The organism is Nonomuraea sp. MTCD27, from assembly GCF_041950495.1.
In the GTDB taxonomy this organism is placed as follows: domain Bacteria; phylum Actinomycetota; class Actinomycetes; order Streptosporangiales; family Streptosporangiaceae; genus Nonomuraea.
The window spans coordinates 1-55,688 of record NZ_JBGNUW010000043.1; the positions used below are offsets into that span (position 1 = coordinate 1).

Annotated in this window: 51 protein-coding genes (1 of these 51 running past the window's edge); 36 read left to right on the plus strand and 15 right to left on the minus strand. The window is 72.7% G+C overall.

What is annotated here, in order from left to right:
* From ACBJ59_RS60075 to ACBJ59_RS60085, 3 genes are all read left to right on the plus strand, one after another.
* Nucleotides 1-1,440: carbohydrate-binding protein (locus ACBJ59_RS60075; protein ID WP_375118897.1), on the plus strand; the 1,440-nt coding region annotated here is incomplete at its 5' end.
* 161 nt (nt 1,441-1,601) lie between these two features.
* On the plus strand, nt 1,602-2,513 hold the full coding sequence (locus ACBJ59_RS60080) for an NAD-dependent epimerase/dehydratase family protein (RefSeq protein ID WP_375118898.1): 912 nt from the start codon (nt 1,602-1,604) through the stop codon (nt 2,511-2,513).
* Nucleotides 2,510-3,433 carry an RNA polymerase sigma-70 factor gene (locus ACBJ59_RS60085; RefSeq protein WP_375118899.1) on the plus strand — a complete coding sequence of 308 codons (924 nt, stop codon included), beginning with the start codon at nt 2,510-2,512 and terminating at the stop codon, nt 3,431-3,433. Before ACBJ59_RS60080 ends, ACBJ59_RS60085 begins: the two co-directional genes overlap by 4 nt.
* Nucleotides 3,434-3,540: 107 nt before the next feature.
* On the opposite strand, the gene ACBJ59_RS60090 is transcribed toward ACBJ59_RS60085, so the two are convergent.
* The 4 genes from ACBJ59_RS60090 to ACBJ59_RS60105 form a co-directional block, all read right to left on the minus strand.
* Nucleotides 3,541-4,425, minus strand: a complete 885-nt coding sequence (locus ACBJ59_RS60090; RefSeq protein WP_375118900.1) for a GNAT family N-acetyltransferase — start codon at nt 4,423-4,425, stop codon at nt 3,541-3,543.
* Nucleotides 4,426-4,527: 102 nt separating this feature from the next.
* The gene (locus ACBJ59_RS60095) at nt 4,528-5,934 is read right to left on the minus strand and encodes an MFS transporter (RefSeq protein ID WP_375118901.1); all 1,407 of its coding nucleotides are present in this window, start codon (nt 5,932-5,934) and stop codon (nt 4,528-4,530) included.
* A 200-nt stretch (nt 5,935-6,134) separates the two neighbouring features.
* A complete protein-coding gene (locus ACBJ59_RS60100; RefSeq protein ID WP_375118902.1) occupies nt 6,135-6,461 on the minus strand; it encodes a LuxR family transcriptional regulator in 327 nt (108 codons plus the stop codon).
* Nucleotides 6,458-6,898: a cupin domain-containing protein gene (locus tag ACBJ59_RS60105; protein WP_375118903.1), complete on the minus strand. Its 441-nt coding sequence runs from the start codon at nt 6,896-6,898 to the stop codon at nt 6,458-6,460. Before ACBJ59_RS60105 ends, ACBJ59_RS60100 begins: the two co-directional genes overlap by 4 nt.
* 163 nt (nt 6,899-7,061) lie before the next feature.
* On the opposite strand from ACBJ59_RS60105, the gene ACBJ59_RS60110 reads away from it, so the two are divergent.
* Entirely contained in the window at nt 7,062-7,904 is an 843-nt protein-coding gene (locus tag ACBJ59_RS60110; protein WP_375118904.1) for an alpha/beta fold hydrolase, read from the plus strand.
* 345 nt (nt 7,905-8,249) lie between these two features.
* Here ACBJ59_RS60110 and ACBJ59_RS60115 read toward each other — a convergent pair whose 3' ends face one another.
* A complete protein-coding gene (locus tag ACBJ59_RS60115) occupies nt 8,250-11,459 on the minus strand; it encodes a GH92 family glycosyl hydrolase (RefSeq protein ID WP_375118905.1) in 3,210 nt (1,069 codons plus the stop codon).
* 169 nt (nt 11,460-11,628) lie between these two features.
* Here ACBJ59_RS60115 and ACBJ59_RS60120 point away from each other — a divergent pair, with 169 nt between their 5' ends.
* Both ACBJ59_RS60120 and ACBJ59_RS60125 read left to right on the plus strand, forming a co-directional pair.
* Nucleotides 11,629-13,116: an acyl-CoA carboxylase subunit beta gene (locus ACBJ59_RS60120; protein WP_375118906.1), complete on the plus strand. Its 1,488-nt coding sequence runs from the start codon at nt 11,629-11,631 to the stop codon at nt 13,114-13,116.
* Nucleotides 13,117-13,140: 24 nt separating this feature from the next.
* Nucleotides 13,141-13,395 carry a DUF5988 family protein gene (locus tag ACBJ59_RS60125; RefSeq protein WP_375118907.1) on the plus strand — a complete coding sequence of 85 codons (255 nt, stop codon included), beginning with the start codon at nt 13,141-13,143 and terminating at the stop codon, nt 13,393-13,395.
* A 38-nt stretch (nt 13,396-13,433) separates the two neighbouring features.
* On the opposite strand, the gene ACBJ59_RS60130 is transcribed toward ACBJ59_RS60125, so the two are convergent.
* Nucleotides 13,434-16,148, minus strand: coding sequence for an AAA family ATPase (locus ACBJ59_RS60130; RefSeq protein WP_375118908.1), 2,715 nt, complete (start codon nt 16,146-16,148; stop codon nt 13,434-13,436).
* Between the two features lie 173 nt (nt 16,149-16,321).
* Nucleotides 16,322-18,079, minus strand: a complete 1,758-nt coding sequence (locus tag ACBJ59_RS60135; protein WP_375118909.1) for a 2-isopropylmalate synthase — start codon at nt 18,077-18,079, stop codon at nt 16,322-16,324.
* Nucleotides 18,080-18,442: 363 nt separating this feature from the next.
* On the opposite strand from ACBJ59_RS60135, the gene ACBJ59_RS60140 reads away from it, so the two are divergent.
* The 3 genes from ACBJ59_RS60140 (at nt 18,443) to ACBJ59_RS60150 (ending at nt 21,175) form a co-directional block, all read left to right on the plus strand.
* Nucleotides 18,443-19,348, plus strand: coding sequence for a UbiA family prenyltransferase (locus ACBJ59_RS60140; RefSeq protein WP_375118910.1), 906 nt, complete (start codon nt 18,443-18,445; stop codon nt 19,346-19,348).
* Nucleotides 19,349-19,794: 446 nt separating this feature from the next.
* On the plus strand, nt 19,795-20,526 hold the full coding sequence (locus ACBJ59_RS60145) for a sensor histidine kinase (protein WP_375118911.1): 732 nt from the start codon (nt 19,795-19,797) through the stop codon (nt 20,524-20,526).
* A complete protein-coding gene (locus tag ACBJ59_RS60150) occupies nt 20,507-21,175 on the plus strand; it encodes a response regulator transcription factor (RefSeq protein ID WP_364131886.1) in 669 nt (222 codons plus the stop codon). Before ACBJ59_RS60145 ends, ACBJ59_RS60150 begins: the two co-directional genes overlap by 20 nt.
* Here the strand turns inward: ACBJ59_RS60150 and ACBJ59_RS60155 are convergent.
* Nucleotides 21,151-22,116: an aldo/keto reductase gene (locus tag ACBJ59_RS60155; protein ID WP_375118912.1), complete on the minus strand. Its 966-nt coding sequence runs from the start codon at nt 22,114-22,116 to the stop codon at nt 21,151-21,153. The genes ACBJ59_RS60150 and ACBJ59_RS60155 overlap by 25 nt on opposite strands.
* Nucleotides 22,117-22,403: 287 nt before the next feature.
* Here ACBJ59_RS60155 and ACBJ59_RS60160 point away from each other — a divergent pair, with 287 nt between their 5' ends.
* Nucleotides 22,404-23,060 (plus strand): 4'-phosphopantetheinyl transferase, encoded by a 657-nt coding sequence (locus ACBJ59_RS60160; RefSeq protein WP_375118913.1) that lies wholly within the window; start codon nt 22,404-22,406, stop codon nt 23,058-23,060.
* Between the two features lie 45 nt (nt 23,061-23,105).
* Nucleotides 23,106-23,948, plus strand: a complete 843-nt coding sequence (locus tag ACBJ59_RS60165) for a TIGR03621 family F420-dependent LLM class oxidoreductase (RefSeq protein WP_375118914.1) — start codon at nt 23,106-23,108, stop codon at nt 23,946-23,948.
* Here the strand turns inward: ACBJ59_RS60165 and ACBJ59_RS60170 are convergent.
* Entirely contained in the window at nt 23,929-25,329 is a 1,401-nt protein-coding gene (locus ACBJ59_RS60170) for an NDP-hexose 2,3-dehydratase family protein (protein WP_375118915.1), read from the minus strand. The genes ACBJ59_RS60165 and ACBJ59_RS60170 overlap by 20 nt on opposite strands.
* 106 nt (nt 25,330-25,435) lie before the next feature.
* Between ACBJ59_RS60170 and ACBJ59_RS60175 the strand changes: the two genes are divergently transcribed.
* The 3 genes from ACBJ59_RS60175 to ACBJ59_RS60185 are packed head-to-tail and all read left to right on the plus strand — an operon-like array spanning nt 25,436 to nt 27,856.
* The gene (locus ACBJ59_RS60175; protein WP_375118916.1) at nt 25,436-26,032 is read left to right on the plus strand and encodes a DUF1707 domain-containing protein; all 597 of its coding nucleotides are present in this window, start codon (nt 25,436-25,438) and stop codon (nt 26,030-26,032) included.
* Between the two features lie 10 nt (nt 26,033-26,042).
* Complete coding sequence (locus ACBJ59_RS60180; protein WP_375118917.1) at nt 26,043-27,263, plus strand: methyltransferase domain-containing protein; 1,221 nt, start codon at nt 26,043-26,045, stop codon at nt 27,261-27,263.
* A gap of 20 nt (nt 27,264-27,283) precedes the next feature.
* Nucleotides 27,284-27,856 (plus strand): dTDP-4-dehydrorhamnose 3,5-epimerase family protein, encoded by a 573-nt coding sequence (locus ACBJ59_RS60185; RefSeq protein ID WP_375118918.1) that lies wholly within the window; start codon nt 27,284-27,286, stop codon nt 27,854-27,856.
* Nucleotides 27,857-27,882: 26 nt separating this feature from the next.
* Here the strand turns inward: ACBJ59_RS60185 and ACBJ59_RS60190 are convergent, their stop codons facing one another.
* Nucleotides 27,883-28,983 carry a DegT/DnrJ/EryC1/StrS family aminotransferase gene (locus ACBJ59_RS60190; protein ID WP_375118919.1) on the minus strand — a complete coding sequence of 367 codons (1,101 nt, stop codon included), beginning with the start codon at nt 28,981-28,983 and terminating at the stop codon, nt 27,883-27,885.
* Between the two features lie 193 nt (nt 28,984-29,176).
* Here ACBJ59_RS60190 and ACBJ59_RS60195 point away from each other — a divergent pair, with 193 nt between their 5' ends.
* Nucleotides 29,177-30,355, plus strand: a complete 1,179-nt coding sequence (locus tag ACBJ59_RS60195) for a macrolide family glycosyltransferase (RefSeq protein ID WP_375118920.1) — start codon at nt 29,177-29,179, stop codon at nt 30,353-30,355.
* Nucleotides 30,355-31,818, plus strand: coding sequence for a BTAD domain-containing putative transcriptional regulator (locus ACBJ59_RS60200; protein ID WP_375118921.1), 1,464 nt, complete (start codon nt 30,355-30,357; stop codon nt 31,816-31,818). Before ACBJ59_RS60195 ends, ACBJ59_RS60200 begins: the two co-directional genes overlap by 1 nt.
* Nucleotides 31,819-31,837: 19 nt before the next feature.
* Here the strand turns inward: ACBJ59_RS60200 and ACBJ59_RS60205 are convergent, their stop codons facing one another.
* Entirely contained in the window at nt 31,838-33,433 is a 1,596-nt protein-coding gene (locus ACBJ59_RS60205) for an FAD-dependent oxidoreductase (RefSeq protein WP_375118922.1), read from the minus strand.
* A gap of 139 nt (nt 33,434-33,572) precedes the next feature.
* On the opposite strand from ACBJ59_RS60205, the gene ACBJ59_RS60210 reads away from it, so the two are divergent.
* Genes ACBJ59_RS60210 through ACBJ59_RS60300 form a run of 19 tightly spaced genes read left to right on the plus strand, consistent with a single transcriptional unit; the run spans nt 33,573 to nt 51,245 of the window.
* Nucleotides 33,573-34,325 (plus strand): 3-oxoacyl-ACP reductase family protein, encoded by a 753-nt coding sequence (locus ACBJ59_RS60210; protein WP_364131870.1) that lies wholly within the window; start codon nt 33,573-33,575, stop codon nt 34,323-34,325.
* Between the two features lie 34 nt (nt 34,326-34,359).
* Nucleotides 34,360-34,650, plus strand: coding sequence for an acyl carrier protein (locus ACBJ59_RS60215; protein ID WP_375118923.1), 291 nt, complete (start codon nt 34,360-34,362; stop codon nt 34,648-34,650).
* Nucleotides 34,647-35,141: a 3-hydroxyacyl-ACP dehydratase FabZ gene (gene fabZ / locus ACBJ59_RS60220; RefSeq protein ID WP_375118924.1), complete on the plus strand. Its 495-nt coding sequence runs from the start codon at nt 34,647-34,649 to the stop codon at nt 35,139-35,141. Before ACBJ59_RS60215 ends, fabZ begins: the two co-directional genes overlap by 4 nt.
* 2 nt (nt 35,142-35,143) lie before the next feature.
* Nucleotides 35,144-36,208 (plus strand): aminomethyltransferase family protein, encoded by a 1,065-nt coding sequence (locus ACBJ59_RS60225; protein WP_375118925.1) that lies wholly within the window; start codon nt 35,144-35,146, stop codon nt 36,206-36,208.
* A 27-nt stretch (nt 36,209-36,235) separates the two neighbouring features.
* The gene (locus tag ACBJ59_RS60230; RefSeq protein WP_375118926.1) at nt 36,236-38,545 is read left to right on the plus strand and encodes a beta-ketoacyl synthase N-terminal-like domain-containing protein; all 2,310 of its coding nucleotides are present in this window, start codon (nt 36,236-36,238) and stop codon (nt 38,543-38,545) included.
* On the plus strand, nt 38,542-39,270 hold the full coding sequence (locus ACBJ59_RS60235) for a nitroreductase family protein (protein ID WP_375118927.1): 729 nt from the start codon (nt 38,542-38,544) through the stop codon (nt 39,268-39,270). Before ACBJ59_RS60230 ends, ACBJ59_RS60235 begins: the two co-directional genes overlap by 4 nt.
* The gene (locus tag ACBJ59_RS60240; RefSeq protein ID WP_375118928.1) at nt 39,267-40,514 is read left to right on the plus strand and encodes an FAD-dependent oxidoreductase; all 1,248 of its coding nucleotides are present in this window, start codon (nt 39,267-39,269) and stop codon (nt 40,512-40,514) included. The genes ACBJ59_RS60235 and ACBJ59_RS60240 overlap by 4 nt, the downstream gene beginning before the upstream one ends.
* Complete coding sequence (locus tag ACBJ59_RS60245; protein ID WP_364131862.1) at nt 40,511-41,380, plus strand: alpha/beta fold hydrolase; 870 nt, start codon at nt 40,511-40,513, stop codon at nt 41,378-41,380. The genes ACBJ59_RS60240 and ACBJ59_RS60245 overlap by 4 nt, the downstream gene beginning before the upstream one ends.
* A gap of 28 nt (nt 41,381-41,408) precedes the next feature.
* Nucleotides 41,409-42,314: an ACP S-malonyltransferase gene (locus tag ACBJ59_RS60250; RefSeq protein ID WP_375118929.1), complete on the plus strand. Its 906-nt coding sequence runs from the start codon at nt 41,409-41,411 to the stop codon at nt 42,312-42,314.
* A complete protein-coding gene (locus tag ACBJ59_RS60255; RefSeq protein ID WP_375118930.1) occupies nt 42,311-42,880 on the plus strand; it encodes a hypothetical protein in 570 nt (189 codons plus the stop codon). The genes ACBJ59_RS60250 and ACBJ59_RS60255 overlap by 4 nt, the downstream gene beginning before the upstream one ends.
* Before the next feature lie 2 nt (nt 42,881-42,882).
* On the plus strand, nt 42,883-43,731 hold the full coding sequence (locus ACBJ59_RS60260) for an ester cyclase (protein WP_375118945.1): 849 nt from the start codon (nt 42,883-42,885) through the stop codon (nt 43,729-43,731).
* Between the two features lie 41 nt (nt 43,732-43,772).
* Nucleotides 43,773-44,555: an alpha/beta fold hydrolase gene (locus ACBJ59_RS60265; RefSeq protein WP_375118931.1), complete on the plus strand. Its 783-nt coding sequence runs from the start codon at nt 43,773-43,775 to the stop codon at nt 44,553-44,555.
* Nucleotides 44,552-45,046 (plus strand): hypothetical protein, encoded by a 495-nt coding sequence (locus tag ACBJ59_RS60270; protein WP_375118932.1) that lies wholly within the window; start codon nt 44,552-44,554, stop codon nt 45,044-45,046. Before ACBJ59_RS60265 ends, ACBJ59_RS60270 begins: the two co-directional genes overlap by 4 nt.
* Nucleotides 45,043-46,053 (plus strand): nitrous oxide reductase family maturation protein NosD, encoded by a 1,011-nt coding sequence (locus ACBJ59_RS60275; protein ID WP_375118933.1) that lies wholly within the window; start codon nt 45,043-45,045, stop codon nt 46,051-46,053. Before ACBJ59_RS60270 ends, ACBJ59_RS60275 begins: the two co-directional genes overlap by 4 nt.
* Nucleotides 46,050-46,988 carry an ABC transporter ATP-binding protein gene (locus tag ACBJ59_RS60280; protein ID WP_375118934.1) on the plus strand — a complete coding sequence of 313 codons (939 nt, stop codon included), beginning with the start codon at nt 46,050-46,052 and terminating at the stop codon, nt 46,986-46,988. The genes ACBJ59_RS60275 and ACBJ59_RS60280 overlap by 4 nt, the downstream gene beginning before the upstream one ends.
* A gap of 2 nt (nt 46,989-46,990) precedes the next feature.
* Nucleotides 46,991-48,169: an ABC transporter permease gene (locus ACBJ59_RS60285; RefSeq protein WP_375118935.1), complete on the plus strand. Its 1,179-nt coding sequence runs from the start codon at nt 46,991-46,993 to the stop codon at nt 48,167-48,169.
* Nucleotides 48,166-49,320, plus strand: coding sequence for an ABC transporter permease (locus tag ACBJ59_RS60290; protein WP_375118936.1), 1,155 nt, complete (start codon nt 48,166-48,168; stop codon nt 49,318-49,320). The genes ACBJ59_RS60285 and ACBJ59_RS60290 overlap by 4 nt, the downstream gene beginning before the upstream one ends.
* A gap of 15 nt (nt 49,321-49,335) precedes the next feature.
* A complete protein-coding gene (gene rfbA, locus ACBJ59_RS60295; RefSeq protein WP_375118937.1) occupies nt 49,336-50,214 on the plus strand; it encodes a glucose-1-phosphate thymidylyltransferase RfbA in 879 nt (292 codons plus the stop codon).
* Nucleotides 50,215-50,228: 14 nt separating this feature from the next.
* The gene (locus ACBJ59_RS60300; RefSeq protein ID WP_375118938.1) at nt 50,229-51,245 is read left to right on the plus strand and encodes a hypothetical protein; all 1,017 of its coding nucleotides are present in this window, start codon (nt 50,229-50,231) and stop codon (nt 51,243-51,245) included.
* Nucleotides 51,246-51,256: 11 nt separating this feature from the next.
* Here the strand turns inward: ACBJ59_RS60300 and ACBJ59_RS60305 are convergent, their stop codons facing one another.
* The 3 genes from ACBJ59_RS60305 to ACBJ59_RS60315 are packed head-to-tail and all read right to left on the minus strand — an operon-like array spanning nt 51,257 to nt 54,967.
* Nucleotides 51,257-52,420: a cysteine desulfurase family protein gene (locus ACBJ59_RS60305; protein ID WP_375118946.1), complete on the minus strand. Its 1,164-nt coding sequence runs from the start codon at nt 52,418-52,420 to the stop codon at nt 51,257-51,259.
* Between the two features lie 5 nt (nt 52,421-52,425).
* Entirely contained in the window at nt 52,426-53,316 is an 891-nt protein-coding gene (locus ACBJ59_RS60310; RefSeq protein WP_375118939.1) for a hypothetical protein, read from the minus strand.
* A 7-nt stretch (nt 53,317-53,323) separates the two neighbouring features.
* Complete coding sequence (locus ACBJ59_RS60315) at nt 53,324-54,967, minus strand: condensation domain-containing protein (protein WP_375118940.1); 1,644 nt, start codon at nt 54,965-54,967, stop codon at nt 53,324-53,326.
* Between the two features lie 195 nt (nt 54,968-55,162).
* Between ACBJ59_RS60315 and ACBJ59_RS60320 the strand changes: the two genes are divergently transcribed.
* The gene (locus ACBJ59_RS60320) at nt 55,163-55,414 is read left to right on the plus strand and encodes a phosphopantetheine-binding protein (RefSeq protein ID WP_375118941.1); all 252 of its coding nucleotides are present in this window, start codon (nt 55,163-55,165) and stop codon (nt 55,412-55,414) included.
* A gap of 69 nt (nt 55,415-55,483) precedes the next feature.
* Here ACBJ59_RS60320 and ACBJ59_RS60325 read toward each other — a convergent pair whose 3' ends face one another.
* Nucleotides 55,484-55,688 carry the 3' portion of an amino acid adenylation domain-containing protein gene (locus ACBJ59_RS60325; protein WP_375118942.1) on the minus strand. Its footprint extends 1,322 nt past the window's final position, so 205 of the gene's 1,527 nt are visible here — the last part of the coding sequence; the start codon falls outside the window, past its right edge — the gene reads right to left on this strand; it ends in the stop codon at nt 55,484-55,486.

Here is a 55,688-nt window from a genome sequence, read left to right on the forward strand (position 1 = left end):
GTGCAGATCAACGACTTCACCAACGCCGACCCGGCACGCTCGCTACGCCAGGGCCACGTCGGCATCCAGAACCACGGCGCCTCCGACCAGGTCGCCTTCCGCAACATCCGCGTCAAGGAGCTGAGCGGCGGCGACGTCACCGTCGAGGGGGAGTCGTACACCTCCGGTTCCGGGGTGCAGGTGGCCACGCACGCGCCGGCCAGCGGTGGCCGGACGCTCGGTTACGTGGACAACGGCGACTGGGCGGGGTACTCGAACGTCGGCACGGGTGGTGCGAAGACGTTCTCGGCGCGGGTCTCGTCCGGCGGGGTGGGTGGGACGATCCAGGTGCGTTCGGGGTCGGCGACCGGCACCCTGCTCGGCTCGGTGGCCGTACCTGTCACGGGCGGGTGGGAGAGCTTCCAGAACGTCACCACCACGCTGACCGGCTCCGCCACCGGACCGCTCTTCCTGGTCTTCACCGGCGGTAGCGGCAACCTCTTCGACATCGACACCATCACCCTGGGGAGCGGCGGTACGGCTCCGGCGTCGGACAAGGTGCACGTCTTCTACTACCCCTGGTACGGCTCGCCCCAGGTGAACGGCGGCTGGCGGCACTGGCAGCAGGGTGGGCGCACCCCTCCCGACGACATCGGCGCCGACTTCTACCCCGCGCTCGGCGCCTACGACTCCGGCGACTTCACCGGGGCGGTGGCCCAGCACATGAAGTGGATCAGGCAGGCGGGCGTCGGGGTGGTGGTGCTGAGCTGGTGGGGCCGTGGCAGCTACGAGGACAACCTCGCCCGGGGCGTCCTGGACGCGGCGGCGAGGGAGGGACTCAAGGTGGCCTGGCACCTGGAGCCCTACTCCGGCCGCAGCGCGACCTCCACCGTGGACGACATCCGCTACATCAACCAGACGTACGGGCCGCACCCGGCCTTCAGCAACGCGTTCTACGTCTTCGAGAGCCTGCGCATCACCGACTGGTCCGCCCTGAGCCAGGTGAACCAGAGCAACGTCATCCTGGCCCAGACCACCGACACCACCAAGATCGCGAACTTCAACGGCATGTACACCTACGACGCGATCGCCGGCGCCACCGCGCCTGGCTGGCAGCAGGCCGCGGACTACGCGCGCCAGCACGGGCTGGTGTGGGCCCCGTCCGTGGGGCCCGGCTATGTCGACGACCGCGCGGTGCCCGGCAACACCACCCCCACCCTCACCCGGGACAACGGCGCCACCTACGACCGGGAGTGGTCCAACGCCCTGCGGACCGGACCCACGTGGGTGTCGATCACCTCCTTCAACGAGTGGCACGAGGGCAGCGTGATCGAGCCGGCGGTCGCGCGGGCGGGCTACCAGAGCTACGAGGGCGCCTACGGGCGCACCGGCGCCTCGGCCCAGACCGCGTACCTGGACCGCACGGCGTACTGGGTCGGCCAGTTCGCGGCGACCCGCTGATCCGGCTCCCCGAAGGCCGAACGACCAGGCGGCCCGCGACCCCGAGCTACGGGTGCGCGGGCCGCTCGGCGTCGTCACGGACGAGCCGGCCATGTCACAGATGGCGGGGCTGTCTCGTCTCGGGTTCCGAGGGCAGGCTCGGAATCTGGAAGGTGATGGTCATGCGGGTGTTCGTGGCGGGCGCGGCGGGGGTCGTGGGGCGGCGGCTGGTGCCGCGGTTGGTGGCCCGGGGGCACCAGGTGACGGCCACGACGACGAGCGCGGCCAAGGTGGGCCTGCTGGAGCGGTTGGGTGCGGAGGCCGTGGTGATGGACGGGCTGGACGCGCTGTCGGTCGGGGAGGCGGTGGCCGAGGCCCGGCCGGAGGTGATCGTGCATCAGATGACCGCTATCTCCGGCAAGCCTGACATCAAGCACTTCGACCGCTGGTTCGCCACCACCAACCGGCTGCGTACCGAGGGGACGGACCACCTGCTGGCCGCCGCCGAGGCGGTCGGCGTGGCCCACTTCGTCGCGCAGAGCTACGCCTCCTGGAACGGCATCCGCGAGGGCGGATGGGTCAAGACCGAGGAGGACCCGCTGGACCCGACGAGCACGGGCCAGGGGGCACAGGCGATCCGCCACCTCGAGGACGTGGTCGTCAAGGCCGGCGGCGCGGTCCTGCGGTACGGCGCCTTCTACGGGCCGGGCGCCACCGACGACCAGGTCGAACTGGTGCGCAAGCGGCAGTACCCGGTCGTCGGGAACGGCGCCGGCCACAGCTCGTGGGTGCATCTCGACGACGCGGCCGGCGCCACCGTGCTGGCGGTGGAGCAGCGGGTGAGAGGGGTGTTCAACATCGTCGACGACGAGCCGGCCCCGGCCCGCGAGTGGCTGCCCTATCTGGCGGAGTGCGCGGGGGCCAGGCCGCCGATGCGGATCCCCACCTGGCTGGCCCGGCCGCTGGCCGGGCGGACCGCGGTGACGATGATGACCGAGGGGCGCGGCTTCTCCAACGCCAAGGCCAAGCGGGAGCTCGGCTGGGAGCTGCGCTATCCCTCGTGGCGGCAGGGGTTCAAGGAGGAGCTGGCGTGAGGCGGGCCGAGGAGTTCGAGGAGCTGCGGCCGCTGCTGTTCTCGATCGCGTACCGGATCCTCGGCAGCGTGAGCGAGGCCGAGGACGCGGTCCAGGAGACCTGGCTGCGCTACGAGGCCACGCCGACCCGCCCCACGTCGACCAAGGCGTTCCTGTCGGCGGTGGTGAGCCGGATCTCGATCGACGTGCTGCGTTCGGCCCGCGCCCGGCGGGAGGAGTACGCCGGGACGTGGCTGCCCGAGCCGCTGCTCACCGACCCGTACGCCGACCCGGAGCGCTCGGCGGAGCTGGCCGACTCGGTGTCGATGGCGGCCCTGCTCCTGCTGGAGCGGCTCAGCCCGCTGGAGCGGGCGGTCTTCGTGCTGCGCGAGGTGTTCGGGTTCGGCTTCGGCGAGGTCGCGTCGGCGGTGGGGCGGTCGGAGGCGGCCTGCCGCCAGCTCACGGTACGGGCCCGCCGCCACATGGAGGCGGGACGCGCTCGGTTCGCGGCCGGCCGCCGGGAGCGGGAGGAGCTTGCCGATCGGTTCTTCGCCGCCTTCCGGGCCGGGGACGTCGCCGGGTTGCGTGAGCTGCTCGCCGCCGACGTTCAGATGGTCAGCGACAGCGGCGGCAAGGCCCCGCAATGGGGCAAGGGCGTCTTCGGGGCCGGCAACGTGGCCCGGGTGCTGGCATCGATCGTCCCGCCGTTCATCCGGATCGGCGGGGTCGTGGCGGCGCACGAGGTGAACGGCCAGCCGGGGGCGATCTTCCGCAACCGGGACGGCGAGGTCGTCAACACCCTGGCCCTCGACATTCTCGACGGGCAGATCCAGACGATCCGCGCGGTGCTCAACCCCGACAAGCTCGGCCATCTCGGTCCGGTGGCGGACGCCTGGGCGGTCATCCGCGAGGCGAACCAGGCCCGCCGGCCTGCGGGCTGACCCGGAGGAGCCGCCTGCGGCCCGGACGACGGCTGAGCGGGAGGAGCCGCCTGCGGCCCGGACGACGGCTGAGCGGGAGGAGCCGCCTGCGGCCCGGGTGGCGGGCGCTAGACCCACCGTCCCCACGACGTGACCAATGGCCGGTAGCCCTGGCGGGACCAGAAGGGGACCGACAGCGGGTTGGGGGCCACGTAGTGCACCAGCACGGTCTCGACGCCGGCCGCCGCCACCTCGGCATGGGCGTGGGCGGCCAGTGCGGCGCCGATGCCGCGGCCCCTGCTGCCCGCGCGCGCGTACAGGGAACCCACGTACGCCACGGGCGAAGCCAGCACGGCGGGCGCGATCCGCCCCGCGTGGTCAGGGTGGTGGACCGAGAGCATGCCGGCGACCGCACCGTCCTGCTCGGCCAGCCAGCACCAGCCGTCGCCACGGGCGAGTTTCTCCTCGAGTTCGGCCCGGGCGGCGGCGGGCGTCGAGGGCAGCACCGGAACCCAGCCGAACTGCGCCTCGTAGGCGACCAGCTCCAGGTACAGCCGGCACATGGCGTCCAGATCATCCGCCACCGCCCGCCGTACAGCCGCCCGCCGTACACCGGCGGGCGGCCGCTCCGCGGCCGGAGCGGGAGAGACCCGGACGGCGAGCACGGACCGCGGCGCGAACCCCCGCCTGACCAGTGCCGCGACAGGCGCGGTGTCCCGGCTCGGCCAGCTCACCACGAGCCCGGAGCCCGGCTCGGCGTCGAGGGCCGGGATCCAGCGGTCGAGGAGGCGGCCGAGGGAGTCCGCGGGGTCGTCACCGGCGACCGCGGCGCGGAGCGTGTAGGTGGTGGGCGGGCCCCACTGCACTGACCGGGCGTCGGGGTCGGCCGTGGCCACCGAGGACGTGCCGACGGCGTCCGGGGTCTCGATCGGGTCTTCGCCGAGATCCGTGACGGCGACCAGAGGGTCGGCGGCTCGCACGCGCTCGCGGTGGCTGTCGATGACATCGCTCACGGTTCGCACACTAGGTGATGCCTCACCTCGTCGAGCGGGTTCGTGGTGCCACGGGACGGCGGAGCCCGTGCCCGCCGGGGTGGGCACGGGCTCCGGGGGTGGTCAGGAGTGGCGGGCGTCGTCGAGGACGCGGGCCGCCTCCCGCTCGTACGAGCCGCGGGAGGACAGCACCACCAGGCCGCCGAGGATCATGGGCACGATCAGCGCGTACATGGCCATGAGCAGGGAGCCGGTGGCGTCGGAGGTCAGGCCGACGACGAGGGGGCCGAAGGCGACGCCGATCGTCAGCAGGAACTGCAGGACGGCGAAGCCGACGCCGCGTGACCTGGCCACCACGACGTCGGCGATGCAGGCCGTGCACGTGGGGATCGCGGTGGAGGAGATCGTGACGGCCAGCAGCACGAGGATCACCAGCGCCACCGGCGAGCTCATCAGCAGGGCGACGCCGAGGAGGGCCGAGCCGATCGTGATGCCGGCGCCGCCGATGAGCAGCCGGCCGCCCTTGACGCGGCCGTGCACCCGCTTGCCGAGGTGGGAGCCGAGCACGGTGCCGGCCAGCACGCCCACGATGGTGACGCCGCCGCTGATGCTGCTGGCGACGCCGGTCGTCATCCCGAAGACGCGGACCATGAGGGACGGCAGCCAGAAGTAGATGCCGCCGAGGCCGAGGGTCAGGATCATCACGCCGAGGGCGACGAGGATCAGGGTGCGGATGGCCAGGACCTGGCGGACCTGGGGCCAGAAGGGCGGCTTCACGGTGGCGCCGGGGGTGGGGGCGGGGTCGGCCTCGGGCGGGCCGGCCTGCGGTGGTTCGAGCGCGCCGGGGGGTGGGGCCTGCTGGGGCACCACGGCGGCGGTGGCCATGATCTTGTCGATTTGGCCGCGCCGGGGCTCGCGCAGCCGCCAGACGAGGATGGCGGTCAGCGCTCCCGGGATCGCCATCAGCAGGAACGCGGCCCGCCAGCCGAACGCCTGGCCGATGACGCCGCCGAGCAGGGTGCCGACGCCGCCGAGGTAGGTGGTCATCCGGGTCCAGCCGTACACCTGCATGCGGGTCGCGGCGGGGTAGAAGTCGGCGAGCAGGCTGCCGACGGCGGGGTTGTCGATGTTCTCGGCGGCGGCGAGCAGCACCCGCATGAGGTAGAAGACGGCGAACCCGGCGGCCAGGCCGGAGCCGAGGGTGGCCAGGGCCCAGCAGAGGACCACGATCCCGATGATCCTGGTCCGGCTGTAACGGTCGGCGAGGTAGCCGGCGGGCAGCGCGACGAGGGCGGCGGCCAGCGCGGCGGCGGTCGGGATGGATCCGGCCGCGGTGTCGCTGAAGCCCCATTCGGCCTGGATCAGCGGCAGCACGCCGGACATCAGGTTGGCTTCGATGCGATCGACCATGCCGACGACGAACAGTACGACGAACGGCCCCCACCCGAAGGGGTTCGGATCGGTCGGGCTGATGCCGCCCGGTGGCGGGGATCCGAGTCGGCGGCGTTCGCGGGCGACGGTCTTCACCATGGCTTCTCCTCCGCGGTAGGTGCTCCCCAGTGGCACGCTGGACGTGGGAACCCCCCGAACACGGTTCTAGACCGGAGTTCTAGGAAGAGTGTCGTACATCACACTGCGTTTCACCAGTGCGAAACGGATTCGCGTAACACCACTGACGCAGAGGCAACGCTGAAGGCGGGAACCGGAACCGGTTCCCGCCTTCTTCGCGTTCAGCGTGCCGTGCTGAACAGGAACGCGCAGTCCTGTACGGCCTCCACGCGGTGACGGCGGTCGGGCATGACCAGCAGATCGCCCGGCAGCCCGTCCCACGAGAGGGGCCCGGCGACGAGCCGTACCTGCCCGTGCAGCACGTGCACCGTGACCTCGCCGGGATGCTCGTGCTCGTGCATGTGCTCGCCCTTCCGCAAGGCGATCACGGTCTGGCGCAGTGAACGCTCGTGCCCACCGTGGACAGTGGTGGCGCTGCGGCCGCTGCTCGACTCACGGGCACGCGTGAGCAGATTGCGGGCCAGCGCGGTCAGCGAGACCTTGGTCATGGCCGCGGCGCGCGGCGGTCTCGCCGGGCTTCCAGCTCCTCCGGGCTGACCACGGTCAGCATCGGTTGCCCGGGCGCGCAGAACATCGTCACCGTGAACGCCGACTCCTCGTCGGTGAGATGGTTGCCGTCCTGGTAGTGGATCACGTCCCCACCGGGCTCCCAGAACGCCTCGCCGGCCCGCACCACCCGCGCGGGCTCGCCTTCGATCTCGAAGTTGATGGCCCCCTTGACCACGAACCCGTACGCGGGCCCGGAATGCCGGTGAGGCGGCGCGCCGGGGCTGTTCGGCGGCAACGTGACCAGGAGCGTCATCGCCTCGGCCCCCTCCGGCGCGGGAGGCGCCCCAGGCACGGTGGCCACCACGTCGATCTTCGGCGGCGGACCGCTCTTGTCGGGGTTGTCGAGGTGGTGGGCGTTTGCGTGATCGGTGCTCATCAGGCTTCCCTCACGGTACGGTGGCCGGCTCGATCCGGCCGTGCACCAACTCAGACAGGGCAGCTTCCCGATGTGTGACAGGGGGACTCCAAGCCACAGCGATGGCCTTATCGTTGCCTGCGCATGGGCGGGCAACGGGAAGGTGCAAGCACAGGGGGATCTGATGGACCTGCAACACAAGCGCGCCGAGACCAACGGGATCCGGCTCCATTACGTCACCGCCGGTTCGGGGCCGGCCGTGCTGTGCATGCACGGCTGGCCGGAGACGCACCGCGAGTATCTCGTCATCATGGAGCGGCTGAGCCACAGATACCGTTTCATCGCCCCCGACCTGAGGGGATTCGCCGACAGCGACAAGCCGTTCAGCGGTTACGAGCCCAGGACGATCGCGGCCGACATGCTGGGCCTGCTCGCCGCCGAGAAGGTGGAGCGGTTTCACATCCTGAGCCATGACCTCGGCGGGCCGTCCGCCGTCGCCCTCGCCTACCTGGCAGCTGACCGCGCCCTGTCGCTCTCGACGATCGAGACGCCCTTCTTCGGCCTCGACTACCCGGGCTACGTGGACCCCCGCCTGGCGTACTGGCACCTCGGGATGCACATGAACATGGACGTCACCCGCTTCCTCATCGAGGGACGCGAGGAGCAGTACCTGAGGCACTTCTTCCGGGACTTCGCCTACGATCCGACCGCGATGCCGGAATCGGAGATCCAGGTGTACGTCATGCAGATGCGCCAACCGGGCAATCTGCGCGCGAGCCTCAACCTCTACGGCTACATCCCGCAGATGGCCGAGCAGACGAGGGAGCTGACCGCGGAGAGGCTGACCGTCCCGATGATGGCGTGGGGCGGTCGGTCGTCCTTCGGGTCGCACTGCGTCGACAGCGCGCGGGCCATCGCGGTGAACGCCCAGGGCGGAGTCATCGAGGAGTGCGGCCACTGGGTGTTCCAGGAGCGACCGGATTTCATCTGCGCGGAGCTGGATCGGTTCTGGGGCGGTCACGGTTGACCGGACACGCGGGTCCTCGCCCACGTGATGAGGTCCTCGGCATACGCGGCGGCCGGGGTCGCCGGTGAGCAGGTCGCCGGTGAGCAGGTCGGCGGCCGGCCGGTCGGCATCGGTCTCCGGTGTGACGCGCCCGCGGTCGGGCGATCCCGCGACGTGGTCGGGGTGCGTGGCGCGTACCTCACTGCGACGCCTTCGGGCAGGAACGACCGCCCCCCGTGAAGCCCAGCGGGCACGGGCCGTTTCTCGGTCTCGGACAGGGGCCCCATCATGGGGGAGCCCCACCCCCGCGAGGCGGGGGCGGGGCTCCGGGTCGGCGATGGGTCAGGTGATGGGTCAGGTGATGGGTCAGGCGAAGGACCAGGTGAAGAGGTGGAGCTGGCCCTCCTCCACGGGGGAGAAGGTCAGGCTCTTGACGGTCTTGCCGGGGTCGAGGGCGATGGGCTGGGAGGCGAAGACGTACGCGTTGATGGGTTGCAGCTCCCAGGATCCCCAGAACAGGCGGTACGGCGTGGTGGCCACGATCTCGTTGCCGAACTCCGGATCGTCCCCGCCGAAGTCCAGGACCCAGTCACTGAAGCCCAGCTTGGCCGTGCCCGTCGTGCCGTCCGTGTAGGTGATGGTCACCGTCGACTCCACATCCTCGACGCCCGCGCCCAGGAAGGAGAGCTTGGTGGCTCCGGCCGGGGCGGCGACCTCGAGAGGCTGCGTGCCGGGCTGGAGGTTGTCCCACCCGCCCCTCTTGGTGTCGGGCCAGGTGAAGCGGAAGTCCTTCCAGGTCACCGTCGCACCGGGGCTGAGGCCCGCCTCCGCCAGGGCCTGGCCCGAGTAGCTGAAGCCGGGGCCGTCGAGGTTGGCCTCGCCGGGCGCGGTGGCGTCGCCGATGCCCGCGTTGTTGTGGTGCCACTGCGGGGTGCCCCGGGTGGCGACGTTGAGGCGCACGCTGGTCGCGGTGTCCCCGACCGTGATCGGCACCGTGTGGAAGCCGCGCGGGACGCTGCCGGACACCGAGATGGCCAGCTTGACCTGCGCCTTGCCGCCCGCGGCCACGTTCAGCACACCGCTGGCCGGCGACACCGTGACGCCTGCCGGCGGGTCGGCCCGCCAGGTGAGGGTGGCCGCCTGGCCGAGGCTGCGGGCCGCGAGCTCCGTCGCGAAGACGCCGCCGGGCTCCACCGGGCCGCTGCCGGGGGCGAGACCGGTCAGGTACGGCTTCGACCCCTGGCCGAAGGAGGGCGGCAGGTCGCGCGGCGTGGAGCCGAACGCCCGGTTGGCATAGGCGCTGAGCGTGAAGTCGAGCCGCCCGCCCGCGGTCGCGAACGTCTCCGGCAGCCAGGCCTTGCTGGTCTCCACGCCGTTGACCAGGAGGGATCGGATGTACGGGTTGGCGGCGCCGGGGGCGTTGACGACGATGTCCGCGCTGCCGGGACGGTCGATCGTGACCCGGTCGAACAGGGGTGTGTTCACGAACAGCTCGGCGCGGCCGGGGATCGCCGGGAACAGGCCGATGGCCGACCACACGTACCAGGAGCCCATGGCGCCCAGGTCGTCGTTGCCGACCAGGCCGTCCGGCCCGGGCCCGAACAGCTCCTTCTGCACCCGCCGCACCAGCGCCTGGGTCTTGTACGGCTGCCCCGCCCACGCGTACAGCCAGGGCGCGGGCAGCGCGGGCTCGTTGCCCATGTAGGCGAAGGGCCGGGCCGGCCCGGCGTTGAGCTCGGTGAAGTACTCGTCCAGCCGGGCGATCGCCTTGTCCCGCCCGCCCATCGCGGTGAACAGGCCGCCCGCGTTGTGCGGCACCATCCAGTGGTACTGGGCGCCGTTGCCCTCCATGTACGTGCCGGGGCTGCCCGGGTCGAAGGGGGCCAGGAACGAGCCGTCGCCCATGCGCGGCTGGACCCAGTCGTTGGCCGGGTTGTACAGGCTCTGCCAGGCCTGCGCCCGCTTCATGAACTCGCCGGCCGTGGTCGAGTCGCCGAGCCGGGAGGCGAGCTGGGCGATGCCGAAGTCGGCCACGCCGTACTCGAGGGTGGTGGAGGAGTCGGAGGGGACGTAACCCTTGCTCATGAAGGCGGCGTTGCCCGGTCGTTCGTCGTAGCCGATCAGCGGGTGGCCGATGTCCATGGGGCCGACGCGGCGGGCGGCGGCGGCCATGGCCTTCAGCGCGGCGGCGTACTCGAAGTCGCGGGCGCCGAAGGCGTACATGGTGGACAGGATCACGTGGAACGGGTCGCCGACCATGACGCCGGTGACGGCGGTCTGGTGCGACCACCGATCCCAGACGTTGCCGAGGGACTGCGCGTTGTCGTACATCGACTGGGCGATGTCACTGGCGACGTCCGGCGCGAGCAGGGCCAGGAGTTGCACCTCGCTGCGGTAGATGTCCCAGCCGGAGAAGGTCGCGTAGTGGTGGTGGCCGGGCCGGACGGTGCGTTGCTTGCCGTCCATGCCGGTGTAGGTGCCGTCGGCGTCCTCGAACACGTACGGCTGGAGCAGCGCGTGGTAGAGGTTGCTGTAGAACGTGCGCCGCTGGTCCACGGTGCCGCCGCCGACCGACACCCGGCCCAGGCGCTCGGACCAGACCGCGCCGGCCTCCTGCTTGACCTGGTCGAGGCCCTTGCCGGCGATCTCGGTCGCGAGGTTGTTCCTGGCGCCGTCGATGCTCACGTACGACAGCCCGACCCGCATCTGGACCGGCCGGGCGGGGTCGAACTGCAGGTACGCCCCCGAGCCGGGCCCGTTGACGCTCACGTCACCGGCGGTGAACACCTCGCCCCGGACCTTGGCCGCCCCGGCGTTCTCGACCGTCTGGGCGCCCGGCAGCACCTCGTCGTCCTTCCACGTGCCGAAGCCGGTCACGGGCTGGTCGAAGGTGGCGTGGAAGTAGACCTTGTAGCGCATCGGCGGGCCGCAGAAGCCGCCGGTCTGGACCCAGCCCTGGACGGTGTTCCCGCTGATCCGGGTCTCGCCGTCGTCGACGCCGTTGACCGAGCCGCTGGTGTTCAGCAGCACGGTGCCGGGCTTGCCCTGCGGGAAGGTGAAGCGGGCCACGCCCGCCCGCATGCTCACCGAGAGCTCCGTCTTGATCCCGGTGTCCAGGACGCTGCTGTAGAAGCCGGGGGAGGCCTGCTCCTTCTCGTGCTTGAAGGTCTGGACGTAGTCCTCGCCGTGGGTGGCGGGCGAGCGGCCGACCGTGCCGGAGAACGGCAGCACGGGGAAGTCCTGGGCGCCCGTGCAGCCGGGCCCGGAGATGTGGGTCATGGAATATCCGCGCAGCCGGTTGTCCTCATACCGGTAGCCGCCGCCCGCGTTGCCCACGGTGTCGGGGCTCCACTGCATCATGCCGAAGGGCAGGACGGCACCGGGGAAGGTCATGCCACCGCCCCCGCCGTGGCCGAAGTCGGAGGCCGCCTCCTTGGTGCCGTGGAAGACGTTCACCAGGGCGGCGGGATTGCGCTCCATGACGACGTCCGACGAGGTGGACGCGGCGACGGAGCCGGGTGGGAGTATCGCCGTCGCGACCAGGGCGGCCACGACCGGTAAGGACCATTGAGACACGGCAGTCCTCCAAGGGAGAGATCTGTATCACACAACCGAGATCGGCTGATCAGGGTCAACGAGCAGAAAGGGCGGTCAGAAGCTGCCACCACGGATAGGGGTTGGCTGGTCAGGGCGGCTTTGTCACATTCGCGAGTACGTGTGTCGAGCCGGCGTGAGGAAAGCAGCGATGACAGTCGTGTCCACGGTCCCCGTCGAAAGCCCCGCAGAGTCCGCCGTAGGGCCCGCCGCAGGATCCGCCGCGGAATCCGCCGCGGGATCCGCCGCGGGGCCCGCCGCCGATCCCCGGGATCCGTCGATCCGGCTCGCCCGGCTGCTCGACCCGGGTTCGGCCGTCCCGCTCCACGGCGACGACGAGAGCGGGGTGCTGGCCGTGCACGGGCTGATCGGCGGCGCGCCGGTCGTCGCGTTCTGCACCGACGCCCGCCGGATGGGCGGCGCGCTGGGCGCGGACGGCGCCCGGCACATCGTGGACGGCATCGAGGCCGCCGTGCGCCAGGGCTGCCCGGTGATCGGCCTGTGGCACTCGGGCGGCGCCCGGCTCGCCGACGGCGTGGAGTCCATGGACGGCGTGGGCCGCATGTTCGCGGCCATGACCTGGGCCTCCGGCGTGGTGCCGCAGATCTCGGTCATCCTCGGGCCCGCGGCCGGCGCCGCGGCCTACGGCCCCGCGCTCACCGACGTCGTCATCATGGCCGACTCCGGCCGCGTCTTCGTGACCGGGCCCGACATCGTCCGCAACGTCACCGGTGAGTCCATCGACATGGCCGGGCTCGGCGGCCCGGAGGCGCACGGCCGCAAGTCGGGCGTGGCGCACATCCTGGCCGCCGACGAGGCGGACGCCCTGCGCCGCGCCCGCGGCCTGGCCGGGATCTTCGCCGACCACGGCACGCCCGACCTGGCCGCGCTCCGCGAGCCCCGGGACCTGCGGTCGCTGCTGCCCGAGTCGCCGCGCCGCGCCTACGACGTGCGCCCGCTGGTGCGGGAGCTGCTGGACGCCGGCGGGTTCGAGGAGCTGCAGCCCCGCTGGGCCGCCAACATCCTGGTCGGACTCGGGCGGCTCGGCGGCCGGTCCGTCGGGGTGCTCGCCAACAACCCGCGGCACAAGGGCGGCTGCCTCGACTCGCTGTCGGCCGAGAAGAGCGCCCGCTTCGTCCGCATGTGCGACTCCCAGGGCATCCCGCTCGTCGTGCTGGTGGACGTCCCCGGCTACCTGCCGGGCGTGGGGCAGGAATGGGGCGGCGTCGTACGCCGGGGCGCCAAGCTCCTGCACGCCTTCGCCGAGTCGGTCGTGCCCCGCGTCACCCTGATCACCCGCAAGGCGTACGGCGGGGCGTACATCGCGATGAACTCCCGCTCGCTCGGCGCGACCACCACGTTCGCCTGGCCGGGCGCGGAGGTCGCGGTCATGGGCGCGGAGTCGGCCGTCGGCGTCCTGCACAGGAAGGCCCTCGCGGCCGCCCCCGAGGCGGAGCGCGAGGAGCTGCGCGCCCGCCTGGCCGAGGAGCACCGCCGGGTCGCCGGCGGGGTCGAGCGGGCCGTGGCCATCGGCGTCGTGGACGAGGTCATCGCGCCGGAGACCTCCCGGCTGCGGATCGCGGAGGCGCTGGCCCGCGCCCCGCGCGCCCGCGGACGCCATTCCAACATCCCGTTGTGAGGAACCGTCTACAGGAGGCGCACCATGTCCCACATCACCGCGTCCCAGATCGCCCCGTCCCAGATCGCCCCGTCCCAGTTCACGGCGGTCCTGGTCGGAGGGCCGGACCACCTGGCCGCCGACCGGCGGATCCAGAGCGTGGGGTCCGCCACCGACACGCTCAAGCTGCCCCACGGCGCCGGGTACGAGCACTTCCGGCACCAGGGCGAGAGCACCGAGATCGACGGCGAGCGGGCCCTCGTCTTCCGGTGGATCATGCACACCGCCATCGCGGAGTAGCCGCCGCTCACGTGCGCCTGTGGGCATCGAGGACCTGCCTACAGGCGCTCGCCCACCAGCTTCGCCGGCAGGTCGGCGCGCCGGGAGACGTTGAGCTTGCGGTAGACCCGCGTCAGGTGCTGCTCCACGGTGCTGACCGTGATGTACAGCTTGGCGGAGATGTCCCGGTTGGAGTAGCCGTCGGCGGCCAGCGCGGCCACCCGCCGCTCGGCGTCGCTGAGGATGGGCTGCACGCCCGTCACGCCGTCGTCGGCGGGCTCGCCGGGTGACAGCGCCTGGCTCAGCCCGTCGGCGTGGCACTCCTCCGCCAGGGCGCGGGCCCGCCGCGCCAGCATCCCGCCGCGGCGGTACTCCCCGTTGGCGTGGTAGGCCGCGACCAGGTCGAAGAGCGTCCTGGCCAGCTCGTACCTATCGCCGCCCGCCTGGACCAGCTCGGCCGACCGGCGCAGCAGCATGATCCGGTGGCGGCTCTCGGCGGTCGCGGCCAGCACGCGCATGGCCATGCCGTGCACCCGCTTGGACCGCCCGTGGCAGCGCGCCATCTCCTCCTCGGCCAGCAGCCGAGCCTCCTCCGGCGCGCCGAGGCGGACCAGGGCCTCGGCGGCGTCCACCCGCCAGGCGATGAACTCCGGGCTGTCCAGCTTCCACCGGGCCGTCAGCTCGCCGCAGAGCCGCAGGTCGCGCAGGGCCTGCTCGGCCTGCCCCGCCATGAGGGTGAAGCGGGCCTTGCCGTAGAGGTAGAGCAGGCCGAAGCGGGTCTCCAGCATGGCCTCCGGCACGGGCTGGGAGACGTGCAGCAGGTAGTCCTCGTGGCGGGACATGGCGGCGCCCGCCAGCAGCAGGGCACCCAGCGGGCCGCCGACCGCCACACCCCAGCTGGCCGGGGGGATGAGCTCCAGGGCCCGCCGGGCGTCGCGGGCCGCCGCCGCCGGCTCGCCCCGGCGCAGGCCGATCTCCGCGCGGATGGCGGAGAGCCGGGCCTGCCGGCTCGGGGCGTGGCGGGAGGCGGCCTCCTCGATGAAGGCGTCGCACCAGGGCGCCGCCCGGTCGGCGCGGCCGCTGTAGGTCAGGGTCAGCAGCGCGCTCTCGACCGTGTCCATCGACATCTCGTCCAGCCGGGAGCCGCGCAGGACGCGCTCGGCGGTGGCCGCCGTCTCCGGCCGCGGCCCCTCCGCCAGCGCCCGGACCAGCGCGTTCGCCGAATCGATGCGGCGGCTCGCGCTGAGCGAGTGCGCGGCGCCGCCGGCCTCCTCCTCGCTCAGCTCCGGCAGGTGCGGCAGGAAGGTCGGGCAGGCGCCCCGGAGCCAGGCGCGGGCCACGGCCAGCTCCGCCAGGCCCTCCCGGTCCGGCTCGCCCAGCTCCTTGAGGTGGTTCAGGACGTCTCTGGCGTCATCCGTGTGGCCGTGCCACAGCAGCGCCTTGGCCAGCACCACGGCGTCGCCACCGCCGAGGTGGCCCTTGTGCAGCGCCTCGGTCAGCTCGGCCAGGTGCCCGGCGGGGGTGCTCGGGTTGATCCGCCACTTGGCGCGTACCAGCTTGGTGGCGATCCTGGCCCGGCGCCGCTCGTCGCCGCAGCCCTGCCAGGCCAGCTTGAGGTACTCGATCGCGGACTCCACGGCGCCGTCGCGCAGCGCCTGGCCGGCCGCGTCCTCCAGGATCGACAGGGCCCACGCGTCGTCCGCGCGGCCGCCCAGCAGCAGGTGGTCGGCCACCACCGTCACGGCGGCGCCCTCGTGATAGGTGAGCTCGGCGGCCCGGCGGTGCAGGTGGGCGCGGTCCTGGGCGTCGAGCGTGGACAGCACCGCCGACCTGGCGCTCTCGTGGCGGAAACGGCCTCCGGCGAGCAGCCCGGCCCGGGTCAGCGCCTGGACCGCCTGGGCGGTGGCCGTCTCGTTCTCGCCGAGCAGCTGGGCGACCGAGCCGGGCTCGTCCAGCACCGCGAGGCCGCGGGCGACGAGCAGCAGGTCCGGGTCGGCGCGGTGCAGGCAGGTCAGCACGGCGTCGCCGTAGCGGTCGCCGGGGGCGCCGCCGGCCTGGTAGTCCTCCACGAGGGCGTCCACCAGGAGCCGGTTGCCGCCGCTCAGCTCGTGGCAGCGGGCGGCGTACCGGTCGGCCGTCTCAAGCCCGGCCCGCTCGGCCACCCGCCTGGCCACGCCCTCGGCGGACAGGTGGGTGAGCCGGACCTGGCGGCAGTGGGGCTGGCGCAGCAGGTCGGAGTGGAGCAGGAAGTGCTGGTTCGGGTGGTGGTCGGGGGTGCCGAAGAGCAGCATGACCTTGGCGTACTTGACCCGGCGGGCCAGGTAGGACAGGCAGAGCTGGGAGGCGCGGTCGGCGTGGTGGGCGTCGTCCACGACGATCAGCAGCGGGCAGCGCTCCGACAGCTCCAGCAGCACCGTGCAGAGCGCGTCCACGATCTGCACGTCCACGTGGTCCAGGGTCTCGCCCGCGAGTTGGGCGCGGGCGCCCTCCTGAAGGAGGCTGAGCGTGACCGTACGGTGCTGCTCCATCATCGGCGTGTTGTGCACGAGCTGCGAGAGCACGCCGAGGGGCACGTCGCGCTCCGCCAGGGAGCCCGTCGCGGTGAGCGGGAGGGCGCCGTGGTCGAAGGCGTGCTCGGTCAGCCCGTACAGCAGGTGGCTCTTGCCGGTGGCGATGGCGCCGGTCACCACCGCGATGCGGCCCCGGCCGGCCACCGCCTCGTCCAGCAGCCCGCGCAGGAGGGCCATCCCCTGCCGTTGATCGTGCTCGGCCATGACGGCCCTCCTTCGTGCCTGGTCGGAAAGGTCAGTAGGGCAGGGTTCGGCCCGACGGGGTGCGGAGGTCGAGTCCGGTGACGCGCCTGCGCCGCGGCCTGTTCCTCACAGCTCTGATCCGTGTCATGGGAGCGTCCTTTCGTGCCGGCGGCCGTGGACCGGCCGCTCGCTCGTCAGCCCGCGGTCGCCAGGCGGCGGGGCTGGGGAAGGGGCCGGCGGGACGGCCGCGGCTGCGCGCCGTCCGCCGGTCGGGCGCCGAGGGCCGCGCGGACGGCCATGAAGGCGGCGGCGGCGACGTCGTCGTGGAGGCCCGCCCCCCAGGTCGTGCCGTCGCCCGTGCCGCGCTCGGCGTAGATCATGACGGCGTGCGGCGAGCCGCCCCCGAGCACCGGGCGCTCGGGCCGCATCTGGTCGTCGTCCAGCGGCGGCGCGGTCGTGTGCACCGCGAGCACCTGGATGCCCCAGGGGCTGAGCACCGAGCCGAGGCCCTCGACGGCCTGCGCCCGCGGCCCGTCGAGATCGACGCCGCCGTCCACGTGCAGGGTCACCGCGATCGGCTCGCTGCCCAGCGACAGCGGGCCGGACAGGTCCCCGCGGTAGAGGTACTCCTCCTGGAACAGCGCGCCGATCCGGCCCGGCGACAGTTCGCCGCCCGCCGTGTCGGCCTGCTCCTGGACCCGGGCGGACAGGTCGGCCTGGAGCGCGCGGGGCAGGCTGAGCCCGTGCCAGGCGCTCATCACGTACGCCACGCCGCCCTTGCCCGACTGGCTGTTCACGCGGACCACCGCCTCGTAGGTCCGCCCCACGTCCTTGGGGTCGACCGGCAGGTACGGCATGCTCCAGGCCAGCTCGTCCACGGGCGTCCCGGTCGCGGCGGCCTGCCGCTCCCGCTCGTCGAAGCCCTTCTTGATGGCGTCCTGGTGGGAGCCGGAGAAGGCGGTGTAGACCAGGTCGCCGCCGTAGGGGTGGCGCGGGTGGACCGGGAGCTGGTTGCACAGCTCGACGGTGTGGCGCACGGCGTTGAGGTCGGAGAAGTCGATGCCCGGGTCGACGCCCTGCGCGTACAGGTTCATGCCCAGCGTCACCAGGCAGACGTTGCCCGCGCGCTCGCCGTTGCCGAACAGGCAGCCCTCGATCCGCTCGGCCCCCGCCAGCAGCGCCAGCTCGGCCGAGGCCACTCCGGTGCCCCGGTCGTTGTGGGGGTGGATGGACAGGCAGACGTGCTCGCGACGGGACAGGTTGCGGTCCAGCCACTCGATCTGGTCGGCGAAGACGTTGGGCAGCGAGCGCTCGACGGTCGTGGGGAAGTTCAGGATGATGCCGCGGCCCGCCTCCGGCTGCCAGACGTCCATGACCGCCTCGCACACCTCCAGAGAGAAGTCCAGCTCGGTCTCGTTGAACAGCTCGGGGGAGTACTGGTAGGCCAGGTCGCAGTCGCCGAGCACGCGGCCGGCGTGCTCCATCATCACGCGCGTGGCGCGGACGGCCAGGTCGCGGCAGCCGGCGCGGTCGATGCCGAAGACCACCCGGCGGAACAGCGGCGAGGTGGCGTTGTAGATGTGGATCATCGCGCGGGGGGCGCCCTTGAGCGTGTCGAGGGTGCTCCTGATGAGCTCCTCGCGGGCCTGGGTGAGCACGGTGATCCGGACGTCGTCCGGGATGCGGTCCTGCTCGATGAGTAAGCGTACGAAGTCGCGGTCGTCCTGGCTCGCGACGGGGAAGCCGACCTCGATCTCCTTGTAACCCATGCGCACCAGCAGCTCGAACATCTGGAGCTTGCGCGCGGGGGACATCGGGCGGGCCAGCGACTGGTTGCCGTCCCGCAGGTCGGTGGACAGCCAGCGGGGGGCTGTGCGGATGCGTCTGCCGGGCCAGGTGCGGTCCGTCAGATCGATAGGCCGGAATTCTGTGTACCGTTCGGCGCCCTGCATCCTCGGATTTCCTTTCCCGAATGACCTCGTCGTCAGGTGGCGTGCGGCGGTCCGCCGAATTCCGCGATGACGCGGCCATTTCTTGGGAGCGACGCGCGGCGTAGGGGTACGGTGCCCGCTGCTTTCTCGGTGATAGTGGTCCGTTCCCGGTGGAAATCTGCTTGAGTATGGCCGAAGCTATAGACGGCGCCGGGGCCGGGACAAGACGGCGGGCCACGAGTTCGGGCCGGATATCCCCTGTGAGCACGGCAGGGGTATCGAAAGGTGTATCCCCGCTACGCCTTTCGGATCAGACCCCTTACCAAGGCCCATGACGCGGCTCACACTCCAGCCATGGCGGCTATCGCTCTCAGACTCCCGGTCATGGCAACCGTTCCACGAACCCTCGCCCTGTGCGTCGTCGAAGCCCGCCCGCTGGTGCTGGCGGTCTCCCTGCTCCGCTTCATGACGGGCGTCGCCCTGGCCCTGCCGGTGGCCATGGCCCCCGCCCCGCTGACGATCCTGCGGGGAGCGGCCGCCTGGGTGCTCTCGATCTTCGCGGTCTACCTCTTCAACGGCATCGCCGACGTGACCGAGGACCGGATCAACGGCGCCGGCCGGCCGATCGCCAGAGGGGACCTGCATCCGCGCGAGGCCGGGATCGTGACCGCCGCCGCGGCCTTCCTGGCGCTCGTGGCCGCGGTGGGGCTGCCGCTGCCGATGCTCCTGATCATCGCCGCCAACCTGGCTCTGGGCTACCTCTACTCGGGCTCGCCGCTGCGGCTGAAGGGCAGCGCCGGGGGCACGGTCGCGGTGTTGTGCCTGTCGGGCCTGCTGTCCTACCTCGGCGGGTTCGTCGTCGCGACGGCGGGGGCGAGCGTCCCCGTGCCGGCCGCGCTGATCGCGTTCGCCGCCGCGGCGACCGGCTGGATGGTGCTCGTCGGCGTGCCCGCGAAGGATCTCTCGGACATCGCGGGGGACGCCGCGGCGGGCCGGCGGACGTTCGGCGTACGGGTCGGCGAGCGCGTGTCGCGGTGCGTGATGGTCGCGGCGGCGGCCGGGCTGTGCGCGGCCTTCGGCCTGGCCATCCAGCTGCTGGAGGTGCCGCTGACAGGTGTCTTCCTGGCCATGGTGGCGGGCGTCGCCGCCGTGACCGTGGCGGGGGCGTTCGCGTGCGCGGCCACCACGGCGGGCGGGCCGGCCGGGCGCCGGACCCGGCGGCGCCCGTACGGGGCATTCATGGGAACGCAACATCTCGTTCACCTGACCGCTCTTATGAGCCATATATGACACTAAATGTTGCATTAGTGCCCCTGGGTAAGGGATAGTTAGGGGGGCGCTCGAAAGACTGGTCCCGCGCAGGCGGAGGGGGGACATTGGAGGTTCACGGGGCGGGGGATCCGGCGAGATTAGTTGAAATGTGTCGTAACGAAATACTTGCCGACTTCGAGTCTGCCCTGCGGTCCATCGGCAGTCCCGTTTTCGCTGATCAGCGCGCCAGGGACCAGGCACTTTCCACCGCGAGGTACGTCCTGGACGACGTGGCGGCTACGCTACGCGCTGGAAAGGTACAGATTAGTGAACTGTACAAATTTCACGCATGGGAAGTTGGAAATGCGCGGGCGGCGGGCGGCGTGCACCCCAAGGTCTCACTTGAGGCGGGCTCACTTTTTTTCAGCGCAGCACTGCGCCATCTCGCCCGGAGAATAGCGGCAGAGTCCGATTCGCCTGCGGAGTTGTTCACACTCGCCGTCTCCGGCATGGAGGCGAGCCTGTCGCGGCGCATCCGTGAGGCTGCCGACAGTTACCACGGCTTCCTGCTCGACCTGGTGCACGAGGCCCAGGAGGAGGAACGCCGCCGCATCGCCCGCGAGCTGCACGATCGCATCGGGCACGGCATCAGCGTGGCCCACCAGCAGCTGGCACTCTCGGAGGCGTACCGGGCGTCCGACGCGGCCCGCGCCTCGGCCAAGATCACCGTGGTGCAGCAGGCCATCCTGGAGACGATGGAGAACCTGCGGCAGCTGACGTCGGAGCTGCACCCCCAGACACCGGTCAGAAGCCTGGAGAAGTCGCTGATGAGCTTCCTGGAGGCGGTCGAGAACGACGAGGTCTCCGTCGCCCTCGACGTCAGCGGGGACGAGACGTGGGCCGGGCCCCAGGTGCTCGACGAGTCGTTCCTCATCCTGCGCGAGGCGGTGCGCAACGCGCTCACGCACGGGTCCCCGCGGATCGTCCTGGTGCGGGTGAACATCGCCCCCCACGAGCTGTCGGCGTCGGTGCAGGACAACGGCAGGGGATTCGACCCGGCGGCCGTGCGTGGCCGCGGGGTGGGGATGACGTCCATGCGCGAGCGCGCCGAGCTGCTCGACGGCCGGGTCGTCGTCTCCAGCGAGCCGGAGCAGGGCTGCCTCGTGGAGCTCTTCGTACCGTTCAAGAGGCAGTCCCGTGGCCGGCGCGACGCCTAGCGGCGCGATCTCGGTGGTGCTGGTGGACGACCATGCGCTGTTCCGGGAGGGAGTGCGGGAGATCCTGGAGGCCGACGCCGGCATCAGCATCGTGGGGGAGGCGGGCGACTCCGAGTCGGCCGTGTCCGTGGTCGCCGCGACCCTGCCGGCCGTGGTGCTGCTCGACGTCGAGATCCCCGGTGACGAGGTCACCGAGACCGTCGCCCGGATCAGGAAGGTGTCGCCGGAGAGCCGGATCATCATCCTGAGCATGTACGACGGGCCCCAGCTGCTCACCCGGCTGCTGACCGCGGGCATCCGCGGCTATCTGCTCAAGAGCGTGCACCGGCACGAGCTGATCGCGGCGGTGCACAGCGTCCACGAGGACTCCTCCAGGGTCGTGCTCGCCGTCTCCCGCCACAGCCTGGCGCGGGTGGAGGAGCCCAGCGCCGCGGTGCTGTCGGAGAAGGAGCTGGAGGTGCTGCAACTGGCGGCGCAGGCGCTGAGCAACGTGCAGATCGCGCGCCGCCTGAGCCTGGCCGAGGCCACCGTGAAGCGGCACATGCGCAACATCTTCGTCAAGCTCAACGCGGTCTCGCGCATCGACGCGGTCAACAAGGCGCTGGCCGCGGCCCTGATCTCGCCTCAGAGCAGGGGCGAGGGCGACTGAGCGTAGTGGCCGGCGACGAAGAGGCCGGCCAGCTTGCCGAGGGTCTCGGGCGGCAGCTCCACCGAGGAGGCCATCAGGTTCATCTCCAGGTGCACCAGGTCGCGGGTGCTCGGCACGGGGACGACGTGCTCGCCCTGTGAGAGCAGCCAGCTCAGCGCGAGCCGTCCCGTGCCCAGGTCGAGCTGCGCGGCCTCGGTGTCGAGCGCCCGCAGCCGCCGGAGGCTGTGGCGCCGGTGGTCGGCGCCGAACCGGGGATCCCCGCACCGCCAGTCGTCCGCGCCGAAGCCGGCCGCCGGCTTGATCCGCCCGGTCAGGAAGCCCCGGCCGAGCGGGCGCGCGGCCACCACGGTGATGCCCAGCTCGTACGTGGTGGCCAGCAGCTCGGGCGACGGGAGCGGCCCCCACAGGGAGAACTCGACGCCGACCGCGCTCACCGGGTGGACGGCGTGCGCCCGCCGGACCTGCTCCGGCGTGCCGCCGGACACCCCCAGCCGGCGGATCTTCCCGGCCCGCACCAGCTCGGCCAGGCGCGTCACGCTCTCCTCCAGCGGCACCCGCTCGTCCTGGCAGTGCAGGAAGTACAGGTCGATGCAGTCGGTACGCAGGCGCCTGAGCGAGGACTCGCAGGACCGCTGGAGCCGGTCGGGCCGCCCGTCGAACACCGCCGGGCCATCGGGGCCGCCGGCGCCGACGCCGCCCCGCGTGCTCACCACCACGTCGTCCGCCCGCCCGGAGACCACGCGCCCGATCAGGCTCTCGACCTGCCCTCCTGCGTAGAAGTCCGCCGTGTCGAGCAGCGTCACGCCGGAGTCGAGCGCCTTGCGCACCAGCCGGGCGGCCTCGCCGGGGTCGACCCGCCCGTACGCCCCGCTCAGGGCGAGCGTGCCCAGCCCGATGGCGGAGACCAGCGGCCCCGTACCGCCCAACCTCGTGTAACGCACGAAATCCCCTTCACGACGCCGTTTCCTCGTCAACAGAACCAGTCAAGGGATGGATAAATTCGATGTCAACCCGTTCTCGGGGTAAAAGGGGTGGAATATCACAACGCACCCTTACGCGATGGTAGGCCGCCGGCGGATCACCGCCGGGCGGAGCGGCGAAGGCTTTGCCCCCTATCCGAACCCCTATTTCCCGGCCCGGCGCCCACAGAACTCCACGCAACGCCTTTTCGGGAATTGGCGCGTATGGCTACTGTGCCGGGAGGCGGACAAAATGTGAGGAGGTCGGGGTGATCGAGGAGATCCTGCCTGCCACCGTCATGACCTTCGACACCTTCACCGACCCGCCCGACGCGGTGCTCTTCCCTGAGGAGGCCGACCTGGTGCGGCAGGCCGCCGACAAACGGCGCAGGGAGTTCACCACCGCCCGCCACTGCGTCCACCAGGCACTGGAACGGCTGGGCGTGCCCCCCGTCCCGGTGCTGTCCGGAGCCCACGGCGAGCCCGCCTGGCCCGCGGGCGTGGTCGGCAGCATCACGCACTGCGCCGGCTACCGCGGGGCCGCCGTCGGCACCGCGCCCGGAACGATCGGCATCGACGCCGAGCCCCACGGGCCGCTCCCGCCCGGCGTCCTGGAGGCCATCTCCGTCCCCCAGGAACGCAGGCTGCTGCGCCGCCTGGAGGCCGAGCACCCGGGCACGAGCTGGGACCGGATCCTGTTCAGCGCCAAGGAGTCGGTCTACAAGGCGTGGTATCCGCTCGCCCTGCGCTGGCTGGACTTCCAGGACGCCGTGATCGTCCTCGACCCCCTGAGCGGCACGTTCGACGCCCGCCTCCTGGTCGCCGGGCCGTCGTGGCAGGGGACGCGGGTGAGCGGCTTCACCGGCCGGTGGATGACCGGCAACGGACTCGTCCTCACCGCGATCGCCATGACCGCAGCGTCATGACGCATCGCCATCACCGTGCCGCTCGCCGGCGGGAAGGCCCTGGAAGTGACAAGATTCGGCGTGGTCCTCATCTCCGAGGACAGCACGGGAGCCGAGTGGGTGGCCAGGTGCCGCCGCGCGGAGGCGCTCGGCTACGACGTGATCGCGGTGCCCGACCATCTCAACCTGCTCTCGCCGTTCCCGACCGCCGTGCTGGCCGCGGAGGCGACCGAGCGCGCGGTGATCGGCACGTACGTGCTCAACGCCAGCTTCCACCGGCCCGCGCTGCTGGCCAGGGACGTCCGGACCACCGCCGCGCTCATCGGTGAGCGGCTGGAGCTGGGCCTCGGCACGGGCTACGTCGAGGCCGAGTTCGCCGCCGCCGGGCTGCCCTTCGACGCGGCCACCCGGGTCGGCCGGCTGGCGGAGCTGGTGGGCGAGCTGGACACGCTGCTCGGGCACAAGGGCCCGCCGCTGATGATCGGCGGCCACGGCGACCGGGTGCTGCGGCTGGCCGCCCGCCGGGCCGAGATCGTCAGCTTCACCGGCGCCCCCTACCGGCCCGAGTACGGCAGGACCGCCCTGGTCACCGCCGCCGACCTGCTGCGGCGGGTGGAGTTCGTCCGCGCCGAGGCCGGGACCAGGCAGGCCGGAGGCCCGGAGCTCAACGTGCTGTCCAAGGCCACCGTGCTGACCCGGAACCGGCGCGCGGGCGTGGCGGGCCTGCGGCGCTACGCCCCCGACCTGACCTGCGAGGAGCTCCTGGAGGTGCCGACGCTGTTCGTCGGCACGCCCGGGCAGATCGCCGAGCAGGTCCGCCGGGACGAGGAGCGCTTCGGGTTCTCCTACGTCACGGTGATGGACTCCGCCATGGAGGACTTCGGGAAGGTCATCGAACTCCTCCGCTGACCGGCTGCCCGGCCGGCGAGTGCGCCAGGCCGTGCAGGCAGGCGTTCAGCGTGCGGGCCTGCACGTTCAGGTAATAGCTGTGGCGCAGCAGCTCGTCGAGCTGGTGCAGGGCGAGCCAGCGGAAGTCCGGATGGCGGGGCACCGGGTCGTCGTCCACCTCGACCACCAGATAGCGGTTGCGCGCGTGGTAGAAGCGCCCGCCCTCCTCCGACAGCACCGTGTCGAAGCGCACCCGCTCCGGCGGCGCCTCCAGCACCTCGGCCAGCAGTGCGGGGCGGGCCCCGGGCGGCAGGTGGTCGTAGTTGCCCGGGGTGCACTGCACGGTCGGCGCCAGCTCCACCACGTCCGTGTAGCCGGGCTCGACGCGGGCGTGCGCCAGCGCGTGCACCACGCCGTCGATGCGCCGGATCAGGAAGCCGACCACGCCCGTGCCGACGGGCTCGATCATCGGCTGGGCCCACGCGCCCACCTCGCGGCCGCCGGCCTCCACGCGTACGCCGATCACGTCGAAGAACCGGCCGCTCTCGTGCGAGATCCGGCCGCCGGCCCGCCGCCATCGGCTGAGCCGGTTGAGCGGCACCGGGCTGGCCTGGACGTCGGTGGTGGACCGGATGGCGCTGAGCCAGCTCAGGATCTCGGCCGTGCCGTGCGCGGACCCCCACCGGGGGTCCCGGGAGCGCGCCACCGCGGCCCCGAACTCCTCCTCGCCCTCGTCGGCGCCCTCCTGCACCGGCAGGCACGCCAGCACGGTCCTGGCGTCCATGTTCACCAGATCGGGCACGGACAGCAGCTCGCGCACCCGCCGCAGCGGCAGCCAGCGGAAGCCCTCCGGGGCCTCGACCTCCTCGGTCACCTCCACGACCATGTTCCGGTTGCGCTTGCGGTAGAACCACGCGCCCTGCTCCGACTGCCGCACGTCGGCCAGCACCCGCCCCCGCGGCTCGCGGAAGAAGTCCAGGTACGGCACCGCCCGCCCCTGGTGCACGCGGGTGTAGTTGCTCCGGGTGGCCTGCACGGTGGGCGACAGCTGCGGCCCGCCGGGGTTGCCCGGCTCGTTCTTGGCCTGCATCAGCAGGTGCGGCACGCCCTCCACCCGCCGCAGCAGGATGCCGAGGATGCCCGCCTCGGGCTGGTTGATGATCGGCTGGCTCCACGCGGGCACCGCCCAGTCCGGGCGGCGCACGTCGAGCCCCTCGACGGTGAAGAACCTGCCGCTCGCGTGGTGGATGTTGCCCGTGGCCGGGTCCTCGCGCCAGCCGTCCAGTTCCTCCAGCGGCAGCCGGGTCACCCGCATGTACGTGTGCCCGGCGACCTCCCGGAGCCAGTCGTGAACGTCGATGGCAGACTCCTTACCGCGGTCCGATGCCGCCGAAGCTGCCATGGGCCGCCGGAGCCCTCAACCCCTGCTCGGAAGGCCCCGACCCCTGTTTCCTTGATAGGGGTACTGCTGGTGGGCCGGGCCTCCTTAGCCTTCTAGTGTGGACGCCATGACCGATCATCGGGAAGTACGGGCGAGTGACCACGACCGCGAGAGGGTGGCCGAGATGCTGCGCGTCGCGGTCACCGAGGGGCGCATCACGCTGGAGGAGCTCGACGAGCGGGTGACCGGTGCCTACACGGCCCGCACGCTGGGCGAGCTCGACGACGTGATCGCCGACCTGCCGCGCTCCGGCGTGCTGGTCCCGGCCGGTTCCGCCGCCTCGCTCGTCCCGTTAACCGGTGCGGCCGACCTGGAGCTGCACACCGGCAGCGGCCGGGTCGAGCAGGTGGGCCGCTGGCAGGTCCCGCAGCGCGTCAGCGCCAAGGCCGGCCGGTGGGGCAAGGTGCGCATCGATTTCACCCGGGCGGACTGCCCGCACCGCGAGGTCCTGCTCGACGTCGAGATCACCTCCTGGTTCGGTGACATCACCGTGCTGGTCCCCCGTGGCTGGCGGGTCCGCGACGAGGACGTCGTACGCCGGTGGATGGGCAGCGTCCACAACCACCCGCCCGAGCCGCTCGCGCCCGAGGGCGTCACCGTGCGCCTCACCGGTTACGTGCAGACCGGTGACGTCTGGGTGAGATACCGCCGGGCAGCAACCTGAGGAGGATCGCATGGCGTGCCGGATCTGTTCGGGCCGTCTCCATCCGTTCGCCGACTTCGGGAGACAGCCTCTCTCCGACGCCTTCGTCATCCCGGGCGACCCGGGCGAGGAGTTCTTCTTCCACCTGGCCGTGGGCCTCTGCGTGGCCTGCTCGACGGTGCAGCTGCTGGAGGAGGTGCCTCGCGAGCGCATGTTCCACGAGGGCTACCCGTACCTGTCGTCCGGCTCGTCGGTGATGCGCGAGCACTTCCAGAGCCTGGCCAAGCGGCTGCTGACCACCGAGCTGACCGGGCCCGACCCCTTCGTGGTGGAACTGGGCTGCAACGACGGCACCATGCTGTCGGTCGTCGCCGACGCGGGCGTGCGGCACCTGGGCGTCGAGCCGTCCGGCGGGGTCGCCGACGTGGCGGCCGCCAAGGGCGTACGGGTGCGCAAGGACTTCTTCGAGGCCGGCACCGCGGCGGGCATCCTGGCCGCCGACGGGCCCGCCGACGTCGTCTACGCGGCCAACACCCTGTGCCACATCCCCTACCTCGACTCGATCATGGAGGGCGTGGACACGCTGCTGCGGCCCGGCGGCGTGTTCGTCTTCGAGGACCCCTACCTGGGCGACATCGTGGAGCGGGCATCCTTCGACCAGATCTACGACGAGCACTTCTACTTCTTCAGCGCCACCTCCGTGAGCGGCCTGGCCCGGCGGCACGGCTTCGAGCTCGTGGACGTGGAGCGGCTGCCCGTGCACGGCGGCGAGGTCCGCTACACGCTGGCCCGGCGGGGCGCCAGGACGCCGGCCCCGGCCGTGGCCGAGCTGCTGGCGGCCGAGGAGGCCGCGGCGCTCGCCGAACCGGCCACGCTGCACCGCTTCGCCGCCCGCGTGGCCGACACCCGCGAGCGGCTGGTGACCCTCCTCACCGGCCTGCGCGAGCAGGGCGCCCGCGTGTACGGCTACGGCGCCACGGCCAAGAGCGCGACCGTGCTCAACTACTGCGGCATCGGCCCCGAGCTGGTCTCGTTCGTCTGCGACACGACCCCGGCCAAGCAGGGCAGGCTCACGCCCGGCTCGCACATCCCCGTGCGCGACCCCGAGGCGTTCGCCGACCCCTACCCCGACTACGCGCTGCTCCTCGCCTGGAACCACGCCGAGGAGATCATGGCCAAGGAGACGGAGTTCGCCCGCGCGGGCGGCACCTGGATCCGCTACGTGCCCGAAGTCCATCTCGTGCGGGCCTGAGGGCGACGGAGTCAGCAACGATGGAGCATCGCGAGCTGGCGGTGGCCGGCGCGTACGCGTTCTTCCCCGAGGTCTTCCCCGACGCCCGCGGCGACTTCGCCTCCCCCTACCAGGAGCGCGCGTTCGTCGCGGCGGTCGGGCGGCCGCTGTTCCCCGTGGCGCAGGCCAGCCGGAGCGTGTCCCGGCGCGGGGCGGTGCGGGGCGTGCACTACACGCTGGTGCCGCCCGGCACCGCCAAATACGTCTACTGCGCCGGCGGACGGGCGCTGGACATGGTGGTCGACCTGCGGGCGGGCTCGCCGACGTTCGCGCGGTGGGAGGCGATCGAGCTGGCCGCCGGCGACGGGACCGCCGTGTACCTGCCGCCGGGGGTCGGCCACGCGTTCGCCGCGCTGGAGGACGACACGGTGGTCTGCTACCTGCTGTCCGAGGAGTACCGCAAGGAGCACGAGCTGGCGGTTTCGGTCTTCGACGAGGAGATCGGGCTGCGCCTGCCGCCCGGGTTGCCGGTGCTGCTGTCGGAGCGCGACCGGCAGGCGCCCACGCTGGCCGAGGTGGCCGCTCTCGGGCAGTTGCCCCGATACGACGGGTGAGGTCCCGCGGGACCTCACCCCGGGTTCTACAGCACCTCGCGCAGGGCGGCGATGACCTTCTCCTGGAGCTCGACGGGGAACGACGGGTACATCGGCAGCGAGAAGATCTCCTGCGCGAGCGCCTCGGTCACCGGCAGGCTGCCGGGGGAGTGGCTCAGGTGGGCGAAGCCCGACATGGTGTGCACCGGCCAGGGATAGCTGATGTTGAGGTGGATGTCGTAGGCGTGCAGGGCCTCGATGATCGCGTCCCGGCGCGGGTGCCGCACCACGTAGAGGTAGTAGGCGTGCTCGTTGCCGTCCGCCGTGGCCGGGAGGACGAGGTCGGTGCCGGCCAGGCCCTCGGCGTAGCGGGCGGCCACCGCGCGGCGGCCGGCGACGTAGCGGTCGAGGCGGGTCAGCTTGCGGCGCAGGATCTCCGCCTGCACCTCGTCCAGGCGCGCGTTGTGCCCGGGCGTCTCCACGACGTAGTACGTCCGCTCCATCCCGTAGTAACGCAGCCGCCGCAGCGCGGCGTCCACCCCGTCGTCCGGCGTGATGACCGCGCCGCCGTCGCCGTACGCGCCCAGCACCTTGGTCGGGTAGAAGGAGAAGGCCGCGGCGTGGCCCATCGAGCCGGCCGCCCGGCCGTGGTGGCGGGCGCCGTGGGCCTGCGCGCAGTCCTCGAGGATCACCAGGTCGTGCGCCGCGGCCAGCCGCTCCAGCGGGGCCATGTCCACGCACTGGCCGTAGAGGTGGACCGGCAGCAGGCAGCGCGTGCGCGGCGTGATCGCGGCCTCCACCTGCGACACGTCCATCAGGTACGTGACGGGGTCGACGTCGGTGAAGACCGGCGTCGCGCCCACGGCGTCGACGGCGACCACGGTCGGCGCGGCCGTGTTGGAGACGGTGATCACCTCGTCGCCGGGCCCGACGCCCAGCGCCTGCAGGGCGAGTTTGATGGCGTTGGTGCCGTTGTCCACTCCCGTGCAGTGGCGCACGCCGTGGTAGGCGGCGAACTCCTCCTCGAAGGCGCGCACGCTCTGGCCGAGGATGAGCCGGCCGGAGCGGAACACGGTCTCGACGGCGTCCATGATGTCGGCGCGCTCGGTTTCGTATTCCGGCAGATAGTCCCAGACGCGGGTGGGCATAGTCGTCCTCCTAGAGACTCCCGGCCCCGAGTAAACGCCTTCTCCGGCGACCGGCGGAACCCCTAGAAAAGAGGCCCTGTTTGAGGGGAGGGGTAGGGGGTGACGCTCGATCGCCGCCATACCTACCGTGGGCAGTGGCACTTCATCATGCGGTTGAACGAAAGACTGTCATATGACGGGGCATTATCTTTTCATGTGTCATCCGGATCACGGTCATGTAATTCCTACGCTCGCCGTGGTCGCAGAATTGACGCGACGGGGAAACCGCGTCACCTATCTCACCGCCGAGAGCACGGCCCCCCTGGTGGCGGAGGCGGGCGCCACGCCCGTCACCTACGACTCGCCGTACGAGCGGGTGGACACGCGCGAGCTGGAGGACGACCCCCTGCGCCTGCTCTCCGTCCTGCTGGACGACAGCGAGGCGATGCTCGGCGCGGCCGGGCGCCTGCCCGGCGGGCTCGACGCGATCGTGTACGACTTCTCGATCCTGCACGCCGGCCGCATCCTGGCCAGGAAGGCGGGCCTGCCGGCGACCCAGCTCATCCCGATCTTCGCCTCCAACGCCCACTACTCCCTGCTCGCCTCCACCTACGAGGGCGAGGACGGCGGCGGGCTCGACCGGGCGCTGCCCGGCTGGGTGGACGGCATGCTGGCCAGGATCGGCACGCTGGCCCGGGCCCACGGGGTCCACGACGACCCCGCCGAGCTGTGGTGGGAGATCCAGGACGCCAACCTGGTGACCATCCCGCGCTCCTTCCAGTTCGCCGGCGAGACCTTCGACGACCGCTTCACCTTCGTCGGCCCCTGCCTGGGGGAACGGCGGTTCCTGAGCGAGTGGGAGCCGCCGGGCGACGGCCTGCCGGTCGCGCTGCTGTCCTTCGGCACCGTGGCCACCACCCGGCCCGAGCTGCTGCGCACCTGCGTCCAGGCCCTCGCCGAGCTGCCCTGGCGCACGGTGGTCACGCTGGCCGGCGGCATGGACGCCGCCGACCTCGGCCCGCTGCCGCCCACCGTCGAGGCGCGCCGGTGGGTGTCGCACATGAGCGTGCTCCGCCACGCCTCCGTGGCGGTCACCCACGGCGGGATCGGCACCGCCATGGAGGCCCTGTCCTGGGGCTGCCCGCTGGTCGTCGTCCCCACCACGGCCCTGGACCGGCCGCCCGCGCGGCGCATCGGGGAGCTGGGCCTCGGCCGCACCCTGGACCCCGCCGGGCTGACCCCGGGCCTGCTGGCCGAGCAGGTGCTCGCCGTCGCCGGTGACGAGCGCGTACGCCGGGCCACCGCCGCGATGCGCGCGGAGATCAGGGCCGCGGGCGGCGCCGTGCGAGCCGCCGACGAGCTCGAACGCCGGCTGGTCAAGGCGGCGGTGTGATGGAGACGGCGAAGCCGGGGCCCGCCTTCGAGTTCCGCGTGCTGGGCCCGCTCACGGTGGTCAAGGACGGCGTCGAGCTGCCCATGAGCGCCAACAGGGAGCTGGTCATCCTGGCCAGCCTGCTGCTGAACGCCAACCGGGTGATGAGCGTGGAGCGGCTGATCGAGGCCGTGTGGGCGGGTTCGGCACCGCCCAGCGCGTGGCGGCAGGTGGCGATCTGCGTCTCGCGGCTGCGCCGTACGCTGGGGGCCGGGCTGATCGAGACCTCCAGCCCCGGCTACCTGCTCAGGGCCGCGCCCGGCAGCATCGACTGGCTCAGGTTCACCTCCATGGTCGCGCGCTCGCGCACGCTGGCCGCCGCGGGTTCGGCGGAGGCGGCCGTGCTGCTGCTGCGCGAGGCGCTCGCGCTCTGGCAGGGGCGGCCGTTCGAGGACATCCGGGGGTTGCGCTACGACGTGGCGCGGATGGAGGAGTCCCGGCTGGAGGCGCTGGAGACCTGCCTGGAGCTGGAGATCGAGCTCGGCCGCCACCACCAGGTGATCCCCGAGCTGCTGGCCCTCGTGGCGGAGTCGCCGTTCCGCGAGCGGGTGCGCGCCCAGCTCATGCTGGCCCAGTACCGCGCCGGCCGGCGGGCCGAGGCGCTGCGCACGTACCAGGAGACCCGCCGCTACCTGCTGGAGCAGATCGGCCTGGAGCCGGGGCCCGCGCTGCGGCGGCTGCACGAGCAGATCCTCAGGGACGAGTCCGCCCTGATGCGGCCGATGGGCGAGTCCGCCTCGGCGCACCGGGCGGCGGGCGTCGTGCCCTGCCAGCTCCCGCCGCAGGTCCTGCCGTTCGTGGGGCGGGCCGAGGAGCTGGCCGCGCTGGACGCCGCCCTGCTCCAGGACGGCTCGGGGCCCGCCACCGTGGTCATCAGCGGCCCGGTCGGAGTCGGCAAGTCCACGCTGGCGCTGCGGTGGGCGCACGGCCAGATCGACGCCTTCCCCGACGGGCAGCTCTACGCGGACATGACGGACGCCGACCCCGGCGCCGTCCTCGACCGCTTCCTGCGCGCGCTCGGCGTGCCCGCCTCCGACCTGCCCGGCGACCCCGCCGAGAAGCTCGCCCTCTACCGGAGCTGCACGGCCCGGGGGAGGGTGCTGGTGGTGCTGGACAACGCCAGGGACAGCGACCAGGTACGGCCCCTGCTGCCCGGCGGCGCCCACTGCCGGGTCGTCGTCACCGCCGAGGACCCCCTGGACGACCTGGTGGCGCGGCAGGGGGCGCACCGCGCGTTCCTGGCGCCGCTGCCGGAAGAGGCGGCCAGGGAGCTGGCGGGCCTGCTGGTGGGCGCGTCGCCGGCCCGGGCCCAGGCGGTCCGCGACCTCGTCGCCACCTCCTGCGGCAACCCCCTCTCCCTGCGCCTGGCCGCGGCCCGATTACGCTCCCGCCGCGCCAGCCCCGCCGGACAGCCCGCCGCCTGACACCCCTGCCCGCACCCCCTCAGGGGCGGGACAGGACGGCGTGGAGGGCGTCCGCCAGCGTGGCCGCCGAAGGGGTGTCCTCGTGGGTGCGCCAGGCGACGTGGCCGTCGGGGCGGATGAGGACCGCGCCCCGGGGGCCGAGACCGTACTCCTTGGCCCAGGTCGGCGAGGTGAGGGGGGCGGTGGTGTCCGCCTCGGCGATCTCCAGGGCGGTGAGGGGGACCTGCGCTTCCCCGGCCGCCCGCAGCCAGCCGCTGCCCGCCGGGGTCATCAGCGTGAAGTGCGGGCCGAGCAGGTCGAGCGTGGAGACCTGCCCGTCGCGGCCGGTCAGCCAGACGTGCGGGGCACGATGGCCGGGCCGGGCCACCGGGACGTAGGTGCGGTAGGGGTCCTCCGGCGCCGGGGGCGGGGTGCCGTCCGGGAGTACGGCGGCGGAGGTGTAGTGGAAGCCCAGCACGAGCCCTTCGGAGCTGCGCCGGTCCGCCTGCCGCCGGATCGCCTCGGCCATCGACAGCCGCCCCTCCATCATCCGGAAGGTGATCAGGGCGTTGGTCAGGCTCTCGTCCACCGTGCGGCCCGCGATCGGCCGGCGCTCGGCCTCGTACGTGTCCAGCAGCCCTTCTCCGGCCCGCCCGCGCAGCACGGCGGCCAGCTTCCAGGCCAGGTTGTGGGCATCCTGGATGCCGCAGTTCATCCCGAAACCGCCCTGCGGCGTCGCCACGTGGGCGGCGTCCCCGGCCAGGAAGACCGGGCCCGAGCGGAAGGCGGTGGCGACCATGACCTGCTGCAGCCACGGCATGACGCCCAGGAGGGTGACCGGCAGGTCGGGCACGCCGACGGCGTCGCGGACCGCGCGCAGGCACACCTCCTCGGTGAAGTCCGCGGGGCTGCCGCCCTCCGCCGGCTCGTAGCCCGTCTGCACCATCCAGCGCCGCTCGTGGTCCACGGCCTCGACGGCGCAGGGCGGGTCGCGCAGGAACGCCAGGGCGGCCCGCCGGTCGGCGGGCAGGAAGCCGAGGTCGGCCTCGAACATGATGCTGATCATGTGGCCGATCGGGGGCGGGCCCTCGGTGCCGATGCCGAGGGACTCGCGCACCTGGCTGCGGCTGCCGTCGGCGGCCACGAGGTAGCGGCAGCGCACCAGGGTCTCGCCGTCCGCGGCCGACACGACGGCCTCGACGCCGTCCGCGGCGGGGGTCACGCGGGTCACGGTGGCGCCGAACCTGACGTCGGCCACGGCCCCGGCGTGCCGGCGCAGGATCACCTCGAGCACGTCCTGCGCGCACAGGAAGGTGTAGGTGGGGCTCTGGGGGGCGTCCCGGCTCAGCTCCGCGGCCGCCCTGACGAAGTCGTCGGCCGTCAGCGAGCTGCCGACGCCGACCGCGAGGTACTCCTCGCGCGGCATGCCCGCGCGCTCCACCTCGTCCTGGATGCCCCAGGCGCGAAAGAGCTCCATTGTCCTGGTGGTGACGAGCCGGGCCTTCGGGAAAATGGACGTTCCGGAGTGGCGTTCCACCAGCAGCGTCGATATTCCGTGGCGGGAGAGCTCAAGCGCGGCGCAAAGCCCCACCGGTCCGCCGCCGATCACTAAAACTTCGACATCGAGCTCCTTCATGCCGTCCAGAGTCATATATCGCCATTGTTCGGGTCAATGCACAGATAACCGAGTGATACAGGCGTGATACAGCGGCTTAGTAGCTTAAGCGGTGAAGATCCAGATAAGTCAATCGGCGATTGTCGAATTCCTGGAGACCATGATGCTGTTTGCTCAGGGCGCCGTGGCGCTGGTGACCGGCGGGTCGCGCGGGATCGGCCGGGCCGTCGCGCTCGACCTGGCCCGGGAGGGCGCCCACGTCATCGTGAACTACGCGCGGTCCGAGCAGGACGCCAAAGAGGTCGTCGCGCTGATCGAGGAGGAGGGCGGCAGCGCGACGGCCGTGCAGGCGGACGTCACCGACGAGGAGGCCGTACGCGGGATGTTCCGCGGTGTGCGGAGCGACCACGGGCGCCTCGACGTGCTGGTGACCAGCGCTGGCATCACGTTCGACCGCTACCTCATCGCCATGAGCGTGGAGCAGTTCCGCGCCCCGGTCGAGACCAACCTCATCGGCACCTTCCTGGCCTGCCGGGAGGGGCTCAAGCTGATGCAGCACCAGCGCAGCGGGGCGATCGTGACGCTCTCCTCCTCCAGCGGGCTCGACGGGGGTTTCCCCGGCCAGACCAACTACGTGGCCTCCAAGGGCGCGATCATCGCCTTCACCCACGCGCTGTCCAACGAGGCGGCCCCGCACGGGGTGCGGGCCAACGTGGTGTGCCCCGGGTTCGTGGCCACCGACATGACGCGCAAGGTCCCGGCTGACCTCAAGAGGCAGTACGAGTCCCGCATCCGCCTCGGCCGGATGGGCCGGCCCGAGGAGATCGCGTCCATCGTGAGCTTCCTGGCCTCGGACAAGGCCTCGTACATGTCCGGCTCCGTGGTGGTCGCTCACGGCGGCGGCCTCGGCTGAGCACCCCTCCCGCCCACATGTCACAAGGAGAAGCATGACCATCGACGAACTCCGCGCCAGGGCAGCCGAGCGGCAGCAGACCTGTGCCCAGATCAAGAAGATGATCGTGTCCCGGCTCGACCTGGAGATCGAGCCGGGCTGGATCACCGACGACCAGCCGCTGTTCGGCCGCGGCCTCGAACTCGACAGCCTCGACGTGCTCGAACTCTACGTGGCCATCGAGGCCGAGTTCGGCGTCGCGCTCTACGACAGCGAGATGGCGGTGTTCGGCTCGGTGTCGCGGCTCGCGGACGAGGTCAACCCGGCCCTGCGGGCGTCGGCATGACGGTCGCCGACCAGGCGGCCCCGGCCGCCACGGCGCCGCCGATCACTGGGCTCACGCACGACCAGATCCGCCAGGTGCTCCCGCACCGGTGGCCGATGCTGCTGCTCGACCGGGTCGGCTCGGTGGTGCCGGGCGTCAAGGGCACCGCCACCAAGAACGTCGCCGGGACCGAGCTGTGGTTCCAGGGGCACTTCCCCAACGAGGCGGTGCTGCCCGGAGTCGTGGTCGTCGAGGCCATGGCCCAGCTCGCCGGGGTGATCCACGCCCTGGCGGGAGCCAGCGAGATCAGCTATCTGGCGGGGATCAGGTCGATGCGGTTCCGCCGCCCGATCGTCCCCGGCGACCAGGTCACCCTCACGGCCGAGCGCACCTCCGGCGGCGGCGGGCTCGCCGAGTTCCGGGTCTCGGCGCGGGTCGAGGGACAGGTCGCCGCAGAAGGAAACCTCACGATCGCCGATCCGGCGTCTCAACGTTCCGTGCGAAAGGTGTGAACATGGCAAGCGTCCTCGCGTCCACGCATCCGGAGGACACGGCGTACGGCCACGTGGGCGACGCCACCGTGCCGCTGCGCTTCTCCTCGTTGTCGGACGAGTACGGCGTGCTGAGGGAGCGCGCCGCCGTCCTGGACCTCAGCGGGCACCGGCTCATCGAGATCACCGGCTCCGGCGCCGTCGACTTCGCGCAGCGGCTGCTGGCCCGCGACGTGGAGTACCTGACCTCCGACCGCTGCATGATGAGCCTCGTCCTGGACGAGTCCGGGCAGATCGTGGACCAGGTCCTCGCCTTCGGCCGGGACGACGGGATCCTGCTGGAGAGCTCCTGCGGCGCGGGCACCCGGCTGCTGGAGCACCTGCTGGCGCGCAAGGAGGAGGACGTCGAGATCACCGACCGCTCGGGCGATCTGACCATCCTGGGCCTGGAGGGCCCCTACGCCTGGGGGGTGGTGGGCCGGTTGATCGACGGCGAGCTGGCCTCGCTGCCGTTCGAGTCGGTGGTCGACACCACCTGGGACGGCGTGGACATCATCTTCGCCCGGACCGGGCTCACCGGCGAGTACGGCTACCAGATGATCGTCCCCATCGAGTCCGCCGCCGGCCTGTGGAGCCAGTCGCTGAAGCACGCGCAGCCGGCCGGGCTGGAGGCGCTGGAGCTGGCCATGCTGGAGGTACGCCAGCCGATCCCCCGCCACGAGGCCACCCCCGGCGCGTCGGTGATCGAGATCGGCGCCAACTGGCTGGTGGACATCACCAAGGACGAGTTCGTCGGCAGGGACGCCGTGGTCGAGGCGTTCGAGTCCGGCGGCGGGCGGCGCACGGTCGGCTTCACCGGCTGCACCGGCGTGCCCGTCCCCGGCACCCGCGTGCAGGCGGGCGGCCAGGACATCGGCGAGGTCGTGTACGCGGTGCACAGCGTCGGACTCGGCGCCACTCTCGGCCTGGCCAGGGTGGACGGCGAGCTGGCGGCGGCCGGGCTGGACCTGGCCGTCGGCGGCCTGCCCGTGACCACGCTGACCAGCCCCTACATCGTGCCCAAGAGCTGGAGCATCCCGATCATCTGATCGGGCGGCGCGGAGAAGGAGACAAGCATGGCGCTGCGGCCCGTCGTGGTCACCGGCCTGGGCATCATCTGCGCGGCCGGCCGCGACCCCGCCGAGTTCTGGAGGCGGCTCACCACCGGCCAGGGCGGACTCACCCCGATCGAGGACGAGGCCTTCGCCGTGTTCACGGCGAGGCACGCGGGCCAGGTGCCCGACGAGTGGATCGACGAGCAGCTTCCCGGCCCCGACACCGGCTCCGACACCGGCCCCGACACCGGCCCCGACACCGGCCCCGACACCGGCCACGACCGTACGGCCAGGCTCGCGCTCGTCGCCGCCCGCCAGGCGATCGAGCAGGCGGGGCTGACGGACGGCGGGCCAGACCCGGAGCGGTTCGGGATCATCCTCGGCAAGTGCCAGGCGACCCCCGACGCGGCGGGCCGCTACCAGCCCATGCACCGCACGGGCGACGTGGTGGCGGAGCGGCTGGGCCTGCGCGGCCCGCGCATCCTGGTCTCCACCGCGTGCGCCGCCGGCGGCAACGCCGTCGGCCTGGCCAAGGACAAGATCCTCACCGGCGAGGCGGACGCGGTCCTGGCGGGCGGCGTGGACCCGCTGCTGTTCGGCACGTACGCGGGCTTCGCGGGCCTGCAGGCGCTGAGCACCGGCCCCTGCCGCCCCTACAGCCACTCCGACGGGCTCAACCTCGGCGAGGGCGCGGCCTTCCTGCTGCTGGAGCCGCTGGACCTGGCCCTGGCCCGGGGCGCCACCCCGCTGGCCGAAGTGGCGGGCTACGGGCTCTCCGCCGACGCCTACCACGCCACCGCCCCCGACCCCACCGGTCGCGGCGGGGCCGGCGCGATGCGGCGGGCCCTCGCCGACGCCGGCCTCACCCCCGGCGACGTGCACTACGTCAGCGGCCACGGCACCGGCACCCCGGCCAACGACGCCATGGAGGCCAAGGTCATGCGCGTGGTCTTCGGCGACCGCGCCGGCCAGGTGCCCACCAGCAGCATCAAGTCCTTCGTCGGCCACACGCTGGGCGCGGCCGGCGCCGTGGAGGCGGTGGCCAGCGTGCTGGCCCTGCGGCACGGCACGGCCCCGCCCACGATCGGCTTCGACGACGACACCGTGACCGACACCGGCCTGGACTTCGTGCCGAACCGGGCCAGGACCCTGCCCATCGACACCGTGGTCTCCAACAACTACGCCTTCGGCGGCAACAACGTCTCGCTCGTGCTGACCCGGCCCCGAGGCCCGCGCGAGCACGAGGAGCTGCCCCGGCGCGACGCCGTGATCACCGGGCTGGGCCCGGTGACCGGCGTCGGCGCCGGGATCGCCGAGGTGACCGCGGCCGTCGCCGAGGGTCGCCAGGAGCCCGGCCGGCCGCCGTCCCTGGACGGGCGGACGTACGCGCCGCGCTCGCTGTGGCGGCACATGAACCACCTGTCCCGCATGGCCATCGCGGCCTCCCGGCTGGCCTGGGAGGACGCCGGGCTGAAGCTGCCCAGGAAGGCGCTGGACGACGTCGGGCTGGTGTTCGCCACCGGTGCCGGGTCGGCCGAGAGCACCAGCGGGTTCGACGAGAGCATCGCGCTCAACCCGAACAAACCGGCCGTGCTCAGCTTCTCCAACGTCGTGCTCAACGCCACCGGCGGCGCGGTCTGCCAGACGCTGGGCCTGCGCGGCCCGACCACCACGATCTGCAACGGCGGGGCGTCGGCCTCGATCGCCCTCGACTGCGCGCTGGAGATGATCAGAGCGGGCAAGGCCGAGGTGGTCATGGTCGTGGCGGCGGACGAAACCGCCGCCCCGCAGTCCGCCGCCGAGGCCTTCGTGCCGTACGGCCCGGGATCGGCCGGGCCCGTCCCGGGATCGGCTGCCGTGGCCTTCGTGGTCGAGTCGGCCGAGCACTGCGCGGAGCGGGGCGGCCGGCCGTACGCGCGGGTGGCCGGGACGACGCACGCGAGCGGTGCGGGAGCCGAACCGGTCAGGCGCAGCCTCGCCCTGATCGGGGCGGGCGCGCCGGAGCTCGTGATCGGCGCGGGCACCGGGCTGCCGGAGGACGGCGAGGAGGCCGCCGCCGTGCTCGGGGCCGCCCCCGGGACGCTCCTCACCAGCTCCGCCGCGCTGACCGGCGACTGCCAGGCGGCGACCGGGGCCATGAACATCGCCCTGGGCGCGCTGGCCGTACGGGAGCGGATCGCCCCCGCGCTGACCGGCCTCGCCACCCCGCTCGCCGGCGACCTCGCCTCCTACGTGACCAAGCCGGACCTGTCCGGCCCCGTCGGCCGCGCGCTGGTGCTGACCGCCGCGCCCGGATCCGTGCGCGGGGCCGTGCTGCTGGAGGCGGTATGAGCGGGACCCCGTTCGACGTCGCCGAGACCGACCGTCTGCTGACCACCACCCGGTCCGTACGCCGCCGCCTCGACCTGGAGCGGCCCGTCCCCCGCGAGGTCGTCCAGGAGGCGCTGGAGGTCGCCGTCCAGGCGCCGACCGCCAACAACCACCAGAACTGGCGCTGGCTGGTGATCACCGACCCCACCGTCAAGGCGCAGCTGGCCGAGATGATCCGCTCCTCGTGGCAGTTCCACCTCAACGACATCTGGACCAGGGCGGGACGGCGGCGCAACGACGCGCAGGCCCGCCGCAACCACGCCTCGGCGCAGGCGCTCACCGAGACGATCGCGGCGGTCCCCGTCCTGGTGATCCCGTGCGTCCTCGGGCGCCCGCCGGACATCGCGGCCATCAACGACGCCTGGCGCGAGCGGATGTCCGACAAGGTGTCGGAGGACCCCGGTCACCTGGTCCGGCACGGCGAGACGCGGGCCAGCATCTTCTACGGCTCGATCTTCCCGGCCGTCTGGTCCTTCCAGCTCGCCCTGCGCAGCCGGGGCCTCGGCAGCACCATCACCTGCCTGCACGTGCCCCACGAACGCGAGGTGGGGCGGCTGCTCGGCATCCCCTCCGGGGTCACGCAGGTGTGCATGATCCCGGTCGCGTACACGGTGGGCACCGACTTCCGTCCCGCCGACCGCTACAGCGCCAAAGAACGCACCTACTGGGAGAGGTGGGGGACGTGACCCAACGACCGGAACAGCCCGACGTCGTCATCGTCGGCGGCGGCATCTCGGGCGCGTCGGCGGCCTGCAGGCTCGCCGCCGGCGGGCTCTCGGTGGTGCTGCTGGAGAAACAGGACGCCTACCGGGATCTGGTCCGCGGCGAGTGGCTGGCGCCCTGGGGGATCAGGGAGGCCCAGCGGCTGGGCGTCTACGACTGCTTCTCCGCCGGCGGCGGCTGGGAGATCCGCGAATGGATGACCTGGGACGAGGCCGTCTCCGAGGACGAGGTCGAGGCCGTCGACATGACCCGGTTCATCCCCGGCATCGGCGGCCCGTTCTCCTTCCCGCACCACAGCGTGTGCGAGCTGATGTCCGAGCAGGCCGTGGCGAGCGGGGCCCGGCTGGTGATGGACGCCGCCAAGATCGAGGTCACCCCCGGCCGCGAGCCGGTCGTGACGTACCGGACCCCGGAGGGCGGGCACGAGCTGCGGCCCCGCATCGTGCTCGGCGCGACCGGCCGCGGCAACACGATCGGCCGCCAGATCGGCGTCACCATGCGCAACTCCATGCACCACTGGGGCGGCGGCATGATGGTCGAGGGCATGGACTCCTGGCCGCCCGACGTGCAGGCCATGGGCACCGAGGGCGACGTGATGTTCATGGTCTTCCCCCAGGGGTACGGCCGCGCCCGCCTCTACCTGAACTTCCCCACCGTGAACAAGCACCGCTATCGCGGACCGGGCGGCGTCGAGCGTTTCCTGGCCGCGTTCGAGCTCGAATGCCTGCCCGACCGGGGCAAGGCGGTCACCGAGGCCGTTCCCTGCGGGCCGCTGTCGGTGTGGCCGTCGGTGTCCAGCGTCCCGGAGGGGCCGCCGCTGACCGAGGGCGTGGTGCTGATCGGTGACGAGGCGGGCAACGCCGACACCGTGCTCGGCACCGGCCTGTCCTGCGCGATGCGCGACTCCAGGACCGTCTGCGACATCCTCCTGTCCTCCGGCGACTGGTCGCCCGCGGCGTTCACCCCGTACGTGGCGGAGCGGGAGTTCCGCCTGGAGCGGCTGGCCTTCGGCGCCTCGATCATCAGCAGGCTGCACGTGGAGTTCGGCCCCGCGGCCGTCGAGCGCCGGCGCCGGGTGCGCAGGCTGATGGCGAAGAACTTCGCCGCCCAGGTGACCGGGCTGCTCAACATGGTCGCCCCCGAGGACGTACCGGAGTTCGGCTTCAGCGAGTTCTTCGCGGAGCGCCTGTTCAGGGAGACGGCATGATGGAGAAGAAGACCGTACGCGTCAACGACGTCGACCTGGCCTACGTGGACGAGGGCGAGGGCGACCCCGTCATCCTGCTCCACGGCTTCCCCGACTCCTCCTACCTGTGGCGGAACCAGATTCCCGCCCTGGTCGAGGGCGGTTTCCGCGTCATCGCGCCCGACCTGCGCGGCTTCGGCGACTCCAGCAAGCCGCAGGAGGCCGAGGCGTACGGCATGCAGACCATCGTCAACGACATCGTGGCCCTCAGCATCAAGCTCGGCGTCAGGCGGCCGCATCTCGTGGGCCACGACTGGGGGGCGGCCATCGCCTGGATGTACGCCTTCCTGATGCCGCGCCGGATCGACCACCTGGCCGTGCTGTCGGTCGGCCACCCTGGCGTCTTCGCCACGCCCTCGCTGGAGCAGCGGGCGGCCTCGTGGTACATGCTCTTCTACCAGTTCCCCGGGGTGAGCGAGGAGCTGCTGCGGCGCAACGGCTGGCGGCTGTTCAAAGAGATCATGGGGCGCGACGGCGACCACGACCGCTACCTGCGCGACCTGGCCCGGCCCGGCGCGCTGACCGCCGGGCTCAACTGGTACCGCGCCAACCGCTCGCCCGCCGCCGAGCTGCGCCCGGCGCGGCCCTTCCCGCCCGTGCTCGCGCCGACGCTCGGCATCTGGGGTGCGGGGGACAAGGCGCTGCTGGAGGAGGGCATGGCCGGCTCCGGCAAGTTCGTCAAGGGCCCCTGGCGGTACGAGCGGATCGAGGACGCCGGACACTGGCTCCCCCTCGACGCCCCCGACCAGGTCAACAAGCTGCTGCTCGGCTTCCTCGGCACCGAGCGGCCCGCGCACGAGGAACGGCGACCGCGGCGCCGGTTGTAGCCGGCCGCCGCGAAGGGAGTGGACGTTGATGCTCGGCTTTCTCTTTCCAGGACAGGGGACCGTCCGCGTCGGGATGGGCGCGTGGCTGCGCCGCCGGGCCGTGGCACGGGAGCGGCTGGACCTGGTCGACGTGCTGCTGGCGCGGCCGATCTCGCCGCTGTGCGCGCGTGGGCCGATGGAGCGGCTGGTCGCCACCGAGCACGCCCAGGTGGCGGTGACGGCCTGCAACCTGGCGGCACTGGCCGTACTGGAGGAGGAGGGCTACGAGGCCGCCGTGGTGGCCGGGCACAGCGTGGGAGAGCTGAGCGCCCTGCACGCCGCCGGTGTGCTGGACCTGGCGCAGACGGTCCGGCTGGTCGAGACCCGCTCGCGGCTGATGGCCGAGGTCGGCGTCACCGGCGGGATGCGGGCCGTGATGGGCCTGCCCGTCGCGCGGGTGGAGGAGCTGGCCGAGGCCGCCTCCGCGCCCGGCGAGCCGGTCGTGGTGGGGCTGGAGAACGCGCCGGGGCACGTGGTGGTCTCGGGGGCGCTGCCCGCGCTCGACCGGCTGACGGAGCTGGCCACCGACGCCAGCAAGATCGTGCCGCTCCGGGTCGGCAACGCCTTCCACTCGCCGCTGATGGCCGCGGCCGTGCCGGGCTGGGCGGAGGCGGTGCGGGCCGCGCCGATGCGGGAGCCGCGCGTACCCGTCGTGCCCAACGTCACGGGCGAGCCCACCACCGACCTCGGCCTCCTGCGCGAGGCCCTGATCGCCCAGCTCACCGGGCGGGTGCTGTGGACCCGTACCGTTGCCGCGATCGAGGTGAGCGTGCCCGGCGTGGAGGTGGGGGACAGCAAGGTCCTCACCGGCCTGTCCCGCCGCGCCGAGGCCCGCTGCCTGAGCATGGCCGACCCCGCGACCCTGCGCCGCCTGGCCAGGGGGGTGGCGGCGTGAACCGCGTGGACCGGGTCGCCGCCGCGGCGGCCGGCGGGGACACGGCTCCGGTGCGACGCTGGGGCAGCGCCGTGGTCGGCTATGCGGGGCTCGGCCGGCCGCAGGACCTCGTCGGCGGGCTGCCGCTGGAGGCGGTCTTCACGCCCGCCGAGCGGGTCAGGTCCGCGCGCGGGCGCACCCTCCAGCACTGGGCGGGGCGGCTGGCGGGCAAGCACGCGGTGCTGCGCCTGCTCGCCGTGCGGCCCACCGCCGCACGTCTCGGCCAGGTGGAGGTGCTGCCCCGGCCCACCCCGGCCTGCCGGGCGGACGCGGCCTGCCTCGACGGCCACCCGCCCGCCGTACGGCTGACGGGCGAGCTGGCGGGTCTGGCGGGCGCCGGCGAGCACATCAGGATCTCGCTCAGCCACACCGCCGGACGCGCCCTCGCCGTGGCGCTCCGCTCCGCCCGGCTGCCGGAGGACCCGGCTCAGATCCCGGAGGCGGCAGTCCCGGCCGCAGTCCCGGCCGCAGTCCCGGCTGCAGTCCCGCCGGAAGTTCCGGCGCGGGAGACGGGGAGGGTGACGTGACGATGGACGCCAGGAAGCTAGCGGAGGCGCACCTGCGGGCGTGGTGCGACGGCGACCCCGAAGCGGTCGCCGAAGCGGTCGCCTCCTACGCCGATCCGGACTCCGGCGGCGTGCTGGCCGGCCCCGCGCTGGCCGAGCACGCGGCCGCGGTGCTGGCCCGGTTCCGGAGCCTTCGCTTCGAGGTGGACCGCGTGACCGGCGACGCGGACGCGGCCGTCGTCTCCTGGACGCTCACGGCCGACCACCGCGACTCCTACCTGGGCATCCCCGCCACCGGCGGCGCGGTCACCGTGCGCGGCACCGACCTGGTGACCGCCCACGAGGACGGCGCTCGCGTGCGGCGGGACTTCGACCGGCTGGCGCTGGCCGAGTCCCTGGGCTACGCGGCCAGGTTCGTGCCCGGGACCGACGGGACGCGCGAGTTCGGGGTGAGCGCCCGGGCCGCCACCGGCCGTACCGAACGGCCCGGCGCGCTCGTACTGACCTGGCTGGAGGTGCGCGACGACGCCGAGGCCGCCGACGTGGACCTGCTCAGTGTGGAGATCGTCAAGTCACTGCGGGCCGCCCGCGGCTTCCTCGGCGTGAGCACCTTCGACATCGGCAACCGCAAGTTCACCCTCAGCGCCTTCGACCGCCCCGAGTCGGTACGCGCCGTCCACGCCCGCCCGCACCAGCGGGCCATGCGCCGCTTCTTCAAGAGCGGCCTGTGCACCCGCGTGCACACCAGTGTCTGGCGGCCCGTCCACGCGCGTGACTACGCCCGCTGCCCCGGCTGCTCGGCGGTCGTCGCGGCGGGCACGGGCGCGACCTGCGACTGCGGCTGGACCCCCGACGACGCCTCGACCCTGTGACCTTCCGCCCTCCCGCCCCCACCGAGCGATCTGGAGACTCGATGTTGGAATTCACCGCCGAGCACGTGCCCGGCGACGGCAGGCCGGCCGTGGTGTTCATGTCCGCGCTGTTCGCCGGTGGCTGGATCTGGGACCACCCCTTCCACCGGCTGGCCGCGGGCGGGTGGCCGGTGCTGCGGACGAACGAGGCGATCTGCGCGCTGGACCGCCAGGTGGCCGGGTCGATCGAACGGCTCGGCGACGCGCTGCTGCGGGCCTGCGACGACGCCGGGGTGGGGGAGGCCGTCGTGTGCGCCAACTCGCTCGGCGGGCTGGTGGCCATCGATCTGGCGGGCCGCCACCCCGACCGGGTGCGCGGCATCGTCGTGAGCGGCGCCCCCGGCCTCACCCCCGACCCCGACGTCGGCCTGAGCTTCGACCGGCGAGGGAGCGTGCGCCCGTTCGGCGACGAGTTCGGCGAGCGGATGGTGGCGGCCCTGTTCCACAGCGGGCGCAGCCACTTCGCCCCCGAGCGCATGGCCGAGGCCGGTGCCCTGCTGCAGCGCCCGGAGTCCATGGTGAGCATGGCCCGCAGCATCAAGGCCACCCGCCGGTACCAGGTCAGGCCGGCGCTGGACCGGGTGCGCTGCCCCTCCCTGTACGTCTGGGGCCGGCACGACCGCATGACCCCGGTCGCGCCCTGGCTGGACGTGCTGGCCGCGTACCCCGCGAACGAGGTGCTGGTCGTCGAGGACAGCGGCCACATCCCGATGGTCGAGTGCGCCGAGCGGTACACCGGAGCCCTGGAGTCCTTCGTCTCCCGCTTCGCCGGGGCCCTCGCGTGAGCGCCGCCGCCGCCCTCACGCGCGTGGACGCGCCGGCGGTCCTCATGGGCGTGGACATCGTGGAGTCCGACCGGCTCGCCAGGGCGGCGGCCCGAGGCGGCGAGGTGTTCACCCGCCACGTCTCCACCCCGGCCGAGCAGGCTCTGGGGCCGGGCGTGGCGGCCTTCTCCGTCAAGGAGAGCCTGATCAAGGCGGTCGGCGTCCGGCCGCCCGGCTTCACCTGGCACGACTTCGAGGCCGTGGCGGCACCGCCCCCCGGCTGGGCCGCCCGGCTGCTGGAGGAGGCGGCCGCCGAACTGGCCGTCTCCACGGGCGTGCCGCTGACCGGGGGCGCGTCCTACGCCGTCCGCGGCGCCAGCGCCCGCGCCGCACTCGAACGCCTCGGCCCGGCCGACGGCGTCCCGGTGGGGGTCGCCCGGTGGGGGCGGGGCGACGGGTTGTTCGTGTCGCTGGCGGTCGTCTACGTCGAGGAAGAGGGGGTCCCGTCATGAGGAGATCGGTCCGGCCGGGCGAGTCGATCCAGCGGGTGCTGGACGAGTCCGGCCCCGGAGCGCGGATCGAGCTGGCCGAGGGCGTCCATGCGGAGAGCGTGTGGATCAGGCACTCCGGCGTGACCCTGGCCGGCGCGGGCCTCGGCCGGACGGTCCTCGTCCCGGGCGACGGCGCGCCCCCCGACGTGCCCCGTCTGCACGACGCCGCAGCGGACGTGGTCAGCGGCGTCACCGTGTACGGCCAGGACGTCGCCGGCGTGCGCGTCGAGGCGCTGACCGTGCGCGGCTTCTCCGGCGCGGGCGTGTACGCGCACTCGGTCACCGGCGTCACCGTCCACCAGGTGGAGGCGGAGGACAACGCCGTCTGGGGCGTCTACCTGCGCGAATCCACCACCTGCCGGGTGACCGGCTGCCGCGCCTCGGGCAGCCAGTACGCCGGCGCCGCCCTGAGCTTCTGCCCCCTGTCCGACCACGAGATCGCCGGCAACGAGACCCGCGCCAACGCGTTCGGCCTCTTCGTCGACAACTCCTCCGGCGCCCGGGTGCTGAACAACACCTGCCACGGCAACGCGATCGGCATACTCATGATCAACCAGGTCTACGAGGGCGAGCCGCCCGGCGGGGTCACCGACTGCCTGGTGGCGGGCAACGAGCTGCACGGCAACGGGCTGGCCGCGGGCGCCGGTCCCGACGGGCTGGGCGCGGCGGGGCCGCCGATCTCGGGCGTCGGCCTCGCGCTGATCGGCACCCACCGGGTCAGCGTCGTGGGCAACCACATCCACGACAACCACCCCAGCGGTGAGTCGGTCATGGGCGCCGCCTTCGTCCTGGGCTCCTCGCGCGACTGGGGCGGCGACGACGTCCTGGACACCCACGTGCTGTGGAACCGGGTGCACGGCAACACCCCGCTGGACTACCAGCTCGGGGCGGACCTGGCCCGCCAGACCTTCGCCGCGAACACCGCCGACAAGGGCGACCCGCCCGACGCGCCGGGGTGGCGGCGATGACGGACACCCTCTCCTGCCACGGCCTGAGCAAGCGGTACGGCGACGTCACCGCGGTCGAGGACGTCGGCTTCGCCATCGCCCCCGGCGAGGCGTACGGGCTGCTCGGCCCCAACGGCGCGGGCAAGACCACCACGATCTCCATGCTCGTGGGCCTGCTGCGGCCCGACGCCGGCGGCGTGCGGGTGGGCGGCGTGGACCTGGCCGCCGAACCGATGCGCGCCAAGGCCAAGATCGGCTACGTCCCCCAGGAGATCGCCCTCTACCCCGAGCTCACCGGCCGCGAGAACCTGCGCTTCTTCGGCCGCCTGTTCGGCCTGCCGCGCCGCGAGCTGGCCGGGCGGATCGACGAGGTGCTCGACCTGGTCGGGCTCGCCGGCCGGGCCGACAGCAAGCTCGCCACGTACTCCGGCGGCATGAAGCGGCGCATCAACATCGGCGCCGCGCTCCTGCACCGGCCGGAGGTGCTGATCCTGGACGAGCCGACCGTGGGCGTGGACCCGCAGAGCCGCAAGGCCATCCTCGACGGCGTCGAGCAGCTGGTCGAGGACGGCATGTCGCTGCTGTACACCTCCCACTACATGGAGGAGGTCGAGCGCGTGTGCGACCGCGTGGCGATCATCGACCACGGCCGCATCATCGCCGAGGGCACCCGCCAGGAGCTGATCTCCCTGGTCGGCAGCGCCGACAAGGTGGAGCTGTCGCTGGACGGCGACGTCGAGACCGCCCTGGCCAAGCTCCGCACGGTCGAGGGCGTCATCGAGGCGGCCGGCACCGGCGCCACGTCCATCCGGCTGATCACCGAGGGCGGCAGGTACCTGCTCCCCTCGCTCATCACCGCCGTGGACGGCTGCGCCACCGTGACGGCCACCCAGGTGATCGAACCGGACCTGGAGGCCACGTTCCTCCACCTCACCGGCAGCACCCTCAGGGACTGACCATGTGGAGAGCACTCGTCGCGGTGAGCGCGCTGGAACTCCGCACCCGGCTGCGCGACGGCACCGCCCTGGTCATCGCGCTGATCGTCCCGGTGACCCTGGCCACGCTGTTCAGCCTGGTTCTCGGCGGCGACGACCCGCCGCTGCGGGCGACGGTGGGGTTCGTGGACCTGGACGGCGGCGAGTTCCCCGCGAGCGTACGCCGCGAGGTGCTGGCGTCGGAGGAGCTGCGGGGCAGCGTGACCCTGCGCGACCTGCCCGGCCGGCAGCAGGCGCAGCAGGCCCTGGACGCCGACGAGATCGGCTCGGCCATCGTCTTCCCCGCCGGGTTCAGCCGGAGCGTGGGCGCCGGGGAGGGCGGCGACGTGGCCGTCCTGACCTCCCCGAAGTCGCCCCTGGCCGGCGTGGTGGCCGGCGCCATCGTCGACCGCATCTCCGCCCTGGTGGACGCCAGGACGCTCGCGGTACGCGCCGCGCTGCTGGCCGGGGTGCCCGGCGACGAGGTCAAGGAGCTGGTGGAGCGCAACGGCGCCGCCGGGCCCGCCCTGACCCTGGCCGGCGACCCGCTGTCCGGCGGCAAGGTGGATCTGTCGGTCTACTACGGCTCCGGCATGGCGGCGCTGTTCGCCTTCTTCGTGGTCGGAGCGTCCTTCCGCGGCCTGCTCACCGAGCGCAGGCTCGGCACGCTCGACCGGATGCGCGCCGGGCCGCTGGCCGTGTGGGTGCCGTTCGCCGGCAAGGCCGCCGTGGGATTCACCCTGGCCCTGGTCAGCGTCTGCGTCACCTGGGCGGCCTCGGTGCTCGTCTCCGGCGCGACCTGGGGCGATCCGGCGGCCGTGTTCGTGGTGCTGCTGGCGCACGTGCTGGCCGCCGCGGCGATCACCATGCTGGTGGCCGGCCGGGTGAGGACCGACGCGCAGGCCGACGGCGTGCTCATGGTGGTCTCGTTCGTGATGGCCTTCCTCGGCGGCAGCCTCGTGCCGACGCACAACCTCCCCGGCGTGCTGCAGGGCGCCGCCCTGCTCACCCCGAACGGGTGGACGTCCCGGGCGCTCACCGAGCTGGCCGGCTCCGGTACGGGGCTGGCCGCCGTGGCCGGGCCCGTCGCCGTCCTGTGCGCGATCGCGCTGGTCGCGGGCGTCCTGGCCGTGATCGGGCTGAAGAAGGGAATGCTGCTGTGACCGCGAAGCCACGGCCCGTCCTGGCGCTGGTGTCCGCCAACCTGCGGCGGCACGCCCGCGACCGGGTCGGCCTGTTCTTCATGGTGGTCATGCCGTTCGTCTCCATCGTCTTCGTCGGGATGGCCATCGGGGGCGGGACGGACCGGCTGCCCGTCGGCGTGGTCGCCCACGGCTCCGACCCCGTCACCACCGCCCTGCTGGCCGAGCTGCGCGGCCGCCCCGACCTGGAGATCAGCGTGGCGGGTTCGGCGGCGGAGCTGCGCTCCGGCGTGCGCGCGGGCTCGCTGGCCGCCGGGCTGGTGATCCCGCGGGACCCCGCCCGCCTCGAACTCGTCGTGACCCAGACCAACGGCAGCGGCCTGGCCGCCCGCAGCGCCATCGACGTCGCGGTGGGCAGGGTGGCCGCCGTCCAGGAGGCCACCAGGGCGGCCATGGCGGCCGGCGCCACCCCGGACCGGGCCGCCGCGTACGTCCGGCAGGCGCAGGCGGAGTCGGGCCGGGTCGCCGTGAGCGGCGCCGCCCCGGACCGCGCCACCTCCGCCGACCCGCGCGGCTTCGCCTACACGGCCCCGGCCAACCTGCTGCTGTTCACCTTCATCAACTCCATGGCCGTGGCCGCGGCCCTGGTCGAGAGCCGCCGGCTGGGCATGCTCCAGCGCGCGCTCACCGCCCCCGTCCGGCGCCGGTCGGTGCTGCTCGGCGAGGCGCTGAGCCGGTTCATCGTGGCGCTGGCCCAGGCCGTGCTGATCGTCGTGGTCAGCGCGCTGGCGTTCGGCATCTCGTGGGGCGACCCGCTCGGCGTGGCGGCCGTCGTGGTCGCGTTCTCGCTGGTGGCCACGGGCGCGGCGCTCCTGGCCGGCACCCTGCTGCGCTCGCCCGACCAGGCCCCCGCGATCGGCCCCCCGCTCGGCGTGGTCCTCGGCATGCTCGGCGGCTGCCTGTGGCCGCGAGAGTCGTCGGGCGAGGTGATCAACGCCATCGGCCACCTCTTCCCGCACGCCTGGGGGATGGACGCGCTGCTGACCCTCGCCCAGCCCGGCACCGGTCTCACCGCGGTGCTGCCCCAGGTCGCCGTGCTGGCCGGGATGGCCGCGCTGCTGCTGGGTGCCGCGCTGGCCCTGTTCAGCCGCCGCGCACTGACCGGCATCTAGAAAGGACGGGTCGCGATGAAGGGCATCCTGCTCGCCGGAGGGAGGGGCACCCGGCTGCTGCCCACCACGCTGGCGGTCTCCAAGCAACTCCTGCCGGTCAACGACAAGCCGCTGGTGTACTTCCCGCTGTCGGTGCTGATGCTGGCGGGCATCAGGGACATCCTGCTGATCACCACGCCGGAGGACCTGTCCCAGCTGCACCGGCTCCTCGGCGACGGCTCCCACCTCGGCCTGCGCATATCGTACGCCGAGCAGCCCGAGCCCAACGGCATCGCCGAGGCGCTGCTGATCGGGGCCGAGCACATCGGCGGCGGCCCGGTCGCGCTCATCCTCGGCGACAACGTCTTCCACGGCTACTCCTTCCAGGAGCTGCTCCGGCAGGAGTGCCGCGACGTGGACGGCTGCGTGCTGTTCGGCTACCCGGTCAGCGACCCCCACCGGTACGGCATCGCCGAGGCCGACGCCGCCGGCAGGCTGCTGTCCATCGAGGAGAAGCCGGCCGCGCCCCGGTCCAACCAGGCCGTCGTCGGCCTCTACCTCTACGACGGCGAGGCCGTCGACATCGCCAAGAACCTCACCCCCTCCGCCCGTGGCGAGCTGGAGATCAGCGACGTCAACCGGGCCTATCTGGAGCGTGGCAAGGCGAAGCTGGTCAACCTCGGCCGTGGCTTCGCCTGGATCGACGCGGGGACGCCGGAGTCCCTCCTCCAGGCCGGGCAGTACGTCCAGCTCCTGGAGCAACGGCAGGGCGTCCGGATCGCCTGCCTGGAGGAGATAGCCCTGCGCATGGGCTACATCGACGCCGGGGAATGCCACCGGCTCGGCGCCGCACTCGGTAATTCCGGCTACGGCCAGTACGTGCTCTCGGTGGCGGAGCAGTTCGGGAAGAAATAAGGGGAGGCAGGACCATGACGTTGATGACGTCGTTCACGGGCAGGCCGCCGGCCGGCGGGGCCCACGTGACGGACGTGTACCGCTATGCGGCGCGCAAGGGCGCCATAGAGGCGTTCGAGGTGGCGGCCGCGGATCTGGGGATCGGGACGGGGGAGCTGATGGAGGCGGTGCGGCATCTGGTCGAGAGCCGCCTGCTGCGCCCGGACGAGGACGGGGGCGAGCGGTACGTACCGGTCGATCCCGAGCTGGCCGCCGCCTCTCTCGTGTCCACCGTGGAGCGGGAGATCTACCGGCGCAGGGAGTTGATCGACCAGATCCGCGAGCGGATCGGGCTGTTCGAGGTCCGGCCGGACGACGCCAGGGGCTCGGCCCCGAGCACGGTGGAGTACCTGGTGGGGACCATGGAGGTGCGCGGCTTCCTGAAGACGGCCGGCGACGCCTGCCGCGACGAGGTGCTGGTGTTACAGGCGGGCGGTGTGGTCGAGGACCTGGCGGAGACCTTCCTGACCCTGGTGGCCAGGGGAGTCACCGTGCGCATCATCTGCCAGCACCGCAACCGGGCCGACGTGGGCACCCGGATGCGGATGAAGCGGCTGACCGACGCGGGCGCGGCGATCTACACCGTCAGCCACGTGCCGAGGTCGGCCATCGTCTTCGACCGGTCCCTGGTCGTGCTGTTCGGCGTGGACGACGCCGAGCCCGGTGAGTCCGACGTCATCGAGGCCAACGTCGCCCGCGTGCACAACCAGGGGATCGCCCAGTTCTTCCTGGACCTGTTCAACCACCTGTGGGAGACGGCCACCCCGCTGGTGGGCATCGAATTCGGCTACGCGGACGTGGCCGACGACCTCCAGCAGTCCATCGCGGCCCTGATGGCCAAGGGCTACACCGACGAGGTGGTGGCCAGGAAGCTGGGCATGTCGGTGCGGAGCTGCCGCCGGCACATCGCCACGATGATGCGGGACCTCGACGCGACCAGCCGGTTCCAGGCGGGGGTCCAGGCGGCCAGGAAGTTCCTCCAGACCGGCTGACCCCCGGTGCCTCAGCCCTGGCCGGGTGTGGCGACCGCCACGTCGGCCAGGGCCCGGGCGCGCTCGACGACCAGCTCGACGCCGAGCACCAGGTCCTCGAAGGCCATCCGGGGGTCCAGGCACATCCGGACCGAGCAGTTGGCGTCCTCGGCGTCGACGCCGATGGCGGTCAGCACGTAGGAGGGCTCCTGGGAGCCGGAGTTGCACGCCGACCCGGTCGACAGGGCCACCGACCGCAGGCTGGAGACCAGGCTCTCGCCGCGCACGCCGGGCAGCACCACGCTCAGCACGTGTGGCACGCCCGCGTCCGGGTCGCCGTTGACCCGCACGCCTGGGATCCCGGCCCTGAGGATGTCCAGCGCCGTGGCGCGCAGCCGGCGGACCCGCCGCCACTCGGCGTCCAGCCGGTCCGCGGCCAGCTCGCACGCCTTGCCCAGCCCGACCACGAGGTGGGTGGGGATCGTGCCGCTGCGCAGCGCGTGCTGGCCGCCGCCGTACATCACCGGCCGCAGCCGGTGGCGGATCTCCCGCCGTACGTACAGGGCGCCGACGCCCTTCGGGCCGTGGATCTTGTGGGCCGAGATCGACAGGGTGTCGGCCCCCGCCTCCCGCACCTCGATCGGGATGCGCCCGGCGGCCTGGGCGGCGTCCACGTGCAGCAGGGCGCCGGCCGCGTGGCAGAGGGCGGCCATCGCCGCCACCGGCTGCACGACGCCGATCTCGCTGTTGACCCACGCGGCCGTGGCCACCCGGGTGTTCAGGTCGATCCGCCCGGCGAGGTGGTCCAGGTCCACCCGGCCGCTCGGCAGCACCCGCATGATCCTGGTCTCGACGCCGCGGGCGGCCAGCGCCTGCCCGACGGCCAGCGAGGACTTGTGGTCGGTCGGGCAGAAGACGCCGTTGACCGGGGCGGTGTCGTGGTGGGCGAACATGCCGAGCAGCGCGATGTTGTTGCTCTCGGTCGCGCCCGAGGTGAACACGACCTCGCCGGGGTCGGCCCCGATCAGCCGGGCCGTGGACTCGGTGGCCGCGTCGACCGCCCGCCTGGCCCGCTTGCCCATGACGTGCGGGGAGGAGGGGTTGCCGTACTCCTCCCGCAGGAACGGCAGCATGGCGTCGAGCACCTCGTCGTCCACCCGCGTGGTGGCGCAGCCGTCCAGGTAGATGACCTTCATCGGGGTCACCGCCGGAACGTGCTGACGGTGACGAGGTTGCCGTAGATCTCCTCCTGGGACATCTCGCCGCTGCCGCCGGGGTCGGCGACGACCACCCGCATGCCGGGCAGGTCGTACAGGCTGAGCGCGATGTCCACGCCGGTCTCCACCGGCATCAGGCACTCGCCGGGCGCGAAGATCAGCAGGTTGCGGTGCCCGGCGCGGTACACCTCGGAGACCATCTCGGTGATCTCGCCGGCGCACCCGGTGATGCCGCAGCTGATCAGCGTCCGGTAGTTGCCGTCGGCGTCCAGGAAGGCCACCTCGGTGTCCCGGGAGGCCGCGTCGAGGAAGCGCTTCTCCAGCCGCCCCTGCTTGACGAACCGGTCGGCGGCCTTCTGGAAGCGGTACTTCAGCCAGGTCTCGGGGAAGGCGAGCGGGTGCTTCCGGCTCGGCAGGACGCTCTCCTGCGTCAGCCCGGCCTCGCACAGCGCCTTCTCGTAGGAGGCGGGCAGCGCGGCGAGGTTCGCCAGGAACTCCGCGCGCAGCTCGCTCGCCGGGCGGCCGGCGTTCGGCACGTACTGCCAGTCGTTGATGAGCAGCAGCAGCCGGACGTCCGCGCCGGTCCCGGCGTACTCCTGGAGCAGGTCCACCGACATCCGCCAGGTGTAGCCGGGGAAGATGCCGACGCGGCCGGCGATCCGGCGGCGCATGGTCTCGTCCTGGTGCTCCTCGATGACGCCGGGCGTCAGCCGCCCGGACGCGGGGTCCTCGAACAGCATGAAATGGCCACCCATGATGACCAGGTCGGCGAGGTCGCCGCCGGGCAGTTCGCGGGCGATCGCCTGGCGCAGCTCCTGCTCCGAGGCGACCAACCGGCGGCTTTTGACCACCTGGCCGGTAAGAGCGTGGTTCATGATGCGTTCACTCCGAGTTGCTAGGGATCTGGCTGGACGGTGTCCGCCGGCGGGGAGCCAACCGGCCCGCCAGCGCGGCCAACGGTGCGGGACCGGCGAGCTGCTGGAGGGACAGGCCCTCCCAGCCGCGCCTGCCCAGGTCGGCCAGCACCTGCGGGATGCGCAGGGCCCGGCCTCCGGCGAGCGTGTAACTGCGGGAAGGGTCGATGTGGGCCAGGCCGTGCGCGTCCCGCACGGCCTCGGCCAGCGCCTGTACGGCCGCGGACGGCGGCTCGCCGGTCGCGGCGGCGTCCCGGATCCGGCCGGCCGGCCGGGGCGGCGCGAACGCGGCCTGCCCGGCCGCCTCGCTGATCCGCAGGTCGGCCGCGGGGTCGTCGTGCGCGAGCACCAGGGCCTCCAGGCCGCGCAGGAACCGCTCGACGGAGGCGGCGTCCATGACCGAGGACATGGCGTGGAGCGACAGGGAGACGGCGTCACACCACTGGTCGACACGCAGGTACGTGTCCAGGCCGCAGTGCGCCCACGACTCCGGCTCCGGGTTCCAGGTGAAGGCGCTGCGCCGGCCGCCGTACTCCTTGGTGCGCTGCTTGATGAAGTTGACCTCCGACCCCAGCCGCACCTCCCCGCCACGCGCGGACCCCTCGCGCGACACCATCTCGACGACCTTGTCGTAGGGCACGTACGCGTGCTCCCCGGCCCGCCCGAAGCTCTCCGACACCCGCCGCAGCAGCTCCCCGAACCCCGGGTCGCCGGAGCAGTCCACCCTGACCAGCATCGGGGAGAACATGCAGGTCATCACGTCCGGGTACGGATGCGTCTGCCGGTTGCTGACGAACGACAGGAACCCCACGGACTCCTGGCCGGTGTAGAGCGCCATCATGGCCGTGTACGCGGCCAGGTGCACCAGCGACGGCCACACCCCGTGCCTGCCCGCGATACGCTGCCCGGCCGCCAGCAGCGCGGGCGAGATCAGCGTCGCGTGCCTGGCCACGGGTCCCTCCGCCGGCCCCTCCGCCGGCCCGCGCCGGCCCGCGAACGGATCGAGGGGCAGCCGCGCCACCTCCTCCTGCCAGTGCGCCATGGCGCGCGCCGCCACGATGGCCGCGTCCGCCGACGCCTCGTGGCGGGCCAGGTCGGACGGCTGGTGCCGGACCGGGGCCAGCGCGACCTGGCGGCGGGCGGCGGAGGCGGCCGACTGCGTCCGCAGCTCCCGCTTGATCTCCCCCAGCGTCCAGACGTCCACGGCCAGGTGGTTGAGCACCAGCACGCACTGCTTCGGGGCGCCGCCCGTGGTGATCAGGCAGGCGCGGATCGGCCACTCGCCGGCCAGGTCGAACGGCCGCCGGGTGAGCTCGTCGATCACGTCCACGGGGGTGGCGGTGCCGTCCCGCTCCGTGGAGACCTCGATCACCGGCAGCGCACGCGGCGGATCCACCCGCTGCTCGGGCTCGGGTCCGAGGTGGTACGTCGTCCGCAGGACCTCGTGCCGGCGGGTGAGATGGGTGAGCAGCGCCCGGCAGCGGGCGGTCGTGAGCCCGTCGGGCACCCGGAAGCGCAGCACCACGTGCGTCTCGTGCTGGTGCTCCGGCGGCAGCTGATGGACGCGCAGCCACATGTAACGCTGCCCCCAGCACAGGCTCGCTGATTTCATCAGGCATTCACCTCTACGGATTACGCAACACCCGAATACAATGAGAATTGGTCTTTCCCGGCCGCAGGGCAATGGGTGCGCAATGGCCGGTTCGGCGCGGGACAAGCTGCCAGCCGGGCCGCTCTTGACCTGGCCCCGGGATTTTCGGCAGCCTCTTCTCACAAAGTGATGAATCCGTGAGATGGGGGCATCGCCATGCTGGAAATTCCGGATGGTTTCCAGAGCCTTTTGCGGACGCATCTGCCGTACGCGGATGCCGGGGCTCTGACGGCTCACGACGAGCTGGGCGCGCTCGGGCTCGACTCGATGGGGGTCGTGCGGCTGCTGGTCGACGTCGAGAACGCGTACGGGGTCGAGCTGCCCGACGAGCTGCTGAACGAGGCGACGTTCGCCACGGTCGGCTCGCTCTGGCAGACGCTGGCCTCGTGGTGGCCGCCACTCCGCTGACCACCCGTCGCGGCCGCCTGTCACCGGCCGCCTGTCACCGGCCCGCGGCCGATCGCGCCGCGCGGCCGGTCAGCCGTTCAGCGCCGCCGCCGTGGCGCGGCGGTCCACCTTGCCGTTGGCGTTCAGGGGGAGCTCGTCCAGCAGGGTGACCGAGCGCGGCACCATGTAGCCGGGCAGCACCGCCGCGACCCCCTTGACCAGCGCCACCGGATCCAGGCCGACGCCGGTGCAGGCGGCCTCGAGCGCCGGCTCGCCGTCCGCGTCCGGCACCGCC

Excerpts from the sequence above, each read along its gene's own strand:
- ACBJ59_RS60275 (WP_375118933.1), top strand. The coding sequence starts at position 45,043 with ATGAGGAGATCGGTCCGGCCGGGCGAGTCGATCCAGCGGGTGCTGGAC.
- ACBJ59_RS60320 (WP_375118941.1), top strand. The coding sequence starts at position 55,163 with ATGCTGGAAATTCCGGATGGTTTCCAGAGCCTTTTGCGGACGCATCTG.
- ACBJ59_RS60225 (WP_375118925.1), top strand. The coding sequence starts at position 35,144 with ATGGCAAGCGTCCTCGCGTCCACGCATCCGGAGGACACGGCGTACGGC.
- ACBJ59_RS60190 (WP_375118919.1), bottom strand. The coding sequence starts at position 28,983 with ATGCCCACCCGCGTCTGGGACTATCTGCCGGAATACGAAACCGAGCGC.
- ACBJ59_RS60110 (WP_375118904.1), top strand. The coding sequence starts at position 7,062 with ATGGACCTGCAACACAAGCGCGCCGAGACCAACGGGATCCGGCTCCAT.
- fabZ (WP_375118924.1), top strand. The coding sequence starts at position 34,647 with ATGACGGTCGCCGACCAGGCGGCCCCGGCCGCCACGGCGCCGCCGATC.
- ACBJ59_RS60170 (WP_375118915.1), bottom strand. The coding sequence starts at position 25,329 with ATGGCAGCTTCGGCGGCATCGGACCGCGGTAAGGAGTCTGCCATCGAC.
- ACBJ59_RS60210 (WP_364131870.1), top strand. The coding sequence starts at position 33,573 with ATGATGCTGTTTGCTCAGGGCGCCGTGGCGCTGGTGACCGGCGGGTCG.
- ACBJ59_RS60095 (WP_375118901.1), bottom strand. The coding sequence starts at position 5,934 with ATGGTGAAGACCGTCGCCCGCGAACGCCGCCGACTCGGATCCCCGCCA.
- ACBJ59_RS60235 (WP_375118927.1), top strand. The coding sequence starts at position 38,542 with ATGAGCGGGACCCCGTTCGACGTCGCCGAGACCGACCGTCTGCTGACC.
- ACBJ59_RS60185 (WP_375118918.1), top strand. The coding sequence starts at position 27,284 with ATGGAGCATCGCGAGCTGGCGGTGGCCGGCGCGTACGCGTTCTTCCCC.
- ACBJ59_RS60265 (WP_375118931.1), top strand. The coding sequence starts at position 43,773 with ATGTTGGAATTCACCGCCGAGCACGTGCCCGGCGACGGCAGGCCGGCC.
- ACBJ59_RS60215 (WP_375118923.1), top strand. The coding sequence starts at position 34,360 with ATGACCATCGACGAACTCCGCGCCAGGGCAGCCGAGCGGCAGCAGACC.
- ACBJ59_RS60310 (WP_375118939.1), bottom strand. The coding sequence starts at position 53,316 with ATGAACCACGCTCTTACCGGCCAGGTGGTCAAAAGCCGCCGGTTGGTC.
- ACBJ59_RS60105 (WP_375118903.1), bottom strand. The coding sequence starts at position 6,898 with ATGAGCACCGATCACGCAAACGCCCACCACCTCGACAACCCCGACAAG.
- ACBJ59_RS60305 (WP_375118946.1), bottom strand. The coding sequence starts at position 52,420 with ATGAAGGTCATCTACCTGGACGGCTGCGCCACCACGCGGGTGGACGAC.
- ACBJ59_RS60300 (WP_375118938.1), top strand. The coding sequence starts at position 50,229 with ATGACGTTGATGACGTCGTTCACGGGCAGGCCGCCGGCCGGCGGGGCC.
- ACBJ59_RS60205 (WP_375118922.1), bottom strand. The coding sequence starts at position 33,433 with ATGAAGGAGCTCGATGTCGAAGTTTTAGTGATCGGCGGCGGACCGGTG.
- ACBJ59_RS60245 (WP_364131862.1), top strand. The coding sequence starts at position 40,511 with ATGATGGAGAAGAAGACCGTACGCGTCAACGACGTCGACCTGGCCTAC.
- ACBJ59_RS60100 (WP_375118902.1), bottom strand. The coding sequence starts at position 6,461 with ATGACCAAGGTCTCGCTGACCGCGCTGGCCCGCAATCTGCTCACGCGT.
- ACBJ59_RS60135 (WP_375118909.1), bottom strand. The coding sequence starts at position 18,079 with ATGCAGGGCGCCGAACGGTACACAGAATTCCGGCCTATCGATCTGACG.
- ACBJ59_RS60285 (WP_375118935.1), top strand. The coding sequence starts at position 46,991 with ATGTGGAGAGCACTCGTCGCGGTGAGCGCGCTGGAACTCCGCACCCGG.
- ACBJ59_RS60280 (WP_375118934.1), top strand. The coding sequence starts at position 46,050 with ATGACGGACACCCTCTCCTGCCACGGCCTGAGCAAGCGGTACGGCGAC.
- ACBJ59_RS60230 (WP_375118926.1), top strand. The coding sequence starts at position 36,236 with ATGGCGCTGCGGCCCGTCGTGGTCACCGGCCTGGGCATCATCTGCGCG.
- ACBJ59_RS60175 (WP_375118916.1), top strand. The coding sequence starts at position 25,436 with ATGACCGATCATCGGGAAGTACGGGCGAGTGACCACGACCGCGAGAGG.
- ACBJ59_RS60140 (WP_375118910.1), top strand. The coding sequence starts at position 18,443 with ATGGCAACCGTTCCACGAACCCTCGCCCTGTGCGTCGTCGAAGCCCGC.
- ACBJ59_RS60080 (WP_375118898.1), top strand. The coding sequence starts at position 1,602 with ATGCGGGTGTTCGTGGCGGGCGCGGCGGGGGTCGTGGGGCGGCGGCTG.
- ACBJ59_RS60130 (WP_375118908.1), bottom strand. The coding sequence starts at position 16,148 with ATGGCCGAGCACGATCAACGGCAGGGGATGGCCCTCCTGCGCGGGCTG.
- rfbA (WP_375118937.1), top strand. The coding sequence starts at position 49,336 with ATGAAGGGCATCCTGCTCGCCGGAGGGAGGGGCACCCGGCTGCTGCCC.
- ACBJ59_RS60200 (WP_375118921.1), top strand. The coding sequence starts at position 30,355 with ATGGAGACGGCGAAGCCGGGGCCCGCCTTCGAGTTCCGCGTGCTGGGC.
- ACBJ59_RS60125 (WP_375118907.1), top strand. The coding sequence starts at position 13,141 with ATGTCCCACATCACCGCGTCCCAGATCGCCCCGTCCCAGATCGCCCCG.
- ACBJ59_RS60195 (WP_375118920.1), top strand. The coding sequence starts at position 29,177 with ATGTGTCATCCGGATCACGGTCATGTAATTCCTACGCTCGCCGTGGTC.
- ACBJ59_RS60260 (WP_375118945.1), top strand. The coding sequence starts at position 42,883 with ATGGACGCCAGGAAGCTAGCGGAGGCGCACCTGCGGGCGTGGTGCGAC.
- ACBJ59_RS60180 (WP_375118917.1), top strand. The coding sequence starts at position 26,043 with ATGGCGTGCCGGATCTGTTCGGGCCGTCTCCATCCGTTCGCCGACTTC.
- ACBJ59_RS60120 (WP_375118906.1), top strand. The coding sequence starts at position 11,629 with ATGACAGTCGTGTCCACGGTCCCCGTCGAAAGCCCCGCAGAGTCCGCC.
- ACBJ59_RS60250 (WP_375118929.1), top strand. The coding sequence starts at position 41,409 with ATGCTCGGCTTTCTCTTTCCAGGACAGGGGACCGTCCGCGTCGGGATG.
- ACBJ59_RS60315 (WP_375118940.1), bottom strand. The coding sequence starts at position 54,967 with ATGAAATCAGCGAGCCTGTGCTGGGGGCAGCGTTACATGTGGCTGCGC.